We start from the raw sequence: 56,028 nt of genomic DNA on the forward strand, positions 1-56,028 counted from the left end.
AAACCAAGCAGCGCTAGGAAGCCCAGGGAATGGATCGGCCCGGAGGCGCTGACTCCAACCAGGACAGAAATCCTGTCAGCGCGTCCGGGCCCATCGCGATCTCGACCTCGCCCGAGGCGGAACGGCACCGCAGCACCGTCGCGCCCACCGGCATCGCGTACGCCTCCGGGCCTGTCGGCTCACGGCGTGCGTCGATCTCGAGCCCGTCTCTGGAGATCAGCTGGTTGGGGCCCGACCCGAGCGAGAGCACCCGGAACCAGGCGAACTTGTCGCCCCGGTAGTGCCCCACGCCCAGGTGCCAGCCACGACCGCGGTCGTCGAACTGGCTGCGCAGCGCGACGTGCACGCCGCCTTCCCGCAGCAGCCGGATGCGGCGCCAGGCGAAGCCCGCTATGACGACCGCCACGGCGAGCAGGATCAGTCCGGCAATCTCGGTGATCCCCACGGCTGGGCCCTCGCGCCCGGTCTCAGGCCGACTGTTCCACGGCCCGCACGCGCGCTGCCGCACGTGCGCGCTCTGCGTCGTCCGCGTCCTGCAGCGCCGATCGCGCCGCGGTCACGTCGATCTCACCCGCGAGCTCGGCGTCCTCGGCGAGAATCGATACGCCGGTGCCGGTCACGGAGAGGAAGCCGCCGTGCACGGCGGCGGTGACCAGGCCACCGTCCGTCGTGCGGATGCGCACCACGCCACCCTCGACCAGCTGGCCGAGAACAGGCTCGTGACCGGGCAGGATGCCGATCTCGCCCTCGGTCGTCTGAGCCGAAACAGAGGTGGCCGTGCCGGACCACAGGCGGCGTTCAACGGCGACCAGTTCAACGGTCATCTCGGCCACGCGTATCTCCCTCGTCGTCTGGAGTCGAACTGAGTCTAAACGGTCGCCTGGCAACCTTGCCGCCCCGCCCGGTGTCAGTACCTTCGACAGCCGCCGAAGGGGACACATGCAGGACTTCGAGGACTTCGTGGCGTTGCGTTCACAGGCTCTGTTGCGCACCGCCTACCTGCTGTGCGGCGGTGACAAAGGTGCCGCTGAGGACATTCTGCAGGACGTGCTCATGAGCATGTACGGCAAGTGGCGCCGCATCAGGACCTCTCCGGAGGCCTACGCGCGCACCGCGCTGGCCAACGCCGCGGCGAACCGCTGGCGTCGTCGTTCCCGCAAACCGGAGGCACCGCTGGAACTGGGGGCGGTACCTACGGCGCGGGGACACGAGCAGCAGATCGTCGACGCGGACAGCGTGGTGCGTGCGCTGGCACAGCTGCCGAAGAAGATGCGCGCCGTTCTGGTGCTGAGGTTCTTCGACGACCTCAGCGAGGCCGAGACGGCCCGCACACTCGGGTGCGGCATCGGCACGGTGAAGAGCCAGACCTCACGCGGCCTCGCCCGCCTGCGGGAACTGATGGGTGAGCAGGTGCTGACGTGGAACTGAAGCAGGCGATGGAGGCCGCGACGGCGGACCTGGACGTGCGGCCGGGATTCGTGGGGGACGTGATGACCGGGGCTCGGCGACGACACACGCGCAGACTGGTGGCGGTGACCGCGGCGATGGCGCTGCTCGCGGGCGTGACGGCGGGCGTGGTGCTGACCTCGTCGTCCACCGAGTCCGTCGTGGCCGTCGACGCACGGCTCACCGCGCCGACGAGCGGCGACCTGGCCAACGACACGCGGTTCATCGAACAGGCGCGAACTGTGTGGGCGAACAACGAGAACTCCGGGTGGGGGCCGGACGACAACGTGACGGAGTTCACGGCGCAGTCGAACGTCTTCTGGGCCGGGAACACCCCGAGCGGTCCCGCTGCCCTGGTCGCGCAGACGGTGAAGGTCGGCCACAAGCCCGATCCCCAGGTGGCGATCGGCCTGGTCACCGGGAACGCAGTGGTGGAGCGGGAACTCGTCTCCGACCTGCAGCGGGGCCTGTACCAGTTCGGCGCGGACTCCTCGACGTACGTCGTGTTGAGCCTCGGCAAGAGGGTCTACCTGTCCCAGGACCCCGTACGGGGTCAGGACAACAAGCTGACGCGGAAGTGGCGGGAGCTCGACAGGGAACCGCCCGGTGTCTCCGTGGTGAGCGCGCCGCCGCAGAGCAGGCCGGTGTTCGTGCGCGCCGATTCCCCGCCGGCTCCTGACGTCTTCATCACAGAACCCGTGCGGTCGAAGTCCGATCTGGGGCTGGGCAAGGCGTTCACGCCGTACGGCGGCCTCGGCTGGACGGGCGACCAGTGCAAGAAGATGACCTTTCCGCAAGGCCTGCACTCGCCCGCCCAGGCGCAGACGGACCTCCAACGGCGTGGACTCCTCGACTTCCTGGTCAGCCGCGAATCTCTCGGCAGCTGGGAGGTCTGCACGTGGACGCCGGACGGCCGCTTCGCGCTCGCGTTCGAGGCGTTCGGCCAGCTCTACGGCGTGCTCTACACGGCGGACGGCCTGTTCAGCGCCGCGGTGGTCGGCGGACCCGCGGTCAAGGGCACCGTGGCGCCCGTGCGGCTGGTGCTGCCCGACGGCCAGGGCACGATGATCGCCGACTTCGGCGCCCTCGTCGGGCCGGAGCAGCGCCCGGACTTCTGGCTCGCTCCGGCCGGGACGAAGGAGGTGACGATCGTGCGGGGTGACTCGCCCGCGGTCGTACCGCTCTAGCCCCCGTGCCAGGAACGCCAGAGCGTCGCGTAGGTGCCGTCCCTGGCCACCAGGTCGTCGTGGGACCCCAACTCCACGACGCGGCCCGCGTCGACGACGGCGATCCGGTCGGCGTCACGCGCGGTCTGCAGCCGGTGCGCGATCGCGATCACCGTGCGTCTCTCCCGCACGGCCGCGATCGCGCGCTCGGCGTGCCTGGCCGTGGCCGGGTCAAGAGACGACGTGGCCTCGTCGAGCACCAACGTGTGTGGATCGGCTACTTCCACCCGTGCGAGCGCTAGTTGTTGTGCTTGCGCGGGATCCAGTTCGACCCCACCGGCACCAAGAACCGTGTCGAGCCCTTCTTCCAGCTCGTCGAACCAATGCCCATCAACGGTGCGTAGGGCTTCAACGAGCCGTTCGTCCGGAGCGTCCGGTGCGGCCATCGCCAGGTTTTCGCGCAACGTGCCGATGAACACGTGATGCTCTTGTGTAACGAGCACGATCCGTTGCTCTCCCGCTGCTGCGAGATCCGCCACCGGCACTCCGCCGACGTGCACGGACCCCTCCGAGGGCCGGTCGACACCGGCGATCAGCCTGCCGAGCGTCGACTTGCCGGCACCGGACACGCCGACGATCGCGAGCCGTTCCCCCGGCTGCACCACGAGATCGACGCCGTGCAGCACCTCGTGTCCGTCCACATAGGAGAAGCGAACCCCGCGCACCTCGATGCGGTCGTCCTCCGGTTCCGCAACAGCGGGCGCCGGCTCGACGTTGGCGCCGATCCCCTCGACCCGTGCGAACGACGCACCACCACGCTGCAGGAACTCGACCCAGAACAGGATGCGGTCCAACGGTTCGATGAGCCGCCACACGTAGAGACTGCCCGTGACGACGACCTCGATCTGAACGCTGTCCGTCGCGTAGAACAGTCCACCTACGAGGAGCACCAACGCCGTCGGCAGGGTGTTCACGAAGCCCGCCACCGGGAACAGCACGTTCCTCAGCCGCAACGTCCGCAGCCGCGTCCGGTACGAACGCGCGATGGTGTCGTCCGCGGCCGCCACCATCCGGTCCCGCAGCCCGTACGTCTCGATGGTCCGGCTGCCCTCACCGACCGCCGCCGAAATCTCCGCCACGTCACCGTTGGCCTCGCTCTCCGCGAGGTACGCGGCGCGCGCACGAACGAGGTACCAGTGCAGAACCCACGCGAGGAACGGCATCCCGGCCAGCGCGACCAGTCCCAGCACCGGATCCAGCACGAACAGCGCCACGAACACGACCACGAGGTGCACGACGCCCGTGAACACCTCGGGCACGCTGTCCCGGAGCGCCTGCCCGATCGTCCCGACGTCGCTCGTGACGCGGGCGAGCAGATCACCGGTGCTCAGCCGGTCCACCACCCGCGCCGGCAACGCCATCGAGCGCGTCACCGCCTCCTCGCGCAACGACGCCAACAGCCGTTCGCCGAGTCTCGTCGTCTGCAACGCGCTGTACCGCACCAACAACAGGTGCACTACAGCGGCGATCAGCACCCCGAGCGCGAACCAGTCCACAGTGGACAAGGTGAGCTCGCCGCGTTCAGCGCCACCCACGATCTTCCCGAGCAGATACGGCCCCACGAGACCGGACAACGCGGTCAGCACGGTGAGGAGGAGAACGACGCTGAACGCGCCTCGTTCACCTCGCATCAACCGCACGGCCACCTGCCGCACCTGACGCCGGTCCGCGATCGGCAACCGGTTCACCGGCTCTCCTCCAGGTACACGGTCTGGTCCGCCTGCCCAGCCCACAGCGGCGACGACGAGACGACCACCGTCGTCCGCCCGAGCCGCGCCTGCTTCACCCGCTGGGCCACCGCGGCCTCGGTCACCGCGTCGAGCGCCGACGTCGGCTCCACGAGCACCAGCACCTCCGGCTCGCTCAGCAACGCCCTGACGAGCCTCAGCCGTTGCCGCTGGCCACCAGAAACGTTGCGCCCCTTGGGTTCCAGGCGCGAGTCGAGCCCGTCCGGCAACGCCTCCACGACGTCCACCGCGGCAGCCGCCCACACGGCCCGTTCCAGCTCTGCGTCGTCGTGCTCAGCAACCGACACCGCCTCACGCACCGTGCCGGCGAACAGGTAGTCGTCGTTGTCCGCCACCACAACCTGCCCCGGCAACCGTTCCACGGCTTCACGCGCCGCCGTCGCGTTGGCCGACACGACCACCGTCAACACGCCACTCTTCACGTCCAACGCAGAGGCGTCGCCGTCGCCGTCATCCGGCCGCAACCGCAAGAGGTCGATAACGCGCCGTGCGGACACCAACGCGCGCGGAATCGCGTCCGCACCTTCCATGAAGAAACTCACCGGCACGATCAACGTCGTGACGTACAGGTACACGGCAACCATCTCTTCGATCGAGATGGCACCCGTCACCACCATGCGCGCCGCGATCCACGTGACGACAGCGAGGAACAACGTCGGCAGCCCCCACGTCAACGCCTGCACCCAGCTGAGCCACCTCGACACCCGGTAACCGTCGCGCAGCACCTCACGGGACTTCACCCGGAACCGCTCCTCGAACGCGGGCTTCCCACCGATCCCGGACAACACCCGCAGCCCGGCCACGATGTCCCCGGCCCGCGCGCTCAACTCCCCTTGGCTGTGCCGATAACCGGTCTCCACCGCGTGCAGGCGACTCAACACGGGCCCGGTGACCACCGCCAACACCGGCACACCCAACAACACCACCACCGCGACGAGGGGAGAGATCCGCACAAGCAGCACAGCCGTGACCCCATACGCGATCACCGCCCCCACCCCGGGCCCAGTGCTGGTGAGCGCGTGAGCGATCCGCGCCGTGTCCCCGTTCTGGAGGTACGTCAACTCCCCTGTGGACAGCTTGCGCCGCACCACCCCACCAAGCTGCGTAACGTGCCTGACCACCACCTGAGCAGTCCGCAACGACGCATCGGTCCGCACCAACGTCATCGTGCGGTGTCGAGCAACGCCAAGAAGCGCCAACAACGCCGCGACAACAACCAACGCCGAGCACCACCACACGAGCGCCGCACGGTCACCCCCGCGCAACCCGTCCTTGATGGCCCGCTCGATCAAATACGGAGGCACGATCAGCCCGCACATCCACAGCGACCCCCACCACGCCCCCGCAAGCACCCGCCAGCGCTGCATCTTCACCAGCCACCACAGGTACCGCCAGGGCGATCGAACATCGGGCGCACCGGGATCGGCGTACGGCGCATGTCGGGACATAACTCGACTGTGCCATCACCTCACGCGCGGCACGACCAATTTCGCCCGACCCGCACACCCCTGACCCGCACAAAGCAAAAAGACCGTCCCTCCAAAGTGGAGAGACGGCCCTTTCACAAACCAGCAGAAACCAGCTCAGTTACCAGCCAGCTTCTTGGCGTTGGCCTCAACGTCGTCCAACCCACCGCAGGAGAAGAACGCCTGCTCCGGGAAGTGGTCGAACTCGCCCTTGCAGACCCGGTCGAACGCCTCGACCGTGTCCTTGATCGGCACGAACGACCCGGGCTGCCCGGTGAACTTCTCCGCAACGAAGAAGTTCTGACCCAGGAAGCGCTCCAGACGACGCGCCCGACCGACGAGGACCTTGTCCTCCTCGGAGAGCTCGTCCATACCGAGGATCGCGATGATGTCCTGCAGCTCCTTGTACTTCTGCAGGATCCGCTTGACCTCCTGGGCCACCCGGTAGTGCTCCTCGCCGACGATCGACGGCTCGAGGATTCGAGACGACGACGACAGCGGGTCGACGGCCGGGTAGATGCCCTTCTGGGAGATCGGACGGGAGAGCTCCGTCGTCGCGTCCAGGTGGGCGAAGGTCGTGGCGGGCGCGGGGTCGGTGTAGTCGTCCGCGGGCACGTAGATGGCCTGCAGCGAGGTGATCGACTTACCGCGCGTCGAGGTGATGCGCTCCTGGAGCTCACCCATCTCGTCCGCCAGCGTCGGCTGGTAACCCACGGCGGAAGGCATGCGGCCCAGCAGGGTCGACACCTCGGAGCCCGCCTGGGTGAAGCGGAAGATGTTGTCGATGAAGAGCAGCACGTCCTGGTTCTGCACGTCGCGGAAGTACTCCGCCATCGTCAGAGCGGACAGGGCGACGCGCATACGCGTGCCCGGCGGCTCGTCCATCTGACCGAAGACGAGCGCGGTGTCCTGAATAACACCCATCTCCTCCATCTCCAGGAGGAGGTCGGTGCCCTCACGGGTGCGCTCACCGACGCCGGCGAAGACCGAGGTGCCGGAGAACTCACGCGCGATACGCGTGATCATCTCCTGGATCAGAACGGTCTTGCCGACACCCGCGCCGCCGAACAGGCCGATCTTGCCGCCCTTGACGTACGGGGTGAGGAGGTCGATGACCTTGATGCCGGTCTCGAGGATCTCGGTCTTGCCCTCGAGCTGGTCGAACGACGGAGCCTTGCGGTGGATGCCCCACTGCTCGCCGTCACGGCCGAGGCCCGGCTGGTCGAGGCAGTCGCCGAGGGCGTTGAACACGTGGCCCTTGACGATGTCGCCGACGGGAACCGAGATGGCGCGACCGGTGTCGGTCACGGTGGCACCGCGGACCAGACCGTCGGTCGGCTGCATCGAGATGGTGCGGACGAGGTTGTCGCCGAGGTGCTGCGCGACCTCGAGGGTCAGCGTCTTGGCGACGGCCTCGAACGTGATCTCCACGTTCAGGGCGTTGAACAGCTCCGGCACGGCGTCGCGCGGGAACTCCACGTCGACGACCGCACCGATCACCCGGACCACACGGCCGGTGCGGGTGGTGGTGGCAGTAGCACTCATGTCACTCATCACTTCCTGCGCCACCGGTAAGCGCGGCAGCGCCACCGACGATCTCGCTGATCTCCTGGGTGATCTGGGCCTGACGGGCCGAGTTCGCCGCCCGGCTGAGGTTCCGGACCAGCTCCGTCGCGTTGTCCGTCGCGGCCTTCATGGCCGTACGACGGGCCGCCGACTCCGAAGCCGCGGCCTCCAGCATGGCGGAGAACAGCCGGGTCTTCACGTACTTGGGCAGCATCGCACCGAGCAGCGCCTCGGCGCTGGGCTCGAAGTCGTACACCGCGCGCGGACCCTTGGGGGCCTCGCCGGTGTACTCGACCTCCATCGGCGCGACCCGGCGGGCGGTCGGCGTCTGGCTCAGCATGGACTTGAACTCGGTGTACACGATGTGGATCTCGTCCACGCCCTGCGCACCGTCCTCCGTGCCCTCCAGGAACGCCTCCACCAGCGCGTCACCCGCCTCGACGGCGTTGACGTAGTGCGGGGTCTGCGAGAACCCGCTCCACGACCCGGTGACCTCGCGGCGGCGGAACTGGTAGTAGCCCTGGCCCTTGCGGCCGGTCACGTACAGCACCGGCTCCTTGCCCTCGGACCGGATCAGCTGCAGCAGCTGCTCAGCGGCCTTGAGGACGTTGGCGTTGTAACCGCCGCACATGCCCTTGTCGCTCGTGATCACCAGCACCGCGGCGCGCTTCGGGTTCGGGCGCTCCGTCAGCAGCGGGTGGTCGAGGTTCGCCGAGGCCTCGGCCAACGCGGAGAGCACGTTAGTGATCTCGTCCGCGTACGGCCGGGAAGCCGCGACCCTGGTCTGCGCCTTCGCGAGGCGAGACGTCGCGATGAGCTCGTAGGCCTTCGTGATCTTCTTGGTCGAGTTGACCGTTCGGATCCGCTGGCGGAGCTCCCGAATCTGTGCACCCATGGCTCAGATCACTTCTTGGTGGGCTCGGGCTTGTGAAGCTTCACCGACTCCTGCGCGACCTTGTCGGCGTCCATCGCCTTCTCCGGGGCCTCGTTGACGATCGTCGTGCCGTCCGAAGCGGTGAACTGCTTCTTGAACTCGGCGATGGCGTCAACGACACGCTTCTGCGCGTCCTCGGGGAACTTCTTGGTCTCGACGATACCGCCGAGCACGTCCGCGTGGTTGCGGCGCAGCGAGTCCTTGAACTCGGCGACGAACCGGCGGATGTCGCCGACGGGGACGTCGTCCAGGTGGCCCTTGGTCGCGGCGAAGATCTCGACGACCTGCTCCTCGACGGCGACCGGCGAGTACTGGCCCTGCTTGAGCAGCTCGACCAGACGGGCACCGCGGTCCAGCTGGGCGCGCGAGGCGGCGTCGAGGTCGGACGCGAACGCGGAGAAGGCCTCCAGCTCGCGGAACTGCGACAGGTCGAGACGCAGCGAGCCCGCGACGTCCTTCATCGCCTTGATCTGCGCGGCACCACCGACGCGGGAGACGGAGATACCCACGTTGACGGCCGGGCGAACACCGGCGTTGAACAGGTCGGACTCGAGGAAGCACTGACCGTCGGTGATCGAGATGACGTTGGTCGGGATGTACGCCGACACGTCGTTCGCCTTGGTCTCGATGATCGGCAGACCCGTCATCGAGCCACCGCCGAGGTCGTCCGACAGCTTCGCGCAACGCTCGAGGAGACGCGAGTGCAAGTAGAAGACGTCGCCGGGGTACGCCTCGCGGCCCGGCGGGCGGCGCAGCAGCAGCGAGATCGCGCGGTACGCCTCGGCCTGCTTGGTCAGGTCGTCGAAGATGATCAGGACGTGCTTGCCCTGGTACATCCAGTGCTGGCCGATGGCGGAGCCGGTGTACGGCGCCAGCCACTTGAAGCCGGCGGAGTCGGAAGCCGGGGCGGCGACGATCGTCGTGTACTCGAGCGCGCCCGCCTCCTCCAGCGCGGCCTTGACGCCCGCGATGGTGGAGCCCTTCTGGCCGATGGCGACGTAGACGCAGCGGACCTGCTGCTTGGGGTCGCCCGACTCCCAGGCCTTCTTCTGGTTGATGATCGTGTCGATGCAGACCGCGGTCTTGCCGGTCTTGCGGTCACCGATGATCAGCTGGCGCTGGCCGCGACCGATCGGGGTCATCGCGTCGATGGCCTTGATGCCGGTCTGCATCGGCTCGGACACCGGCTGACGCTGCAGCACGGTGGCGGCCTGCAGCTCCAGGGCGCGGTTGTCGTCGGCGACGATGTCGCCGAGGCCGTCGATCGGCTGACCCAGCGGGTTGACGACGCGGCCGAGGAAGCCGTCGCCGACCGGCACGGAGAGGACCTTGCCCGTCCGGCGGACCTCCTGGCCTTCTTCGATCTTGTCGAAGTCACCGAGGATGACCGCACCGATCTCGCGGACCTCGAGGTTCAGGGCGACGCCGAGGACGCCACCGGGGAACTCGAGCAGCTCGTTGGTCATCGTGCCCGGAAGGCCCTCGACGATGGCGATGCCGTCGTAGGTCTCGGAGACGGTACCGACCTCTTCCCGGCTGACCTCCGGGGAGTAGCTCGAGACGTACTTCTCGATCGCACTGCGGATCTCGTCCGACGAGATCGTCAGCTCCGCCATGTCGTTCCTGCTCTCACTTCTTCGTTCTTGGGAAAGGGCTCGGGGGCTAGCTGGCGAGATTGCGGCGCAGTGCCGCCAACCGGCCGGCGATGCTTCCGTCGATGATCTCGTCGCCGATCTTGATCTGGAGACCACCCGCGAGCGAGGCGTCCACCTCGACGTGCAGGGCGATCGGGCGCGAGTAGATCGTGGTCAGCGTCGCGGTCAAGCGGTCGATCTGCTCCGCGGTCAGCTCCACCGCGGACCGGACGTGCGCGACGGAACGCTGACGGCGCTTGGCCGCCAGGTCGGCGAGCTCGGCCAGTCCGTCCGCCACGCGCATCCCGCGCGGGTGACGAACCAGCTGGTCCACCAGCGTCTTGGTGACCGGGCTGACCTTTCCCTCGATCAGGGAGTCGACCAGCGCGACCTTGCCGGGAACCGAGCCGGCGGGGTCCGCCAGCAGCAGCTCGAGCTCGTTCGAACCGGCGACGATGCGGCCGAGCCGGAACAGCTCGTCCTCCGTCGAGTCGAGCTGGCCGTCGCGCTCGGCACGCACCAGCAGCGCGGTGCGGGCGAGCGACTCGACACCGTCGACGAGTTCGCGCGGGCTGGACCAGCGGGCGGTCACGACGGCGACCAGGACCTGCAGCGTCGCGTCGCTCACCTTGCCCGCGAACAGACCGCGAACGAGCTGCTCACGACCGGCGGGCTGCGACGAGGCGTCGGCGGCCGCACGGCGCAGCGAGGGCTGCTCGATCAGCAGGCCCAACACGGCGAAGAGCTCCTCGCCCAGCTTGGCGAGGTCGTCCGTGGACGTGGTGGCGTCGGCCAGCTCCAGCAGCCGCAGTTCCGCGGCTGCCAGAGCTTCACGACTAGCGGCATGCAACGTCATCGGCAGCCTCTACTTGCTCGCCGGCGCCGCGACGGCGTCCAGCTCGTTGAGGAAGCGGTCGACGGTGCCGCGGCGGCGGGCCTCGTCCTCGAGGGACTCGCCCACGACCTTGCTCGCCAGCTCGACGGCGGTGCGACCGAGGTCGGCACGCAGCTCGGCGACGATCTGGGCGCGCTGAGCGTCCAGCTGGTGCTGGCCCTGCGCGACGATGCGCGCGGACTCGGCCTGCGCCTGCTCGCGCAGTTCCTCGATGATCTGCAGGCCCTCGGCCCGCGCGTCGTCGCGGATGCGCGCGGCCTCGGCGCGAGCCTCGGCCAGCTGCTCCTTGTACTGCTCGAGCGTGCGCTGAGCTTCGGCCTGGGCCTGCTCCGCCTTCTCGATGCCGCCCTCGATCTTGGCCGTCCGCTCCGCGTACAGCGCCTCGAACCTCGGCGACACGAACTTCTTGATGACGAAGAAGAGGAGCAGGAACGCGACGAGACCGAGAATGACCTCAGCGAGCTGCGGAACGACGGGGTTGTGCCCACCTTCCGCGGCCAGGATCAGGGTGCGGTTCACGACGTCTCCTAACGCGATGAAGGGTTAGGTCAGCCGGCGGTCGCGATGAAGTACACGACGAAGCCGATCAGCGCGAGGACCTCGACGATGGCGAAGGTGGTCCACGCGAGGCTGAGCAGGACGCCGCGGGCCTCGGGCTGGCGGGCGGTGCCGCTGATGACCGAGGAGAAGATCAGACCCACGCCGATGCCGGGGCCGATGGCCGCGAGGCCGTAACCGATGGCCGCGAGACCCGGGTTGATGTTGGCGGCGGCGTCCTGGGCGATCTGGAGAGCGCTCACTGTTGCTGTTCCCTTTCCAACTCGGTCCGCGAGTGTTCGCGGATCGGAGGCTTTGTGCTGTTACTCAGTGCTCTTCTGCCAGCGCCATGCCGATGTAGCTGGCAGACAGCAGCGCGAAGATGTAGGCCTGCAGGCACATGATCAGTGCCTCCAGGAAGGTCAGCGCGATGGCGAAGGCGAAGGACACCGGCGCCACGATGACGGTCAGCCCGCCGTTGAGCAGCAGGAACTCACCGGCCAGGGTGAACACCAGCAGCAGGAGGTGACCCGCGAACATGGCCGCGAAAACTCGGATCGCCAGCGTGAGCGGGTTCAGGATGAACTTCTGGAAGAACTCGATCGGAATCAGCAGCGGGAGCACGAACCACGGCGCGCCCGGCGGAATCGTCTGGTGCTTCAAGTAACCCACGAAGCCGTGCCGCTTGAACCCGACGAAGTGGTACACCGGGTAAACGACGAGCAACGAAACGGCGAGCGGGAAGCCGATGTGCGACATCGTGGGGAACTGGATGATCGGGATGAGCCCGAACAGGTTGTTCACCAGGATGAAGGTGAAGATCGTGAGGATCAGCGGGATGAACGGCTTGAAGTCCTTCGCGCCGATCTGTTCCCTGGCGATGCCGTTGCGGCTGAAGTCGTAAAGGGACTCCGCGGCGAACTGGAACTTGCCGGGAACCAACTTGAGGTTGCGGGTCGCCGCGATGAAGAAGGCGCCGATGATCAAGATCGACAGCACCAGCAGGACCATCGGCTTCGTGACCGAGCCGAAGATCGGCGGGAGGAAGAAGTCCGCAACTCCTGGGGCGACGAACTTGTCACCCGAGGCCAGCACCATCTCGGTCACTGTGTTCCTTCCGGTTCTCCCGGCCGGCGTTCACTCCGCCGGGGGAATCGTCACGATCTGGACTTAACGTACCTTACGGTTCGCAAGCGACTACCAGAGGCACCCCTGCTATCGGGTGTCCCTGGTCTGCGCGGACCATATCAGCAGGTCTCAGGTGCCTTCGGAGGCGGGGACCACCATCTGACTACGGCTGCGCTTGGAGGCTCTGGCCTCCAGCCACGACGTCACGAGCACCGTCGCCACCAGGGTGATTCCGAGCGCCTTGGGTTCAAGCCACTGCTGGTTGCGCAGCAAGATCACCGCCAGCAGCAGGACGATCAGCTTTCCCGTGAATCCACCGAGTGCGGCGACCATCACGAACATCGGATCGAGCGCCGCGGTCTTGCGCATCAACAACAGCGTCACGAGGCTCGAAGCGATGGCGATCGCACCACCGATCAATGATCCGTTGAGACCAGCGGTCCCCCAGATCACGGTTGACACGACGACGCCGAGGACAAACGTGCCGAGTGCGGCCCAGGCGGCCGCGCGGAACATTTCCCCGGCGAGCCGCTGGACGACCAGCTCGTGCGTGACGGCCTTGTCCGCGTCGCTCATGTCTCGAAGTGTAGGAACTCGCATTCCGGGCCCCGCAAGCAGCCCCTGGTTAACGCCGGTTAAGCGGGTCCAAACAAGATGAACGCCGTTTACGGCTTGCGGGCGTCCCTGAGCCGCGGGATCACCGACACCACGAACGTCACGATCAGCCCGATGACGAAGCAGGTGGCCACGATGATCGGGTCGAACAACGTCAGCGCCACCGCGCCGAACGCCAGCACGCCCGCCCACAAGTAGATGAGCAGCACCGCTCGACGCTGTGAATGCCCGATCTCCAGCAACCGGTGGTGCAGGTGCATCTTGTCCGGCGAGAACGGGCTTTCACCCCGTCGAGTGCGGCGGATGATCGCCATCAGCAGGTCGAGCAGCGGCACGAACAACACCGCGGCGACGACGATCAGCGGCGAGAGCAGACCGAGCAGGTCCGCGGCGCTGCCGGTGGCCTGGTTGATCTTTCCGGACGCGCTGGTGGTGGCGGCCGCGAGCATGAGGCCGATGAGCATCGAGCCCGAGTCGCCCATGAAGATGCGCGCGGGGTTGAAGTTGTGCGGCAGGAAGCCCAGGCACGCGCCGGCCAGCGCCGCGGCGATCAGGGCTGGCGGGTAGGCCTCCACCGCGCCCTGCCGTTCGACGAGCAGTCCGATCGAGAACGCGCAGGTGGCCGCGGCGGCGATGAGGCCGATGCCGGCGGCCAGCCCGTCGAGGCCGTCGACGAAGTTCATCGCGTTGATCATGGTGACCGCGAGCAGGACGGTCAGCAGCGCGCCCTGGTTCTGGTCGAGGGAGATGGTGGCGCCGCCGTCCCACGGCACCCACGCGATCATCCACTGGAGACCGAACAGCACCAGGATGCCCGCCGCGGTGACCTGCCCGGCGAGCTTGGTGAGCGAGTCGAGCTCGAACCTGTCGTCGATCGCACCCACGAGCACGATGACGCCGCCCGCGACGATGACGCCCCACGGGTCGTTGGAGAAGTCGAACGCCGCCCGCAGCACCGGCAGTTGGTGCGCCACGAACATGCCGCACAGCACGCCGCCGTAGATGGCGACACCACCCATGCGCGGCATCGGCTGCACGTGCACGTCACGTTGCCGCGGGTAGGCCACCGCGCCGAGACGGAACGCCAGCGCGCGCACGAGACCCACGAGCAGGAACGTCACCACGGCAGCGATCAACGCGACGAGGAGGTACTCGCGCACGGGAAGGACGAACGAGGATGCGGGCCCCACGGGCCTACCAATCAATCGGGGGAAATCGGCGGGGTGCTCGCCACGGTACCCCGCGGCGACATGATCAATTCTGGCAGCAGCGCCCTACCGCGCCACTTCGACCTCGATGCCGAGCACCTCGTTGACCTCTTCCCTGCTGACCGCGCCCTCGCGCAGGATCAGCGCGTCCGGCCCGGTGAGATCGACGATGGTCGAGGCGATGTTCTCGCCGCTCAACCCGCCGTCGAGGTACACGGGCACGGAGTCGCCGAGCTGGTCGCGGGCCTCCTGCGCGCTGGCGGCCGGTGCGTACCCGGTCTTGTTCGCGCTGGACACGGCCATCGGACCGACGTCGCGCAGCAGTTCGAGGGCGACCGGGTGCAACGGCATGCGCAACATGACGGTGCCGCGCGTCTGCCCGAGGTCCCACGCCAGGCTGGGCGCGTGCGGCAGGACGATGCTCAGCCCGCCGGGCCAGAAGGCCTCGATGAGCGCCCGCGCCTGCCGGGGCACGCTGAGGACCAGACCGTCGATGGTGGTCCAGGAACCGACGAGCACCGGCACGGGCATGTCGGGCCCGCGCCCCTTGGCCTCGAGAAGACTCCGGACGGCTTCGGCGTCGAACGCGTCGCAGCCGATCCCGTAGACGGTGTCGGTGGGCAGGACGACGAGTCGCCCGCTCCGCACCGCGCCGGCGGCAGCGGCAAGTCCCGCCGCGCGATTGCTGGGTTCGCTGCAGTCGTAGACCGTGCTCACCTCGGTAAGCCTAGCCAGCCGTCCCGATCGGGTGACGCAAGGCCCGTCCGACGACTCTGGGCAACGGCGCTGGGAGGAGCTACCTTTCGGCAACTCGCGCGGATCTGGGGGGATCGTGGACGAACAGCACCTGTGGGCACCTAGACCTCGAACGGCCCCGCGTCCGTCGCGCTGGGGCCAGTTCGTCGGCTTGGCGGCCGGCCTGCTGGCGACGGCGCTGCTCGCCGCCAGCTGCTGGTTCGGCTTCCACGCCGGGCACCAGCGTCCCGACCGCCCGTCGGCAGGTGTGGGAATCCTGAGACAGATGGGCCACGGCCACTCCCTGCCGACGTTCGGCAGCACCGAACTGCACGACGCCTGCGCGGTGATCAAGATCCAGGACCTGAACGGCCTCGGCGTGCCGCTCTCCGAGAACGAGCCCGTCGTCCAGCAACGTGTGGACGGCAGCGTGCTGCCAGAGGCCGCGATCACCCAGAGCCCCGCTGACGCCGCCCACTGCTCCTACCCGCTGGCCAACGGCAACACGCTGACGGTGACCGTTCACCAGACCCCGTTCACCGCCGCGGCCGACCTGGACTTCCTGAAGCAGGCGGGATACCGCGCGGGTGCGACGTTGAAGACTGAGAGCGACCTCTCTCTCGCGCAGTGGCACGACAAGCAGTCGGACGCACAGAGGCTCAACGCCTGGAAACAGGACATCCTGATCGACGTCTCCATCGGCACGAGCAAGCCGTGGCCTGCCAACGGAATGGACGCCCCGACTCTCGCCACGAAACTCGAACCCCTGGTGACGACGGCGATCATCACTGGCCCGATCGGCCACACGGAGCACTTCTACGAAGACCCGTTCAGCAGGCTGCGCGATCCGTGCGAGTCGGCGAACTACGCGGCGTTCGACAGGGCCTTCCCGTCCCACGCGGGCGTGTCGTCGATCGTGCGCGGCACGTACCACCCGACCCGCTCCCAGTCCGACGTCCTGATGTCCTGCCGGCGCAGCAACATCGTGCGAGGCGGAAGCCTGAACGAGGTCGAGCACCGCGAGCTGCTCGTCGAGTTCTCCGTCGCGGACAGCCCGCAGGCCGCTCGAGCCGAGAACGCCAGGTTCTGCTCAGGCTCCGAAGTCGTCGACGCGACACCGTCCGCGGGCCACGCTCGCAGCTGCCTGGTGAAGTCGGGCACCGACTGGGCGCTCTGGTTCCAGCTCGACCAGGTCAACATCCGCGTCAGCACTCCCGGCCTCGGCGGGACCGCGGAGGAGGTCGGTGACCGGGTCGTGCCGGCGGCGCTGGCGATAGTGGAGTTCGGCGTGAACCACTGATTTCCGCCGTTCGGATGTGTGCTCTCGTTCTCACTTAGCGCGTTCATCCTGCACCTGACCAGGGGAAGTTTTGGTCCGAACAGGTTTGAGTAGTTCAACTCATCCCCCAAATGGGCGCACAACTGTAAGGTCATGAGCCGACCACAGAGCGCAATCGGGGAGGGTCGAGCTCCTGTGTCCGAAGACCAACAGGCGTTCTTCAAACGAGGAAGGTCTTTCACGCAGCCGACGTCCTGGCAAGGGGTGCTCGGTGCCGGTGCGGCCGACGTGTCCGCCGCCAGCAAGATCGTGGCGACGGCTGTCGACTCCAAGTCGCTGAAGGTGGACCCGCAGCTGGTCGACAGCATGATCAAGAAGCTGCTGCAGATGGAGGACCTGCTGGCGGACGTCCGGTCCGGCTCGCACCACCTGAGCATCGACACCAAGCTCGGCAGCGGATATGCCGCGGAAATCAGCAAGAACAACACGAAGTTCGGTGAGGCCGCGACCAAGCAGCTGGCGGACATCGAGCGCGAGATCGCGTCGCTCAGGACGCAGCTCGAGAAGAGCCGCGCCAGCTACCAGAACGTGGATCAGGCGCACGCCGACTCGCTCAAGAAACTCGACGGGAAGTCATGAAGCGCATTCTCATCACCGCTGTCGTCGGCCTCGCTGCACTGAGCGCCGGCTGCACCGGCACCTCCGGTGAAGCGAAGCCCGGTCCCACCGACAGCACACCCACCAGTTCCTCCGGCAGCAGCTCCGGCCTGGCCACGGTCAAGTCCTGCGACCTGCTCACCGAGGCTGACGTGACCGGGCTCGGTCTGACGTATCCCGGTGATCAGTCGGACCTGGGCACTGCGGACACCTGTTACTGGAAGATCTCCGGCAACGGTGGCCTGCGGGCAGGCGTTTTCGCCAATTCGGGTGTCAAGGAACTCGATGCGAAGGGCGAACGGCTGTCCGAGATCAAGGTCGGCAAGTTCACCGCAACCAAGGTCGAGGCGCAGAACGGTGACAAGACGGCCTGCGCTGTCCTCATCTCCGTCACCGAAAGCTCGGCGGTCTCGGTCATCTCGACCCTTAGCGCGACCTCCACCGACACTGCCGCGTCCTGCGAGCGCGCCACCAAGGCCGCCGACTTGATCGCAGCGAAGCTGCCGTAACCACGACGCCCGAGGGGGGAAACTCATGGCGCCCGTCAAACCCGCCGTCCAACCGTCGAACGAGAACTACCCAGGCCAGCAGCACGAACACATGCAGCAGCTGGTCACCCAGAACTACGACCCGAACGCCGCCACCACCGTGGCTCTTGCCTGGCAGAAGATCGGCAAGACGTTCAGCCAGCTGGCGGGTGAGTTCAACCAGCTGGTCAACAGTTCTCAGGGCGGCTGGCAGGGTGCCGCCGCCGACGGGGTCCGGCAGGCGCTGACCAAGGTGGGGAAGTTCGCCGACGACACGGGTACCGCGTTCCAGACGACGGCCGTCGCCATCGCCGACCAGCGGGACGCGGCCATCCAGGCGAACAGGACGATGCCGACCCCGGTCGAGTTCAGTCCGTCCAAGATCATGGGCAAGTGGGGCGTTGCCAGCATGATCAGTCCCGTCGCCATGATCGGCGGGCCGATCGAGATGATGTCGAAGCACAACGAGCAGCAGGAGGCCAAGGCCGAAGCTGTTCAGGTCATGCAGACACGTGACAGCACGATGCTGGCCGCGGCGATGTCCATGCCCACCATGGAGACCACGCCGCAGGTCACCCACGACCAGGGCACCACGCAGCCCAGCAGCACCACGCACTCGCAGAGCCTCAGCAGCGTCAACTCGAACCAGCGGTTCAGCAACACCGGCATGCCGTCGACGCCTTCGAACACGGGCAACGGCACGACGAACCCGTCCTGGGTCGCTCCCCAGGTCAAGGACCCCAACCTGCCGGGCAACCCGAACAACCAGAACAACCCGCCCGGCGGCAACCGTCCGCCTTACGGACCTCCCGGCGCGCTGCCCCCAGGCATGCGCCCTCCCGGCGGTGGCACGGGCCAGGGCAGGCCACCCGGTGGCGGCCAAGGCATGCGTCCCGGTGGACCGGGCGGACCCGGAGGCGGTGCGGGCGGTCGCGGCCCAGGCGGTATGGGTGGCATGGCTTCCGGACGCGGCATGGGCAGCTTCGGCCCCGCCACCCCCGGTGGCAGCGCGGGCATCGCGGGTCCCGGCAGCGGGCCAGGCGGTGCAGGTGCGGGCGCTGGTGCGGCGGGTCGTGGAGGTGCCGCGGGCGCGGCCGGTGCGGGTGGCGCCGGTGCCGGCCAGGGCGGTCAGGGTGAAGAGGACAAGGAACACAAGTCGAACTACCTCATCCCGACCGACGAGTTCTTCGACGACGATCGCATGGTCGCGCCGCCGGTGATCGGCGGATGAGGCAGATCGCGCAGCTCTCCCTGCCCGCGTTCGAGGTCCTCTGGGAGGATCTGCGGGCGGGGAGCGTTCCCTACCCCTTCGACGTCAGCCAGCACGGCGAGACGCTGGACGAGCGCGCCCGCGTCAGGTCCGCCGTGCACGCCGACCTCGAACGCAGGGGCCTCGCCCGCCGCGGCAGGCCCGAGCCGGACCTCGAGGACGCGCTGAACCTGTTGGCGCGTCCCGAACTCCGCGTCATCGCCCTGTGCATGCCCGACATGAGGCAGGAGACGCTCGTGCGAGCCAGCGTGGTGGCGCGGGGCCGTTATGCCGTGCTGGTCACGCAGGACGACACCAGCATCACGCTGAACCTGGTGCAGCCCAACGAGATCGCCACCAGGCTCGCCAACGCGATGCCGCCGGGCAGACCGGGACCGGGTAAACCCGTGACCGTGCCCGCCCAGGCGTTCGAAAGCCCTCAACCGCAACAAGAGGGCTTTCGGCAGGCGGTCCGCAGCGCAGAGAACGACGACGTGCGTCTCGCCAAGCAGATGCTGACCGGCCCCGCCACCGGCAACGGCCACTTCCTCGTCCAGCTGGCGCAGGGCCGCACCAGGCGTGACTTCCCACCCGTGACCTGGGTCGACACCAACCAGGGCCGCTACTGCAACGTCGAGACCCGCAAGGGCTGGTTCACCATCAGCCCGGCCGACAACGTGGGCCTGGCACGACACCTCGGGCAGGTGCTGGCGATGACGAGCGAACGATGAACTCGGAACAGATGATCGCGGACCTCGAGTCCAGGGCGCAGCAACTCCAGCAACGCTCCCAGCAGATGCAGGAGCAGATCCAGAACGCCAGCAGCACCTCACCTCCCCCAACGAGGCGGTGACCGTGCGCGTGGCACCGAACGGCGCGTTGCAGCACATCGAGTTCTCGCCGGCCGCCATGCGCCTGACCCACGTCCAGCTGAGCCAGCTCGTCATGCAGACGGTGCAAAAAGCCCAGATCCAGTCCGCCGAACAAGTTGCGTCCATTGTGGAGCCCGAGTTCGGCGGCACCGAGGCGATGGACTTCCTGCGCAGCTTCATCCCGCAACAGGAGGAAGAGGAACCTCCGCCGCCGCAGGACGAAGGCCAGGTCATGCGCGAGGTCTCGTGGAACGGACCGGCGCAGAAGCCCGCGCCACGGCCGCAGCGGCCGGCGGAGGACGATGACGACGGCTTCGGGAGCGTGCTGAGGTGACCGGCTTCAGCGTCAATCCGAGTGAGCTCCACTCGTTCGCAAAGGACCAGTTCCGCCGCCAGCAGGTGTTGGAGATGGCCGCAGACAAGGCTGCCGGAGTGAACCTCGGCGGCGACACGTTCGGCGTGCTGCTGCAGTTCTTCGCCTTCGACGCCGAGGATTCGGCGCACAAGACCGTCGAGGCGATCCGCGAGCTCTCCAAGGCGGTCGGCGAGGCCGCGGAGGACACCAAGACCACTGCCTCGTTCTATGAACTGAACGAGGACGCCAACCGCCAACGGTTCGAGGGCTCCTGATGACCTTCACCTCGTTGAAGGGCGGCAAGGACTGGGCCGACCCCGACAACTTCGCCGGTGCCGGACTCTTCGAATCCCTGCCTCAGACCGTCGACTCGATGGGACGGCTCGGCGAAGGTGACGCGGCTGAGCTGGGGCTCAATGCCGCCGCGCTCGGCCTCGACGCACTCGGTGTGTTCATGGACCCCGTCGGAGCGCTGGCAACGGCAGGGATCGGCTGGCTCATCGAGCACCTCAGCTTCCTGCGTGAACCGCTCGACTGGCTCGCGGGCAACGGCGACAAGATCAAGGCCGCAGTCGCCACGTGGAACCAGGTGTCGCTCGCGATCGCGCAGATCGCGGACGAACAGAACAAGGCCGTGCAGAGCCAGGTCGGGTCGTGGCAGGAGGCGGCGGCTGAACGCTTCCGATCCAGCCAGAACCAGCTCGCTGCCGAGATGACGGCGGTCAGCAAGTCGTGTGCCGCGGTCGGCGAGCAGGTGGCCACGGCAGGCACGATCACTGCCGCGGTACGGGGCATGCTCCGGGACCTCGTCGCCATGTTCATCTACGAGGTCATCCGCAACGCGATCATCGCCCTCGCCTCGTCCTATGTGTCGTTGGGCAGCTCCATCGCGGCGTTCTCCGCCTGGGCGGTCGGGCGTGGCGCGGCAGTGCTCGGCAAGATCACTCAGCAGATCGCCAAGCTGGTGAAGGTCATCACGAGGATCGCCGGCAGGCTCAAGACCCTCTTCGCGAAGCTGGGCGATGTGCTCTCGCGGCTTGCACGTTTCGGCAGGGGTGGACGAGAAGTCGACGTCCCGAGTGCTCCGCACGCACCAGCCACCCCGAAGGCAGACGCGCTCGGTGACGCGGGAAGACGGCTGGAGGACTGGGGAAACTCAAGGCCGACCGCAGGCGAGGGGTTCGACAAGCTCAAGCAGGGCGGACGCGAGTTCAAGGACGGTTACGCGGACGCGGGCAACACCTGGAAGGACAAGTACGAAGAACCGTACAGCCGGAGGGTTCCGTCCAAGCCCTGGCAGCAGGACGCCGTCGACGCGTACACGCCGTTCAAGCCGGTCACCAAGGCCGACGGGTCAGTGACACCGCACTCGGTACCCAATGTGATGGACGGTGGCTACCAGATCAAATTGGGCGCGGATGTCATCCGCGAAACCACCAAGCAGGACGAGTTGCAGGAGCAAGGCATCCCGGACGAGCAGAAGAAGGCGTTCAAGCGGCAACAGGGGCACCTCGACCTGTGACTTCATCGGATGATCAGCCACGTCGCGCCCGCAGGATCCTTTGGGCGGCGGTCTTGACGGCGGCAGTCGGCTGTGCGATCGCAGCGCCGCTCCTGACGATGAAGGGTGATCTGAGGTCGCTTCTCGCCATTGCCGTCGCCCTGGCCGCTGGAGCCACCGCGTGGTTCGCGACGTCACGCCTGCGTCCCTGGAGCAAGACCTCCGCGTGGGCACTGCTCGCTGTCGTTGCGATCGCGTTCGTGTCCTCACTGGGCATGAAGTCACTGTGGCTCTCGGGTTATGGAGAGCCTGCAGATGGCTGCGTGGTTGTCGGACGCTCCGAGCACACTTCTCGCCGCGCGCCGAGCTACTACAGCAACGAACTGAACTGCGGCTCACTGCAGCTCAGCTACCGCCCGAGCCCTGGTTACACGAGCAAGCCTGTCGGTGAGCGGATCGACCTCGTCATCGACCGCACGGGATTCGCCGGCTATGCCGAACCCGGCACGATCAAGCCACTGACCAGCGCATTCGTCGGCGTCGCAGGCCTGGCAGGACTGGGATTCGCAGCCCTGGTGCTCTGGTGGCCCGCGAAGAAGCCGAAGAAACGGCCGGACAGGCCCGACCTGCGGCGTGACTTCCTCCAGTGACCGACGAAGATCAAGAAGGTCGGAGCGACGACTTCCCTCGATGGCACGGATCTTTGGACGAATGACCGGAACCAGACCGCCCTTCCAACCGAAGAAGCTGCTTTGGTCGAGCCTCTTCGCTGTCGCGATCGTGGCGGCAGGCTTTCTCATCATGGCGGTCGGCAAGGCGTTCATCGCTGTGGCGTTCGCGACCACGATCGTCTGGGTCTTCTACGTCATCGCCCTGGGCAACTATCGACCGAAGCCGTCGAAGTGGGCCGGGATCACAGCGATGGTGGTCGGCTTCGCCACCTTCTTCGCGGCGCACGTCGGCAGCCACTCCGTGTGGCTCTCGGTGTTCGGCGAGACGGTGCACTGCAAGGTCATCAGCGTCGACACAGTTCCCAGCCGAACCAGTCCCTCCAAGTACCACAGCAAGTTGCAATGTGGCGACCAGCAGCGCGTGCACATCGCGGACTCGTACAAGTCAGCCCCACAGCCGGGCACCGAGATGGACGTCGTCGTCGACAGGACCGGTGTCGTCCCCGACCTCGAACCGCGCGAGGTCGGCCTGGGGCACAACCTGCTGCTCCTGCTGGCGCTGCTGATGAACGGCGTGTTCATCTTCCTCGTCGCCTGGCTCCCGGTCCGCGAGCCCGAATAGGCGCACACGCGGTCACGCGCGAGGCGGCGGTTCCTCCAGCGCGTGACCGCGTGCCCTCCCCGACCAGAGAACATACGACTGTTTGGCCCGAATGGGTCCAAACGTCTTCTTATTGGCCAGGAATTGTCAACTCCTCCCACGACTCCACGAGCCGCAGCCCGCTCCGCAGCGCGGTGAGCCCCTCCCTGAACGGCACCATCGCCCGCCTCATCGACACGTCGGCCGCCTCCATCCGGCGAGTGCTCACCAGCAGCGCCTCGACGCCCTCCACGAAGCCGTCGTCCAGCTCCACGAACGGGCCCGGCGCGTTGCCCGCCGCCCGGATCAGCCGATCCACCTCGAAGGCCCGCCGCTCGAACCGCCGCCCGGCGTCCCGCAGCCGCGCCGCACCCGGCAGGTATCGGCGGGCGTCAGCGCCCACTTCGACGAGTGCCGTGAACTCGGTCGTCACCGACGCCGTCGCATCGGACACGTCGGCGATGTCTTGGCAGAACCTCGCCCGCTCAGCGGACACGTCCACGTCGGCGGCCGGCGGTGCGGAGACCAGCGAGCGCTCGGCCTCCTCCACCCGATCGACCAGTTCGCCCGCCAACGCCAGCACGGTGCGCCGCCACGCGGGTGACGAAGCGCCCTCGAGCCACGCCTCCCTCAGCACCCGGTGCTGGCGTTCCACGATGATCTGCACTGCCAGGTCCGGGTTGTCCTCGGTCAGGTGGTTGTCACCGAGCAGCACGACGGGCAGCAGCAGTGAGCGCGCGTCGTCGACGACAGCCTGGTTGTAGAAGATGAAGAGTTCCTCGCGGCAGTACGGGCGATCGAAGTAGCGGCGGGTCACCACCGGGATGAAGACGGTGGCGCTGCGGACTGCCGACCTGATGACCGGCTGCGCGAGGTCGCCCCAGCCGATCGAGGTGCGGTCCAGGAAGATCTCCAGCTCGCGACCTCGGTCGGCGTAGGCGTACTGACGCAAGGACTGGATGAACGGGTCGACGAAGTCCATCACGACGTCGTCCTTGCGCGCGTAACTCAGGAAACAACGGATCGGCGGCGCGTCCGAGGAGGTCATTTACCCACCCTCGACAGCAGTGGGGTGACCTCGTCGGACAACCACTCCCAACGCTGTTTGCGTTGACGGACAACGAATGCGTAGAGCAAGGCCGCGCCCAGCACCCCACCGGCAGCCAGCACGAGCACGGACGAGTTGGCGCCGCCAAGCACGACGAGCAGTCCACTGAGGCCGATCAGCAGGACGAGCGCGGGCATCCCGCGGTAGCCCCACGTCCACTCGCGGCTCGCCTCGACCTCGCGACGCAGGTCCGCGGCGAACGTCGCGAGCTCGCCCGTCACTCCCAGTTCGAGCATGCGGGTGGCGATGCGGTCACACCCGTCCACCTGAGCCCGTTCGACCATCACCAACTCGCCCTCGTGGGTCACGGCGCGCAACGAGACCGACCGGAGGGCGAGCGCCACGGCCAGGTGAGCCGCAGCGCCCGGCAGGCCGGCCAGTTCCTCGATGTGCTCGTCGGAGACGCCGGTCACCGAAATGACAGCCAGCAGTTCGTGAGGGCGACCACGCGGGTCGTCGGACCTGAGCACGCGCTCAATCTCTCCAGCAAGCAGTTCTTGACACTCATTCGGCGCATTGACATTCACCAGATCACCCGAACTTCGCCAGGAATCGGCCATCGAAAGCTATTGTGCCAGAACGCGGAGGATGCCCCATGGAAAAGCTCAGCTCACGTTCGCTCGCACTTGCTCTCGCGTCGGCATACTTGGTTGTTTCGACACTGACAGGTATCGCGCTGATGACGGAACGGAAACCCGAGCCGCACGCACTGGACGCGACGACCTACGACTACACCGCCACGACCACCAGGACGACGACCACGACCACAAGGCCTGCACGGAGAACCACGACGACCACCGCCGATACGAGCTACGACCTGGTGAGCGGCGCATATGAGCTGGTCACAGCCGTGCCCAAGGGATGGGCGGTCCGGCAGGGCGACGTGTCGACAGTGTCGGTCGCACGCAGCGACACCATGCCCGGTTACGAGGTGCGCCTCGGCGGCGCACCGCCGGAAGACCCCGCGAAAACCCTGTTCGAACGCATCTCCACGGCTCACCAGGCGAAGCTGGGCAAGAACTCCTACTCGATGGAAACGTTGCGCGACACGCGGTTCCACGGTTATCCCGCCGCAGAGTGGAGCTACACCACGACATCGAACGGAGTGGCTCAGTTCTGCACCGGAGCCTGGTGGGAGGCAGGCGGTATCGAATATGTCCTGTTCGTTGTCTCACCGCTGTCCGGACGAGCAACGGCAGAAAAGTTGCTCAATTTGATGACAACCCACGCGAAACCATGACAGAAAGTGGACACAACAATGTCATCTCCGGCGACGACAGCGAACACCGGTTCACCGAAGTTGCGCGACGACACGACCCGCTTCCTCTGTGGGGCCGCGCACCGCGACGAGCACTTCGCGGACGCGGCCATTCGCGAGTACCTGGTGGAGAAGACACGGTTGATTCCGCGCTCACCCGGCGTCAACACGGGCGCGGTGCTGCGCGAGGCCGTGGCCGGGCGCATGCGGCGCAAGATGCGCGACAGCGCACTGCTGGTGCTGACGCTCGTGCTGCTGCTCACCGCGACCGCGACCGCACTCATGCCCTGGCTGATCGTCGCCGTGCCGCTGGCGTTCGCCTCCGCCGGCTTCACCATCCGGCCACTGGTGCGGCAGCTGTCGACGCCCACCGGGCGGGGGCCCCTCATCGTCGGCGCCATCGGCGGTTCGATCGCGCTGGGCATCGTGTTGCTCAAGGCGGGATCGTCCTTCGAACGCGACTACTACAACGGGTACGGAACGCGGTACAGCAGCTCCAGCGACGCCGAGACCGTCATCGCGATCATCACCCTCGCTCTCATCTTCGGCGTGTTGCTGGCCGACCGCGTGGTCGTGTGGCTCCTGCTCACCAAGAGCTTCCGCCGCAACAGGTTCCGCACCAGGCCGGGTCAGGAGCTGTGGCAGAACGAGTGGAAGGTGCGGCAGCTCGGGCACGGAATCTACGCCAACGCGCTGCAGCGCTACCCGGACGAGGAGGACGAGCACACTCCTGATGACCCCGGTCAGGCACAGGTCGTCGTCTACCGCGGCTACGAGCCGTTCGTGGGCTCGGGCACGATGTTCGAACCCTGGTCGATGGCGCTGCCGCTGAAGCCCGCCGAGAACGAGGAAGCCAAGCCCAGACTGGGGTTCACGCTGACAGAGCTCTACGACCACGTCACGAACGACCTGGTGACGACGGGCAGGTCGCCATCGCTGTCGCCAGGCCACCGGTTGCGCGACCTCACCTTCGGCGACCGCGTCGTCGCGTCCGCGGTCGAGCTGATCGACCACCTCGGCGACCCGGAGACGCAGATCATCCTGCCGGACAAGGACAAGGCTCCGGTGCGGGTGGTCGACGGGTCCGTTGTGGATGATCTCGTCAACAAGCCCAAGGAGTGGATGCGCTACTTCCGTTCCTTCCAGGTCGAGACGTGGGACCGCGACGTGGTGGTGTCGGCGTACCTCACGCTCGGCCTCGACGACGAGATGCTCTACGTCGAGTGGACGCCGTGCGTGCTGACCCCGATCGAGGCGAAGTACCGCGAGATCGACAAGTGGTCGCCGTACTCGCTCCGACCGCTCGGCGAGGCGCTCGTGGATATGCTCAGGTTTCCGGCGACCCTGCCGAAGCGGTTCTCGAACGCGGTCATGTGGATGTCGCCGATCGACCAGCCGCCCGGCACGTTCGTGTCGGACAAGTACGGCGCGCGCGTCAGCATCCGCGAGCTCGCCTCCGAACAGTCGGTCGACAACTACTTCCAGCTCACGGACGTCGAGCGCTACATCAAGGTGCTGGAGGCACGGTTGTTGCGCACGATCGGCGAGTTCCTGCAGAGCAAGGGAATCTCGGTCACCGAGTTCATGGAACAGGCCATGCAGATCACGAACAACAACGTGCACATCACCGGCCCCGTGATCGCGAGCAACATCGCCACGACGGGCCGGGCGCGCACGGGCAATGTCAGCACGGGCAAAGGCCGGAAGCGATGAATGAACGAAACTTCGAGATCCACGGGCCGGTGGTCGGCAGCAACATCGGCACCAGCGGACGAGCCAGGGCCGGAGACGTCCACATCGGACACATCAAGGACGTCAGCGCCGTGCTGAGGCTGCTCGACGAGCTCCGCGAGGACCTCAACGACGCCAAGGCGCCCACGTCCACCATCGAGGCGGTCGACGACCTGCGGGTCGAGGCGCGCAAACCCAAGCCCAGCAAGGACGTCACGGCGCACCTGATGGACAAGCTGGCCGACCGCGGTCTTGGCGAACAGATGAAGGACCTGGCGAAGGCCTTCGACGCGCTCTTCTAGGAGACCTTGCGGGCGGTCGCGAACCGCGGCCGCCCCGCCAGATCGGTGTGGCCGGCGACGTCCGTGAGCACCCGGCGCGCGGCCAGCAACGCCGGCACGGACTCGCCCTGGGTGTCGTCGTGCTCTATCCCGACGGCCCCACCCGGCTTGAGCCACCGCGCGGCCGCCGACACGACGTGCCGGATCACGTCCAGGCCGTCCGCGCCGGAGAACACCGCGTGGTGCGGGTCGTGCACGCCCACCTCGGGCTGCACGGGAGTTCCCTCTGGCACGTAGGGCGGGTTGCACACCACGAGGTCGACCAGACCGTCCAGATCGGACAGCAGCGACGGGTCCGTGGCGTCGCCGGAGTGCAACCGGATCGGCGTGTCCCCCGTCGCCGCACGCGCGTCCGCGTTGCGACGCGTCCACGCAAGCGCTTGCGGGTCGATCTCCACCGCGTGCACCACGGCGTCCGGGCGGGCGTGAGCGATCGACAACGCCAGCGCGCCCGTCCCCGTGCACAGATCCACGACGACAGGCGAGGAAACGCCGACCAGCGCCTTCAGGCCCCACTCCATCAGCAGCTCGGTCTCCGGCCGCGGCACGAACACACCCGGCCCGACCTCGACCGAGATGGCGCCCATCGGCGCCCAGCCGAGGATGTGCTGCAACGGAATCCGCGAGGCCCGCGCACGAACGAGCTTGTGCAGCTGGTCGATCACCGGCGGATCGACCAGCGGGATGAGCGGCAGCCGCCCACGTTCCACGCCGAGCACGTGCGCGGCCAGGTACTCCGCGTCGACGCGCGGGCTGTCCACGCCGGCCTCGGCGAGGATCTTGGCCGCCTCGGAGATCGCGAGGCGGAGCGGCTGCCGGTTCATCATCGAAGAGAAAGCTATCTCAGAAGTTGATCATGTGCCCGGCCAGGCCGTGCACCGCTTCCTTGACGGCCTCGGACAGCGTCGGGTGCGCGTGCACGTTGCGCGCGACCTCGTGCACCGTGAGGTCCCACTGCTGGGCCAGCGTGAGCTCGGGCAGCAGCTCGGTCGCCTCGGGGCCGATGATGTGGCCGCCGAGCAGCTCGCCGTGCTTGCCGTCGCTGATCAGCTTCACGAAGCCGCCGGCGTCGGCGAGGCCGTGCGCCTTGCCGTTCGCGGTGAACGGGAACTTCGCGACCTGGACGTCGAAGCCCTTCTCGCGGGCCTGCTCCTCGGTGTAGCCGAAGGAGGCGATCTGCGGCTGGCAGAACGTGGCCCGCGGGATCATGACGTAGTCGAGCTCCATGGTCTCGGCGCCCGCGATGGTCTCCGCGGCGATGATGCCCATGGACTCGGCGGTGTGCGCGAGCATCAGCTTCGCGGTGACGTCACCGATGGCGAAGATGTGCGGCACGGAGGTGCGGCCGCGGCCGTCGATGTCGATCGCGCCGCGGTCGGTCAGCTTCACGCCGGTGTTCTCGAGGCCGTAGCCCTCGACGCGGGGCACGAAACCGATGGCCTGCATGACCTTGTCGGCTTCCAGGACCTCCTGGGCACCGTTCTTCGACACCGTGACGCGGACCTTCTGGCCCGACTCGTCGATCGACTCGACACGGGTGCCGACGCGCACGTCGACGCCCATCTTCTTGTAGCGCTTGAGGAGCTCGGCGGACACCTCGGCGTCCTCGAGCGGCACCATCCGGTCGAGGAACTCGACGATGGTGACCTTCACGCCGTAGTTGTGCATCACGTAGGCGAACTCGACGCCGATCGCGCCCGCGCCGGCGATGATGATCGACTCGGGCAGGTCCTCGGTCATGATCTGCTCTTCGTAGGTCACGACGCGGTCGGACTTCTGCGTGTTCGGCAGCATCCGGGTCGTGGCGCCCACGGCGAGGATCGCGTGGCCGAAGGTGATCGTCTCGTCCCCGACGGTCAGCGTGTGGTCGTCGGTGAAGTTGGCCCACCCGTTGTACTCGGTGATGCCGTTCTTCTTCATCAGGAAGTGCACGCCCTTGACGCGGCCGTCCGCGACCTTGCGGCTGCGCTGCCACGCGGCGCTGTAGTCGAAGCTGACGGTGCCGTCGACCTTGATGCCGAACGTCTTCTGCTCGTGCGTGAAGATGTGCGCGAGCTCGGCGTTGCGCAGGAGAGCCTTCGACGGGATGCAGCCCACGTTCAGGCAGACACCGCCCCAGTACTTCTCCTCCACGATGGCGGTCTTCAGCCCCAGCTGAGCCGCCCGGATCGCGGCGACGTACCCGCCGGGACCCGCACCCACGACGACGACATCAAAGTGTGCGCTCATAAGCACACACCCTAGGTCCCGAGCTGCTCCTGCAAGAACTCAACCGTCCGTTTCCAAGCGTCCACACGCGCGTGCGCTGTGGTCTGCGGAACACCACCACCCGAGAAGGTGACACCGGGCCCCGGATAGGTCACGTCGGTCGCCGGACGGTGCGGCGGGCCCGCTATCAGGTGTCCTGCCTCGGGATACACGACGTGCTCGTACGGGAACGGGTGGTCGTGGTCCTTCAGCCGCCGCATCGCGACCTCGCTCAGCTCGACGCAGGGCCACCCGTCGTCGTGTCCGGACGAGATGAGCAACACACCGCCGACGATGTTCTCGACGCGGATCTCGGTGTCCTCGGGGATGCCGTCGCTCGTGTCGAACGCGAGCCGCAACGGCACCGGTTCGTCGTTCACGATCTTCGCCCGCAGCTCGTCGCTCACGTAGTAGGGCAGGTACGGCAGCGGCTCGCCCTTCCACGTCCAGGACGCCGCCTCGTACGAGAGCTTCTGCAGCAGGTTCGCACCCGGCCCGATGCCCTGGGTCACCACGCCGCTGCCCACCACACTGACCACAGCCCTGACCTGAGGGAACGTCGCTCCGGCGAGCAACGCCAGCTCACCACCGCGCGAACCGCCGACCACGCCGATCTCGCCGCAACGCTCGGACAGGTACTCGATCGCGGTGCCGAAGTACTCGAGCGGGACGTCCACGAGGTGCTCCGGCAGGCCCTTCATTCCGAAGTAGCCGAGCGCGAGCGTGACGAACCCGTGCGCGGCCAGCAGAGCCGCGTCAGTCTCGTGGATGCCGCCTTCCGACCCGCCGAGCACGATCACGCCCGGCAGGACGCCTCCGTCGTCCTCAGGGGCGAACAGCGTGCCGACCAGCCCGTTCTCCCGGACCTCCAGCCGCTCGACGCCCTCAGGCACGGTGAGCCGTTCGAGGACGCGGTCACCGACGCCCTCCACCGACAGGCACATCGGCGCCTGCTTGCCACCCGTGCGTTCCAGCGACCAGAACAGCCCCATCGGATCAACACCGTGGTAGCTGCCCTCGACGGGAGCGTGCCTGGTCAGATCGACGACACCGCGATCGTCAGCGGTGAAGACGGCGTGGGAGGCCCGGTCGCCCGTGGAGAGCTGGACCGAGATCGCCTGACCGGGTTTGAGGCCGACGACGACAACGTCGACCGCTTGGTCGAGAGGCGCGGACTGCGGATTCACCAGGATCTCGGCCACAACGCGCCCCTCTCACGTCGGATTACCCGCCTGCGAGCCGTTCTGCCCGGTCGGCGGCGGCCAGCGCGTCCACCACCGCGTCCAGGTCACCGTCGAGCACCTGGTCCAGGTTATGCGCTTTGTACCCAACCCGGTGATCAGAAATTCGCGATTCGGGGAAGTTGTAGGTCCGCACCCGCTCACTGCGGTCGACGGTGCGGATCTGGGTGCGCCGGGCGTCCGACGCCTCCTGCGCCTTCTGCTCCTCGGCGAGCGCGGCAAGGCGGCTCTGCAGCACCTGCATGGCGCGGGCCTTGTTCTGCAGCTGGCTGCGCTCGTTCTGACACGACACGACGATGCCGGTCGGCAGGTGCGTGATGCGCACCGCGGAGTCGGTGGTGTTGACCGACTGACCGCCCTTGCCCGACGACCGGTAGACGTCGATGCGCAGGTCCTTCTCGTCGATCTCGACCTCCGCGACCTCCTCGGTCTCGGGAAAGACGAGCACGCCGGCGGCAGACGTGTGGATGCGCCCCTGCGACTCCGTGACGGGCACGCGCTGCACCCGGTGCACGCCGCCCTCCCACTTCAGCCGGCTCCACACCCCGTCAGGCGTTGCGCTCTTGGCCTTGATGGCGACCGTGACGTCCTTGAACCCGCCGAGGTCGGAGTCGGTCCCGTCGAGCATCTCGACCTTCCAGCCCTGACGCTCGGCGTACCGCGTGTACATGCGCAGCAGGTCTCCGGCGAACAGCGCGGACTCCTCGCCCCCTTCACCGGACTTGATCTCCAGCAGCACGTCGTCCCCGTCGTGCGGGTCACGCGGCAGCAGGAGCTCGGTGAGCTTCTCCTCCAACTTGGGAAGCTGTTCCTCCAGCTGCTTCGCCTCGTCGGCGAACGCCGAGTCCTCGCCGGCCAGCTCCTTGGCGGCCTCGAGGTCGCTGCGGGTCTGCTCGATCTCCCGGGCGGTCTTCACGATCGGCCCGAGCTGGGCGTACCGCTTGCCCAACTTCCGCGCGCCTGCCTGGTCAGCGTGCACGCTGGGATCGGCGAGCTTCTTCTCGAGCTCGTCGTACTCGGCGAGCAGGCTGTCCAGCGACTGCGACACGTTCGTTGACTCCCTGGTTGAAGGTCGTGCAGACGGCAACGGCGCCTGACCCCAGCAGTTCTGCCGAGGTCAGGCGCCGTGAACGCAGCTACTTGTTGCGCTTGCCGTAACGCGCCTCGAAGCGCGCGACGCGGCCACCGGTGTCCAGGATCTTCTGCTTGCCCGTGTAGAACGGGTGGCAGTTCGAGCAGACCTCGACGTGCACGGAGCCGGAGGTCTTGGTGCTCCGGGTGGTGAAGGTGTTGCCGCAACCGCAGGTGACCTCGGTGGTCACGTACTCCGGGTGGATTCCAGTCTTCAAGATCTTGTCCCTTTCAGAGGATGGCCGCCGGGTCCCTGTTTGTGAGCGGGTGAACCGGAGCCGGACTCGACCGTTTAGTTTGCCAGACCCTTCAACACGTGCAAAAACGCGGTTGTTCCCAGGCCACCCACACGGCCTTGAGGGTGGCTGATATCACAACCGCTTAACCTCCCCGATACGCCGTTCGGCGCAAGGTGAGCCCGTTCGGCCACATACGGCTCCATGTTGTTGATGGCCGTCCATCAGACTGTGCACCGTGTTCTGCGCCGCCGAACGGCCAATGCACCAGCGCCTCTGGCTAGCCGTGCCGTTCCTGTTCTCCGCCGCAGTGTTCGGCCTGATGGGTTCAGCAGGTCTGATCACGGCATCCTGGACCACCGTGCCTCTGTCACCGGTGGTGTCAGGCGCGGGCGTAGCAGTGGCCGCAGCCGTCTCAGGCGGCGTCCGGTGGAGGCGCCCGTGGCAACGAACCTGGCTGCGCTGGCCGTACCTGGCCGCAGTGCTGGCGTTCGGAGTGCTGGTGGGAGCAGTGGAGGTCCCAGCCCTGGCCACGGCGGTGGTGGGCCTGCCGGTGCTGCTGGGTCTGGTGTTCCAGTGCCTGATGCAGAGCGAAGAGGGCAGATCGGCCTCAGGCTGCCGCTGACCCCGCTCCCCACCCAGCCCTCTCCGCTCCCCCGGACGGCACGCGGGGACCCCGCGTGTGCTCACAGCGAACGAAAGCTCCCCGCGTGCACTCGAACAGCCTCGGCATTCGGGTGACGAGATGCGGAAAGACCCCCGGTGACCTGCACCGGGGGTCTTTTCACGTGAAACTCACGCGGGCGATCAGTCCTGCTCGGCGCCCGGCGTCGTCTTCGCCACCTGCATCAAGAACTCGATGTTGGTACGAGACTTCCGCAGCCGATCCAACAGCAGATCGATCGCCTGCTGCCCGTCCAACGCGTGCAGCACCCGACGCAGCTTGTGCGTGACCGCCATCTCATCCGGCGACAGCAGCAGCTCTTCCTTGCGCGTACCGGAAGAGTCCACGTCCACAGCCGGGAACGTCCGCTTGTCCGCGATCTTCCGGTCGAGCTTCAGCTCGGCGTTGCCCGTGCCCTTGAACTCCTCGAAGATCACCGAGTCACCGGCAGAACCGGTCTCCACCAGCGCGGTGGCGATGACGGTCAACGACCCGCCACCCTCGATGTTCCGAGCAGCGCCGAGGAACCGCTTCGGCGGGTACAGCGCGGTGGAGTCGACACCACCGGACAGGATGCGGCCGGAAGCCGGCGCCGCCAGGTTGTACGCACGGCCCAGACGCGTGATCGAGTCCAGCAGCACGACCACGTCGTGGCCCATCTCGACCAGGCGCTTCGCCCGCTCGATCGCGAGCTCGGAGATGGTCGTGTGGTCCGACGGCGGGCGGTCGAAGGTCGAGGCGATGACCTCGCCCTTCACCGAGCGCTGCATGTCGGTGACCTCTTCAGGACGCTCGTCCACGAGCACGACCATCAGGTGGCACTCGGGGTTGTTCTTCGTGATCGCGTTGGCGATCGACTGCAGAACCGAGGTCTTGCCGGCCTTCGGCGGCGACACGATCAGGGCGCGCTGGCCCTTGCCGATCGGCATCACCAGGTCGATGACGCGGGTGGTGAGGATGTGCGGCTCGGTCTCCAGGCGCAGGCGCTCGTTCGGGTAGAGCGGCGTCAGCTTGGTGAAGTCCGGGCGGTTGCGCGCCTCTTCCGGGTCCAGGCCGTTGATCTTGTCGACGCGGACCAGCGGGTTGAACTTCTGGCGCTGCTGCTCGCCCTCGCGCGGCTGGCGGACGGCGCCGGTGATGGCGTCACCGCGGCGCAGGCCGTACTTGCGGACCAGCGACAGCGAGACGTAGACGTCGTTCGAGCCGGCCAGGTAGCCCGACGTGCGGACGAACGCGTAGTTCTCCAGCACGTCCAGGATGCCCGCGACGGGGAGCAGGACGTCGTCGTCGCGCACCTCGGTCTCGCGGTCGCCACGCTCGCCGCCCTCGCCGCGACCACCGCGGCGGCGACGGTCGCGGAAGCGGCCACGACGGCCATCGCCGTCGTCGTCGCCCTGCGGGCCTCCACCCTGGCGGTCGTTGCGGTCGCCGCGGTCACCACGGTCGCGGTTGCGGTCACGGCCGCCCCGCTCACCACGGTCGCCGCGCTCACCACGGTCGCCACGCTCGTTGCGGTCGCCACGCTCGGAACGGTCGGAACGCTCTCCGCGGTCCTGACGCTCGGCGCGGTCGCCACGGTCCTGACGCTCGGCACGCTCGCCGCGGTCGGGACGCTCGGCGCGCTGCTCCTGCTGCTGGCCGTCGCCCGCCTCGGCGTTGCCACCGCCACGGCCGGAACGGCGGCGGCGGTTGCCCCGGCGCCCACCGTCCTCCGCAGAGGAGCCGGACTCGGCGACGGCAGGCTTCTCCGTCACCTCGAGCTGCTGCTGAACAGGCTTTTCGGCGGCCTTTTCGACGATCTTCTCGACCACCTTGGCGGCCGGCTTCTCGGCGGGAGCCTCGGCCTTCGCAGCAGCCTTCGCGGGCTTCTCGGCTTTCGCCGGGGCGCCTGCGCCCTGCTTCTCCTTGATGGCCGCGATCAGGTCGCCCTTGCGCAGACCTGCGGTTCCGGTGATGCCCATTTGGCCGGCGAGCTCACGCAACTCCGCGAGCACCATGCCGGACAGACCCGCGCGGCGGCGCGGCGTCGTGCCGTTCGAAGGGGTGGACAGAGCGGTCTCCTCGGCTCCAGAACCAGAAGCAGCTGCGACTTCACTGCTCAGCAAATCGGTGTTGCTCACACATGTCCTTCCTGACCAGGCCCCGCCTCCTACGCGGCCCAGCGGACCCGTCTTCCCGCTTCAACTGGGGAACGACGGTCAGTCCGATGCAGACGGAAGCACACACCGCTTCCGGCAAGCACGGGACTTTTCTCAGGTCACACGGCGATCGGGTGCCTCTTTTGCGTCCGCCCCGCCCGCACGGCACAGAGCCGGAACACAAAAGGATTGCGACCCGGAACGAGTGTCCGGGCGCGACACCGGCGCCCGTGCGCGCGGTGACTGATCGCCCCCGAGGGTAGACGCCGGTTCCCCCGCATGCAACAACCGGGGTCGGGCGTGTCAGTCCAATGGACGAACGCGCACGCCGGCGGTGTCGACGTCGAGTCTCCGCACGTCGAAGCCGTGGACGTCGACCTCGGAAGGCAGGTCGCCGAACGCGATCACGGTGGGTCCCGCTCCGGACACGCAGGCGGGAACACCGAGCTTGCGAAGATCGTTGATCACACGGACGGTGTCGGGCCACGCGGGTTCGCGGTAGTTCTGGTGGAGGCGATCCTCAGTCGCGGCAAGGAGAACCGTCGGATCCGACGTCAACGCGTGCACCGCCAGGGCGGCCCGTCCCGCGGCGTGCGCTGCGTCCGCGTGCGGCACTTCGGCCGGAAGCAGGCCGCGCGTCGTCTTGGTGGACGACTCCTGGGACGGGATCAGCACGATCGGCCGCACCCGTGCGTCGGGCTCCATCCGGACAGCGCGGTAGCACTCTCCTTCTGACCACGCAACGACAACACCGCCGTACAGAGAGGCAGCGGCGTTGTCCGCGTGCCCCTCGAACTCAGCAGCGATTTGCAACGCGTCCGTGTCCAACTCGCGACCCGTCAGGGTGAATCCCGCTGCGACACCCGCCACGATCGCGGCGGCCGACGAGCCCAGTCCACGTGCGTGCGGAATCACGTTGCGGCACTTCAGGGCGAGCCCACCCGTGTAGCCGGCGGCGCGGACGGCCCGCACGACGAGATGCGACTCGTCGAGCGGGACGTCACCTGATCCGGCGCCTTCCACCGTGATCGACAGGCCGTCGGCGACGGCGACCTCGATCTCGTCGTGCAGACCGAGCGCCATGCCCAGCGCGTCGAACCCCGAACCGAGGTTCGCGGTCGACGCGGGCACGGTTACGAGGAACCTCACGCGAGCTCCAGAGCGTGCGCGACGGCGCCGGGGTCGACCGGAACCGGCTCGACCTCGGTGACGCCGAGCAACGCGGTGTCCGGGTCCTTCAGACCGTGACCGGTGACCGTGCACACGACCGTCGAGCCCTTGGGCAGCCGGCCGTCCTCGGCGGTCATCAGCAGACCGGCGATGGACGCGGCCGACGCGGGCTCGACGAAGATGCCCTCCGACGACGCCAGCAGCCGGTACGCGGCCAGGATCTGGTCGTCGGTGACGGCGTCGATGAGGCCACCGGACTCGTCACGGGCGTTGATCGCACCCGTCCACGACGCCGGCGAACCGATGCGGATCGCGGTCGCGATGGTCTCCGGGTTCGCCACCGGCTCACCGGACACCAGCGGCGCCGCGCCCGCGGCCTGGAAGCCGAACATCCGCGGCAGGCCCTTGTCGTACGACGTGTAGCCCTTCCAGTACGCGGTGATGTTGCCCGCGTTGCCGACCGGCAGGCAGTGCACGTCCGGCGCCTGCCCGAGCACGTCGGCGACCTCCCACGCGGCGGTCTGCTGACCGATGAGCCGCACGGGGTTGACCGAGTTCACCAGCGTCACGGGGTACTCGGCCGCCGTCTTGGACGCGAGCTCCAGGCAGTCGTCGAAGTTGCCGTCGATCTGCAGGATCTTCGCGCCGTGCATGACGGCCTGGGCGAGCTTGCCCATCGCGATCTTGCCGCTGGGCACCAGCACGGCCGCCGTCAGACCGGCCTTGGCCGCGTACGCCGCGGCCGAGGCGGACGTGTTGCCCGTGGAGGCGCAGATGACCGCCTTCAGACCGGACGCGAGCGCGTACGTCATCGCCACGGTCATGCCGCGGTCCTTGAACGAACCCGTCGGGTTCGCGCCCTCGACCTTGACCCACACGTCGGAACCCGTGACCGCGGACAGCCTCCGCGCGTGCACGAGCGGCGTGCCGCCCTCGTGCAGCGTCACGACCTCCGCGCCCTCGGGGATCTCGATGCGGTCCCGGTAAGCGTTGATGAGACCGGGCCAGCCAGCTCTCGCAGCGCCGCTCATTCCTCGCCCTCCACCCTCATCACGCTCACGACCTCCCGCACCACCGGGAGACCGCCGATCTTGTCCACAGTGGACCGCAGCGCGGCGTCGGTCGCCGCGTGCGTGACGATCACCAGGCTGGCGTCCTCGACGCGGCCTTCCTGGCGGACCGCGGCGATGCTCACGTCGTGCTCGGCGAACACCGCGGCGACCTGCGAGAGGACACCGGGCTTGTCCGCCACGTCGAGGCTGATGTGGTAGCGCGTGGGCGTGTTCCCCATGGGCTGCACGGGAAGCGCGGCGTAGGCCGACTCGCGCGGACCACGCCCGCTCGCGACCTTGTTGCGCGCCACGGCGACCAGGTCGCCGAGCACCGCGCTCGCCGTCGGGGCGCCACCGGCACCCTGCCCGTAGAACATCATCTCCCCCGCCGCGTCGGCCTCGACGAACACCGCGTTGAACGCGCCGTTGACCGAAGCCAGCGGGTGCGTCCTGGGGATCATGGCCGGGTGCACTCGAACGGCGACTGACTCCTGGCCGGACGGCGAGACCACGCGTTCGCAGATCGCGAGCAGCTTCACCGTGCGGCCGAGGCCCTTGGCCGCCGCGATGTCCGCCGCGGACACCGAACGGATGCCCTCGCGGTACACGTCGGCAGCCGTCACACGGGTGTGGAACGCCAGCGACGCGAGGATCGCGGCCTTGGACGCGGCGTCGAACCCGTCGACGTCCGCGGTCGGGTCGGCCTCGGCGTAACCGAGGCGCGAGGCCTCCTCGAGCGTCTCCGCGTAGCCCGCACCCGTGGCGTCCATCGCGGACAGGATGAAGTTCGTGGTGCCGTTGACGATGCCCATGACACGCGTGATCCGGTCTCCCGCAAGGGATTCCCGCAACGGGCGCAGCAACGGGATCGCGCCGGCGACGGCGGCCTCGAAGTAGAGGTCCGCACCGGACGCGTCGGCCGCCTCGAACAGGTCGGAACCGTGCTCGGCGAGCAGCGCCTTGTTCGCGGTCACGACGGACTTGCCCGCCTTCAACGCGTCCAGCAGCAGCCCGCGCGTCGGGTCGATGCCGCCGATGACCTCGACGACCACGTCCACGTCGTCCGACGAGACGAGCCCGGCGGCGTCCGTGGTGAGCAGGTGCTCCGGTACTTCGCGGTGTTTGTTCGGCCTGCGCACGGCGATGCCCGCGAGCTCAACCGGCGCGCCGATGCGCTGGGTGAGGTCCTCGGCCTGGTCCGTCAGCAGCCGAACCACCTCCGTGCCCACCGTGCCGCAACCCAGCAAGGCGACCCGAATCGGTTTCACGGCTTTCATACCTCCAGACGGAACAGATCGTCCTCGGTCTCACGACGCAGCAGCAGCCGCGCCTCTCCACCGGTCACCGCGGCGAGCGCGGGCCGTGGAAGTCGGTTGTACCCGCTCGCCATCGAGTAGCAGTAGGCCCCCGTCGCAGCGATCGCCACCAGGTCCCCCGGCGCGAGGTCGTCGGGCAGCCAGCAGTCGCGCACGACGATGTCACCGGACTCGCAGTGCTTGCCGACGACGCGGCACAGCACCGCGCGCGACTCCGGCTCCGCGGCACGTGAGACCAGTTTGCAGTCGTAGACCGCGTCGTACAGCGCGGTGCGGATGTTGTCGCTCATCCCGCCGTCGACGCTGACGTACCGGCGCCGGGCGCCACCGTCGAGCTCGACGTCCTTGATGGTGCCGACCTCGTACACGGTGACCGTGCCGGGGCCGACGATCGCGCGGCCGGGCTCGACCGCGATGCGAGGCATCTCCAGGCCGTTGTGCTCGCACTCCTTCTGCACGATGTTGTGCAGCTGCCGCGCCAGCTCGGCGGGCGGGGGCGGGTCGTCGTCCGGCGTGTACGCGATGCCGAGGCCACCGCCGAGGTCGACGACGGTCAGCGACTCGATGTCGCCGTGCTCTTCGCGGATGTCCGCGAGCAGGCCGATCACGCGACGGGCGGCGACCTCGAAGCCGGACGCGTCGAAGATCTGCGAGCCGATGTGGCTGTGCAGGCCGACGAGCTTGAGCCCGCTCGCCTTGAGCACGCGCCGCACGGCCTCGGCCGCGTCGCCGGAGGACAGCGAGAAGCCGAACTTCTGGTCCTCGTGCGCGGTCGCGATGAACTCGTGCGTGTGCGCCTCGACGCCGACCGTCACGCGGATCAGCACCGGCTGCACCACACCGCGTTCACGCGCGATCTGGTCGAGGCGCGCGATCTCGTGGTACGAGTCGAGCACGATCCCGCCGACGCCCGCCTCTACGGCCGCGACCAGTTCGGGAACGCTCTTGTTGTTGCCGTGCAACGCGATGCGCTCGGCGGGGAAGTCCGCCTTGAGGGCGATGGCGAGCTCGCCGCCGCTGCACACGTCGATCGAGAGGCCCTCTTCGGCCACCCACTTCGCGACCTGGACGCTCAGGAACGCCTTGGAGGCGTAGTGCACGAGCGTCGGGTCGCCGAACGCCTCGGCGTGCTCGCGGCAACGCGCGCGGAAGTCCTGCTCGTCCATGACGAACAGCGGGGTGCCGTACTGCTCGGCGAGCTCGCGCACGTCGACGCCCGCCAGCTCCACGACACCGGTGTCGGTGCGCCTGGCGTTGCGGGGCCACACGTGCGGCGGCAGGTGGTCGAGCTGGTCGGCGGTGCTGGGGCGGTCGCCGGCGGTGTTGCCGGGAACCACGACGTCGGCGTGCCGGGGTCCGGCCGGGTGCGCGCGCATCACATGCGCTCCGGGGCGGTCACGCCGAGCAGGCCGAGACCTGCGGCGAAGACACGCCTGGTGGCGCTGACGAGCTGAAGCCTGACCTGGTGCAACGGAGTCGTCTCCTCGTCGCCGCGCGGAAGAACGCGGCAGTCCTGCTGGAAGCGGTGGTACGTCCCCGCGAGCTCTTCGAGGTAGCGAGCCACGCGGTGCGGTTCCCGGAGTTCGGCGGCGGTGGCCACCACGCGCGGGAACTCGCCGATGGTGCGGATGAGGTCGCCCTCGCGCTCGTGGGTGAGCAGCGCGAAGTCCCCACCTGGGGTGATGCCGAGGTCGGCGGCGTTGCGCAGGATCGACGACGTGCGCGCGTGGGCGTACTGCACGTAGTAGACCGGGTTCTCGTTGCTGTGCTTGCGCAGCAGGTCGAGGTCGATGTCGATGCTGGAGTCGACCGACGACCGGACCAGCGCGTACCGGGCGGCGTCCACCCCGACCGCGTCGACCAGGTCGTCCATCGTGATCACGGTGCCGGCGCGCTTGCTCATCCGCACCGGCTGGCCACCGCTGACGAGGTTCACCAGCTGGCCGATCAGCACCTCGACGTCGTCCGCTTCGTGCCCCAGCGCCACCGCCGCGGCCTTGAGCCGGGCGGTGTAGCCGTGGTGGTCCGCCCCGAGCATGTAGATGCACAGGTCGAAGCCGCGGCCGAACTTGTTCACGAGGTAGCCGATGTCGCCCGCGATGTAGGCGGGGTTGCCGTCGCTCTTGATGACGACCCGGTCCTTGTCGTCACCGAAGTCCGTGGAGCGCAGCCACCACGCGTTGTCCTTCTCGTACAGCGAGCCGTTCGCCTTGAGCTTCGCGACGGTCTCGCCGACCACGCCGCTCTCGTACAGCGAGGTCTCGGAGAAGAACACGTCGAAGTGCGTGCCGAAGTCGCTCAGGTTGCGTTTGATCTCGTCGATCATCAGCTCGAGCCCGACGCGGCGCACCGTGTCGTGGTCGGTCAGCGCGCCCGGCTCGCGACGCAGCACCTCGGCCGCGATGTCGCCCACGTACGTGCCCGCGTAGCCGTCCTCCGGCGCGGGCTCGCCCTTGGCCGCGGCGATGAGGGACCGGGCGAACCGGTCGATCTGCGCCCCGGCGTCGTTGATGTAGTACTCGCGGGTGACGTCCGCGCCACGCGCCTGCAGCACGCGGCCGATCGCGTCGCCGACGGCCGCCCAGCGCGCGCCACCGAGGTGGATGGGGCCGGTCGGGTTCGCGGAGACGAACTCCAGGTTGATCTTCTGGCCGGCCAGCTCTGTGCCGGTGCCGTAGCCGTCCTTCAGCGCGTCCTCGACGATGGCGCCCTGGGCCTCGGTGGCGAGCGTGAGGTTGATGAAGCCCGGCCCGGCCACGTCGGCCCCGGCGATCGCGGGCTGGTCCTTCAGGGCATCGACGAGCCACGTCGCGAGGTCGCGCGGCGCGACACCGACCTTCTTGGCGAGCTGGAGCGCGACGTTCGTGGCGTAGTCCCCGTGCTCGGGGTTTCTCGGTCGCTCGACCGTCACCTGCCGGGGGGCGGTGGTGACGTCCAGGCCTCGGTCCGCCAGCAACTGGGCAACCGCGGTCCGGACGAGATCGGCGAGCGCTTCAGGGGTCACGCCCCGAGAGTTTAGAGAACTGTTGTCGCAGGTCTCGACTGGGTTACCGGGTCTCGGAGGGTGAGACGGCAAGTGTTAATGCCCACGTGGTATCGCCACGCGCTGACAGTGATCAGACACGAAGTCCCTACACTGGCGCCGGTTGACCAGGACGACATCTGAGGCGGACATGACCAGCGGCAAGAAGACGAAGGCCACACGCAACAGCGTGGCCGCAGCCCGTTCCTCGGTGGTGGCGAGCAAGCCCAAGCCGTGGGGCACGATCATCGCGGTGATCGCCGTGCTGGGCCTCGCGGGCGGCGTGTTCGGATATGCGTATTCGCAGATCCACGCGAACAACGTCAAAGAGGCCGCCCTGGCCAAGTGGAAGCCCTCGGACACGAACAAGGACCCGTCGACGCAGCTCGCGGGCATCGTGACCAAGGAGTACAAGGGCTCCCGCCACGTCCAGCCGACCCAGCGCGTCGCGTACGACCAGACCCCGGCCTTCGGCGGTCCGCACGACGGCCAGTGGGCCGACTGCACCGGCGTCGTCTACGACAAGGCCGTCCGCACGGAGAACATGGTCCACGGCCTGGAGCACGGCGCCGTCTGGATCGCGTACAACCCGGACCAGGTCAAGGACGACCAGCTGGCCAAGCTCAAGGTCAAGGTCGAGGGCGTCCCGTACATGATGATGTCGCCGTACCCCGGCCTCGACAAGCCGATCTCGCTGCAGTCGTGGGGCCACCAGCTGAAGCTGGAGAAGGCCGACGACGAGCGCGTCGACCAGTTCATCTCGTCGCTGCTGCGCAACGCGAACACCTACCCGGAGGTCGGCGCGTCCTGCGAGAACCCGCAGTTCCTGTCGAACCCGGCCCCGTTCGTGGCCGAGAAGCCGGGCGCCGACGCCGTGCCGATGGACGGCGGCGTCGACGAGTCGAAGACCGAGGGCCAGCCGAACATGAGCACGCCGCCGTCGAGCTCCGTCTCGACGCCCCCGTCGAGCTGATGAGTTCAGAGGAAACCACGTCCGAGCGCCCCTCAGGGGTCGCTCGGACCCTGGTGATCGGCGCCGCCGTTCTGGCCGTGCTGCTCCTGGGCGCGGCGGTGGGCCTGCTCGTGAAGCTGCCGGGCTCGTCGTCCTCCGCGGTCCCGGCCTCGGGCTCCGTGGACGTCGGCTTCTGCCAGGACATGGCCCAGCACCACCTGCAGGGCATCCAGATGGCCAACCTCGCCCGCGACCGCTCGAGCGACCCGGAGATCCGCCAGCTGGCGTTCGACATCGCCTCCACCCAGCTCGAACAGGTGGGGCGCATGAAGGGCTGGCTGATGATGTGGAACGAGCACGAGCAGAACGTCTCCGGCGTCTACATGGCGTGGATGAACGACTCGGGCGTCCACGGCCACGGCGCCACCACGCCTGAAGCGGGCAAGCCGCTGATGCCCGGCATGGCGGTGACCGACGAACTGACCAAGCTGCGCACGATGCCCGCAGGCCGAGACTTCGACGTGTACTTCCTCCAGCTGATGCTCCGCCACCACGTGGGCGGCGCACCGATGGCCGAGTACGCGGCCGAGCGGGCGAGCCAGCCGTTCGTCCGGACGCTGGCGGACAACATGCTGAAGTCGCAGTCCGCCGAAACCGAACTGATGAAGGACTACCTGGCCAAGCGCGGAGCCGCACCGCTGCCGTAACCCGGTACTTCCTCGATGAACGGCGCATTTGTCCACCTCAGGTGGACAAATGCGCCGTTCATGCTTTCACCCTCCAGACCTGTGGACATCCGACTACCGCTGAGTAACGTGGGTCACACCCCTACTCGGAGGTAACCATGACCGTCGACGAGCGCGCGGCCAGGCAGGTCGCCGAACAAGCACGGGAAACCCGCTGGCAGCGACCGAGCTTCGGCAAAGAGCTCTTCCTCGGTCACTTCCGCCTCGACCTGATCCACCCCCACCCGACCGGCACCGCAGAAGACCGCGAACGCGGCGAAGCGTTCCTCGAGAAGCTCCAGAAGTTCACCGAGTCGAACATCGACAACACCGTCATCGAGCGGGACGCCCAGATCCCCGACGAGGTCCTGAAAGGCCTGAAGGACCTGGGCGCGTTCGGCATGAAGATCAAGCCGGAGTACGGCGGCGTCGGACTCACCCAGGTCTACTACAACCGGGCCCTGATGCTGGTCGGCAGCGCCAGCCCGGCGATCGGCGCGATGCTGAGCGCGCACCAGTCCATCGGCGTCCCCCAGCCGATCGCGATGTTCGGCAGCCCCGAGCAGAAGCAGGAGTTCCTGCCGAGGTGCGCCAAGGGCGAGATCACGGCGTTCCTGCTCACCGAACCGGACGTCGGCTCCGACCCCGCCAGGCTCGGCACCACCGCCACCCCGGACGGCGACGACTACGTGCTCAACGGCGTGAAGCTGTGGACCACCAACGGTGTCGTGGCCGACCTCCTCGTCGTCATGGCCCAGGTCCCCGAGAAGGGCATCACCGCGTTCGTCGTGGAGGCGGACGCGGAAGGCATCACCGTCGAGAACCGCAACGCGTTCATGGGCTTGCGGGGCCTCGAGAACGGCGTGACCAGGTTCCACGAGGTCCGCGTCCCGAAGAAGAACGTCATCGGCAAGGAGGGTGCGGGCCTCAAGATCGCGCTGGCCACCCTCAACACCGGGCGCCTCAGCCTTCCCGCACTGTGCGCGGGCAGTGCGAAGTGGTGTCTGAAGATCGCCCGCGAGTGGTCCACCGAACGCATCCAGTGGGGTCTGCCGGTCGGCAAGCACGAGGCCATCGCGGGCAAGATCGCGTACATCGCGGCGACGGCCTACGCGCTGGAGGCCGTGCTGGACCTCAGCTCCGAACTCGCGGACGCCGGCAAGCACGACATCCGCATCGAGGCCGCGCTCGCGAAGCTCTACGCGTCCGAGAAGGCCTGGCTGGTGGCCGACGAGCTCGTGCAGGTCCGCGGCGGGCGCGGTTACGAGACGGCAGAGTCGCAGGCGGCGCGCGGGGAACGTGGCATCGCGGCCGAGCAGATCCTGCGGGACCTCCGGATCAACCGGATCTTCGAGGGCTCCACGGAGATCATGCACCTGCTGATCGCGCGCGAGGCCGTCGACGCCCACCTCAGCGTGGCCGGCGACATCATCGACCCCGACGCGGACCGCCAGGCCAAGATGAAGGCCGCGGCCAAGGCCGGCGGGTTCTACGCCAAGTGGTTCCCGACTCTGATCGTCGGCAAGGGGCAGAGCCCGGCCGGCTACACGGAGTTCGGGCCGCTCGCCAAGCACCTGCGGTTCGTCGAGCGGTCGGCGCGCAAGCTGGCGCGGCAGACGTTCTACGCGATGTCGCGGTGGCAGGGGAAGATGGAGCGCAAGCAGCGGTTCCTCAGCCGGATCGTGGACATCGGCGCCGAGCTGTTCGCCATCAGCGCCGCGTGCGTGCGGGCCGCGCAGGACAAGAACCCGAACGCCCAGCTGCTCGCGGACGCGTTCGCCAAGCAGGCGCGGATCAGGGTCGACGAGCTCTTCGAGAAGCTCTGGACGAACACCGACGACAGCGACGTGGCGCTGGCCAGGCAGGTCATGGACGGCAACTTCACGTGGCTGGAGGAGGGCGTGGTCGACGCGTCGATCCCCGGCCGGTGGATCGCGGACTCGACGCACCGGGAGTCGACGGCGGCGAACGTGCACCGGCCGACGCCACGCTGAGGCCCGTTACTGCACTGGGCAGGCTGATGGTGCGGGCGCGGCACCTGCCCAGTGCACGGCCGGTAGGGGGCTACGTCCCCCGCATCCCCCTACCGACTCCCCTTGCAACGGAAGGACACAACACCCTCCAGGTGGAGGTTCCGGTAACGCTAAGCCACAAAACACCGTTAACAGTTACGACGATTGAGTGAACTACCAGGTGAGGGTCGTTCGACTACTCTCAGAGAGTGACCCCGAGGGCGAGTTCGCGAGCCACTCCTCGGCCCATCGCGATGCCCCGAACGCCACCCCGGCGGACCCCGTGTCCGCAACCCTCTCAGCCGTCCACTGTGGACTCTTCCGGTCCGGCGCAGTGCGTTGACGAGTACGCGCACAACTGTTGAAAGGACAGGTTTGCAGACAATCTCCGTCCGGTCCCTTGACAACGATGTCACGTGCAGAAACGCTCCCTCGCACATGGGGCAGGCGGCGGAAGGGTTGCAATGAGGCAACTGGGGAAGAGACGAACCAGAACTCTGTTGAGCGTTGCGATCACTGCGACACTGGTGTGCGGCGTCACCACCGGCCACGCGGCCGCCGCACCAGAGGAGCAGGGCGTGGGCTTTTCTTCGTCCTTTGAGGACGGTCAACCGCAACCATCGTGGGCGAACACCGTCGAGACCGACGCGGCGGGCAACCCCAAGTCGGCGAACGTGATCGGTTCCGAGGGCACGGAGATCCCCGGCAACGTCTCCGGCAAGGTGCTGGAGGTCAAGGCCAACGGTGAGTACGCGGACGCGGGCGAGGTGAAGGAGAACCTCGTCGACGGCAGCGTCAACACCAAGTGGCTCGTCTTCGCCACCACCGGCTGGGCGTCGTTCCGCTTCGGCGAACCCCAGAAGGTCGTGAGGTACGCGCTCTCGTCGGCCAACGACGAGCCGGGCCGCGATCCGAAGAACTGGACCCTGCAGGGCTCCAACGACGGCTCGGACTGGACGGTGCTCGACACCCGCACCGGCGAGACGTTCGCCGAGCGGCTCCAGACCAAGGTCTACGAGCTCCCGGCGCCGGTGACGTACTCGCAGTACAAGCTCGACATCACGGCGAACAACGGGTCCACGAACATCGTGCAGCTCGCCGAGGTGCAGTTCTCCGACGGCACGTCCACCCCGGCGCCGCCCAACATGCGCAGCGTCGTCGGCAACGGCCCAACTGGCGGCTACACCTCGAAGTCCCGCGTCGGCTGGACGGGCGTGAAGTCGTTCCGCTTCCAGGGACGCCACACCAGCGAAGGCCGCGCCTACAGCTACAACAAGGTCTTCGACGTCGATCTCAAGGTCGGGCAGCAGACCGAGCTGTCGTACATGATCTTCCCCGACTTCGTGACCGACAACCTGAACTACCCGAGCACGTACTCGTCGGTGGACCTCGCGTTCTCCGACGGCACGTACCTGAGCGACCTCAAGGCCGTCGACCAGCACGGCGCGGTGCTGTCGCCGCAGGGCCAGGGCGCGGGCAAGTTCCTGTACGCCAACCAGTGGAACAAGGTGGCGTCCACGATCGGCGCGGTCGCGGCCGGCAAGACGATCAAGCGGATCCTGGTCGCCTACGACGGCCCCAAGGGCCCGACGGAGTTCGGCGCCTGGGTCGACGACATCAGGATCGGCGACGTCGTCAAGAAGCAGTACGCGAAGCCGTCGGACTACGTGCTGACCACGCGCGGCACGAACTCGAACGGCTCGTTCTCGCGGGGCAACAACTTCCCGGCGACCGCGGTGCCGCACGGCTTCAACTTCTGGACGCCGATGACCAACGCCGGCTCGATGTCCTGGCTGTACGAGTACCAGCAGCGCAACAACGCGCAGAACCTGCCGGTGCTGCAGGCGTTCACCGCGTCGCACGAGCCCAGCCCGTGGATGCGCGACCGGCAGACGTTCCAGGTGATGCCGTCCGACAAGGCGCCGACGCAGGACCGCGCCCTGCGCGGGTTGGCGTTCAAGCACGACAACGAGGTCGCGAAGGCGCACTACTACGGCGTGACCTTCGAGAACGGCATCAAGACCGAGATCGCTCCCACGGACCACGCGGCGGTGTTCCGGTTCACGTTCAACGACGAGGCGCAGAAGAACCTCGTCTTCGACAACGTCAACAACTCGGGCGGCCTGACGCTGGACGCCGCGACCGGGACCGTCACGGGCTTCTCGGACGTGGGCGTGGGCGAGTCGGCGGGCGCGTCGCGACTGTTCGTCTACGGCAAGGTCGACAAGGCCGTGACGGCGAGCGGCAAGCTGACGGGCGCGGGCCGCGACAACGTCGGCGGGTACTTCGCGTTCGCGGACAAGACGGTGCAGCTGCGGATCGCCACGTCGTTGATCTCGGTCGACCAGGCTCGCGCCAACCTCGACCAGGAGATCAGCGGCTCCGACACGTTCGACTCCGTGCGCGACCGCGCGCAGGCGGCGTGGGACAAGCAGCTCGGCATCATCTCGGTCGAGGGCGCGTCGGAGGAGCAGCTGATCACGCTGTACTCCAACATGTACCGGCTCTACCTGTACCCGAACTCGGGCTACGAGAAGGTCGGCGACAAGTTCCAGTACGCGTCCCCGGTGTCGCCGGCGGCCGGGCCGAGCACGCCGACGAAGACCGGCGCGAAGATCGTCGACGGCAAGATCTACGTCAACAACGGCTTCTGGGACACCTACCGCACCACCTGGCCCGCGTACAGCCTGTTCACCCCCTCCAAGGCGGGTGAGATGGCCGAGGGCTTCGTCCAGCAGTACAAGGACGGCGGCTGGATCTCGCGCTGGTCCTCCCCCGGTTACGCGGACCTGATGACCGGCACGAGCTCCGACGTGGCGTTCGCCGACGCGTACCTGAAGGGTGTCAGCAACTTCGACATCAAGGCCGCTTACGACGCCGCGGTGAAGAACGCGTCCGTGGTGCCGCCGAGCAGCGGGGTCGGCCGCAAGGGCATGGACCGCTCGGTCTTCCTCGGCTGGACCGGCCACGACCAGCTCGGTGAGGCGTGGTCGTGGGCGATCGAGGGCTACCTCAACGACTTCGGCATCGCGTCGATGGCGAAGGCGTTGCACGAGAAGACGGGTGAGAAGCGGTACTTGGAAGAACACGAGTACTTCCTCAACCGCGCCCAGAACTACGTGCTGACGTTCGACCAGCGGATCGGCTTCTTCCAGGGCCGCAACGTCGACGGCTCGTGGCGCGTCGAGGACCCTGCGAAGTACAACCCGCAGGACTGGCGCTACGACTACACCGAGACGAACGGCTGGAACATGGCGTTCACGGTGCCGCACGACGGGCAGGGCCTCGCGAACCTGTACGGCGGGCGGGACAAGCTGGCGCAGAAGCTCGACTCGTTCTTCACCTTGCCCGAGACGGCGAAGTTCCCCGGCGGCTACGGCGGCGTGATCCACGAGATGATCGAGGCGCGGGACGTGCGGATGGGCCAGTACGGACACTCCAACCAGCCGTCGCACCACATCGCCTACATGTACAACTACGCGGGCAAGCCGTCGAGCACGCAGGAGAAGGTGCGCGAGGTCCTGTCGCGGCTGTACGTGGGCTCCGAGCAGGGCCAGGGCTACGCCGGTGACGAGGACAACGGCGAGATGTCCGCGTGGCACCTGTTCTCGGCGCTGGGCTTCTACCCGTTGCAGATGGGCAAGCCGGCCTACGCGATCGGTTCGCCGCTGTTCACCAAGGCGACCGTGTCGCTCGAGAACGGCAAGAAGCTGGTGATCAACGCGCCGAAGAACAGCGCGGAGAACATCTACGTGCAGGGTGTGAAGGTCAACGGCAAGGCGTGGAACAAGACGTCGCTGCCGCACGACGTGCTCGCGGCCGGCGCCACGATCGACTTCGACATGGGCCCGGCGCCGTCGAAGTGGGGCACGGGAGTGAACGACGTGCCGGACTCGATCACCACGGGTGACGCGGTGCCCACACCGTTGCGCGACGTGTCGTCCGGCGTGTCGGTGGGTGCGCTGGTGGACAACAACTCCGGCACGTCCGCGGTGGTTCGTTCGTTCGACTTCAAGGCCGCTGACGTGAAGGAGAAGGCGGAGTTCTACACGTTGACCAACGCCAAGACGGGCACGTCCCCGTCGTCCTGGGAGCTGAAGGCCTCCTACGACGGCAAGACGTGGGCGACGGTCGACAAGCGTTCCGGTGAGAACTTCCAGTGGCAGCAGTACACCCGGTCGTTCAAGATCGCCTCGCCGGGCCGCTACAACTTCTACCGCCTGGAGTTCCCGGCCGACGTGACGCTCGCCGAGTTCGAGCTGATGTCGAAGCCGCTGCCCGCGGCCACCACCACGGTGACCGGCACCGTCAGCGGTCCGCTGCAGGTCAAGGGCGTGACCTATGTGGACGGTGCCACGATCAACGGCCCGGTGACCGTCGAGAAGGGCGCCACGCTGTACGTCTTCGGCGGCGAGATCAAGGGCCCGCTGTCGGCGTCGGAAGGTGCCTCCGTGGTGCTCGTCGGCACGCGCGTGGGCGGCCCGGTGTCGGTCAACGGCTCCACGACCGAGGTGGCCGTCGAGAACACCTCGGTCGGCGGCCCGGTGTCACTGACGTCGAACAGGACCAGGACGGTCGTGGCCTTCTCCACGGTCGGCGGCCCGTTGTCCTGCACGGGCAACAACCCGGAGCCGTCGAACAACGGGTTCGCCAACGACGTCAAGGGACCGAAGGCAGGACAGTGCACTGGTCTGTAGTGCCTAACTGAGTTCGTTCGAATGAGAAGGCCGCGTTCCGTCACGGAGCGCGGCCTTTCTCATTCACCTGAAAGGATCTATCTCCTTCGGACATACTCCGATGAGATCTTGGCAATTCGTGTGGTGGTGACCGGGGAGGCTGTTGTGGTGCCGTTCGAACGAGGCCGTGTCCGGGTCTTCGTGCCACAACCGCGCATGGTTGTTCCGTCACGGACCGGCGCCCCGTCCACTAAGGACGAGCTGCGCGACCTGCCGGCCTCACCACGAAAGCTCCCGGCACCGCTGCGCTGACGAGCCACCCTCGACCTGCAACGTGGCGTGCTCGATGCCGTACTCAGTCGCCAGCAACGACTGCGCGACCTTGAGCACATCCTCGTGATCGGCGTCCTCAGCAGTAGTGAGGTGCGCCGAAGCCACCTCCATGCCACTGGTGAGCGTCCACACGTGCAGGTCGTGCGCCTCCGTGACACCAGGCAGCGCGGTGAGCGCCTTCTGCATCTCCGTGACGTCGAGCCGCTCCGGCGCGTGCTGGAAGAGGATGTGCAAGGCGTTCTTGGCGAGCCCGTACGTCCGCGGCAACACCCAGACCCCGATCAGCACACCCATGATCGGGTCCGCGTACCGCCACCCGGTGGTGAGGATGATCAACGCCGAGACCAGCACACCAACAGACCCGATCAGGTCCGCCAGCACCTCCAGATAGGCGCCCTTGACGTTGATGCTGTCCTTCGCGCCCTCCCGCAGGACGCCGAAACTGACGAGGTTGGCCACCAACCCCAGCGACGCGGCGATGAGAACGGGCCACCCGGGCACCGCCGGCGGATCCTGGAACCGCCCTACGGCCTCGTAGATCACGTAACCGGCAACCCCGAACAACAACACGGCGTTGGCAAGCGCCGCCAGCACCTCGGCCCGGTAGAAGCCGAACGTGCGGTTCTTCCCGGCCTTGGCCCTGCGCGCCACCATGATCGCGGCCAGCGCCATCCCCACCCCGAGCACGTCGGTGAGCATGTGCGCGGCGTCGGAGATGAGGGCGAGCGAGGACGTCGCAAACCCGACGACGAACTCGACCACCATGAACGCCGCGCCGATCCCGAACGCGATCCAGAGCTTGCCGACGTGCTGCCCGCTCCCCGACGCGTGTCCATGACCGTGGCCGTGACCCATGACCAGGAACATATAGCGATATGCGCATGAGTGCAATCGGCAGCACCCCTGACCAGGCGCGGAGGTGACGGACGCCACGGTCGGACCGTTCTTGGGGGTAGGCGTGAAACGGGCTCGCTGGAGTGCGCTAGGATCTTCCGTGTTGGTAGCGCCCCCGTAGCTCAGGGGATAGAGCACCGCCCTCCGGAGGCGGGAGCGCAGGTTCGAATCCTGCCGGGGGCACCACTTTGATCAAGCGTTTCTGCAGTTCAGGATAGTTGTGCTCGGTAGCGATAGGTCGCTACCGAGCATATTTTTTGCTGGATGACGTGCGCAGGTTCGTGCCATCCAGGTCTGCCGATCAGCGGCGGCGCCGAGGAAGAGCAGCATCCAGTCACGATTCGAGGAACGTCAGAGCTTCGGTGACGAACTCGTCGTGGTCGCCTTCATCCGGGCACTGGGCCACGACCAGGCCGACGGCGAGCCGAGGTCACCACGAGGTCACCACCGAGCTCAGCGGGCAGTGCCCGCAGCGCGTCGGCGTGCGCGCAGTCGGCGGGCGACCCGCCAAGGACTCCGGTCAGCGGTGGTGGGCGCGAATGCCGGCCGTTCAACATCGCCGGCTCGCCAGACAGGTCGTGCGGTCCACCGCGTCGCCGCTCGACTCGGAATGAGACGCCGTGCCGCTCAGTCTCGAACTGGAAGCGTCCGGGTCACCTGATGTGGCCGCCTTCGGCTTCCCACCGTTCTTCGGCCGGCTCTGCCGGGCGGGACCTGGGAACGATCACGAGGCTGAGGTCGTGGGTTTCCAGCAGCACGCCGTTGGCGGCCAGGATGTCGGCGACGCTCGCGGTCGAGTCGCGGTCGGCGACCGACCTCAGCACCGCGCGTGCCACACCTGCTGGGATGGCGGGCGGCACGACGAGCAGGCTGACCCTCCGGCGGTCGGATCCGATCACCACGACGGTGTGCGGATCGATCGACCGGAAGCCCTCGAATCGAACCATCCGGCCGTCGACGGGTGCTTTCCTGGCGACTGGGCCCCAGGTGTCCAGGTGGTAGGAGACACGGTTGACCGGGCCCACCCAGGCGCCGAGTGCGGCGATCAGGGCGGGGAACTCGGCTGCTGGGTCGTCCGACCACGGCCACCAGCCACCGGCGACGGGTTTGAGTGCCGTCCCCGCCGGCTTCATCTGCAAGCGCAACGAGAGGTCGCGATGGTCAGTCGGTGGCGTGCGGGTGGGACTGAGCTGATCCGAGATCATCTCGGAGCTCCTGCCTCCGGTTCACCCGATGAGTGAGCGCCGGGATTGCTCCTGCGCCTGAGGCGGCACCTGCGACACCGCGGTGCTCGTTCGCCTCTGGTGCCCTCAGCCTACGCCGATGAACCCCTGGCAGCACTGGCCAGAAGGCGGCTGGACCGTGTCGTGCGCACGGCTTGGCGCCTTGCGTGTGCGGCCGGCGCAGGCCGAGGCGCGCGATGATCAAACGTTGTCCTGACAAGCGAGTAGTGTTCCTGGAAGTGCCCTGGACCCCGGCATGACGGCAGCCGACCGAGGGGCACTCTCATGGCGCAGGTCGATCAGCTTTCCGCTACCACGACGCTCATGGGGATTGCGGAGCCCCACCAGAGCACGGTCGCATCCATCCTGGGTGCTGCCGGCCTGGGCGTTTTCAGCGCGGCCGAAGCCGAACTGATGATCGACCGGATCCGCGCGCTCGCCACCGGTGATGCAGCGGACGCCCTTCCAGTCAGTCCTAATGGGACAGCCACATGACTCCCGGGTCGGCACACGTCCGGCCGCCGGCGAGCCCGCCGGCGCCAAGTCTTGGCAACTTCCATCACGCCGAACCCGCCTGACCGCATCCGCGTCACGACACGGGTGACCGGAAGGGCGGGTCGACCATGAAGATCGCGCGCTGGCAAGAAAACGTTTTCATCCTCAGTTCTCCACAACCGCCTTCGCCGCACGGTGAGGCCGGTATCGAGCTTCGAACGAAGTCCGACTCGACCCTCTCCCGAACCTGACGAAGAACTACCAGGAGATGTCCCCCATGACGCCCTCCCTCCAGCGCACGCCGACGAACCGTCCGAGGCGCGCAGCTGCTGTCCAACCAGATTTCCAGCCAGATGGGGAGATTCTGAGTGTCACCGTGTGCCCGGCCCCGCCCGGTGCGTTCGTGGTCGCCGTGCACGGCGAGGTGGACAGGTCCACCGGCCCGCTGCTGTGTGACCGCCTCCTCCATCACTTGCGGCCGGCTCACCCACGTCTGGTCATAGACCTCACCGATGTGAGTTTCTTCGGAGCAGCCGGGCTCACCGTCCTGGTCACTGTCAGGGAAGCGGCAGAGACGGCCGGCGTCAGGCTGTGTCTCGTCGCAGGCACTCGAGTGGTGCTTCGGCCGCTGGCGATCACCGGACTGGACGAGTTGTTCGATGTCTGTCCCGACGTCGCCCACGCCCGGCTGCGCCCAGGCGACGTTGCCGACGATGACTGCATCCTGCCAGGGCCGCGCGCTGGGCCCGGTACGCCGTCCTCGGTGTGACCTCCGGCAAGGAGTACCAGCAGTTGCCTTCAGAAAACAGCAGCATCATCAACAACGTCGTCTACTCGGACGGGCGGCATGCCGCGTCCCCAGCCACCCTGGCCGACACCTTCCAACTGATCGAGGCGCAGCCCGACAGCACGGCCTGGATCGGCCTCTACCGACCCGCCGAGGCACAGCTCATGGACGCGGCCACCCAGCTCGGGCTGCACGAACTGGCGGTGGAAGACGCCATCACGGCCCACCAGCGCCCGAAACTGGAACGCTACGGCGACACCCGGTTCGTGGTACTGCGCTCGGCCAGCTACCGCGATGACACCGAACGGGTCGAGTTCGGTGAGCTGCACCTGTTCGTGGGTCCCAATTTCGTGCTCACGGTTCGGCACACCGACCCACCGGACCTGGCCGGCGTGCGGCAGCGGCTGGAGAACCAGCCGCACCTGCTGCGGCTGGGCCCCGAGGCGGTGCTGTACGCCGTGCTGGACGCGGTGGTCGACGGCTACCCGCCCGTGGTGTCCGGACTGCACAACGACATCGAAGAGATCGAGACCCAGGTGTTCAGCCGTGACCCGAACGCCTCCCGGCGAATCTACGAGCTGTCCCGTGAGGTGATGGAGTTCCAGCGCGCCACCCACCCGCTCCTCACGATCCTCGACAACTTCTCAGCCGGGTTCGCCGAGCACGGCGTCGACGAGGAACTTCAGCGCCACCTGCGCGACGTGGCCGACCACGTCATCAGCGTGGTCGAGCAGGTCGACGGCTTTCGCGGCGTGCTCGCCGACATCCTCGCCGTCAACACCACCCTGGTCACCCAAGCGCAGAACGAGGAGATGCAACGCCTCGCCGAGGCCAGCAACGCGCAGAACGAGCAGATCAAGAGGATCTCCTCATGGGCGGCGATCCTGTTCGCTCCCACCCTGATCGGGACGATCTACGGGATGAACTTCCGCCACATGCCCGAGCTGAACTGGATGTGGGGATACCCGTTCGCGCTGCTGCTCATGGCGCTGGTCTGCACCGGCCTGTACTTCGTGTTCAGACGCCGCGGCTGGCTCTGACCCGACAGGTCCGGCGTCCGGCGCTGCGGCGCGGTGGTGCCAGACGTCGCGCAGGACGACCGGGATGGCGAGCAGGGCGCCGAGTATTCCGGCAAGTTCGGTCGCCAGCAGCAACGCGACGAGCACGGTCAACGGGTTGAGCCGGACCGTGCGGGAGAAGATCACCGGCTGGAGCAGGTGGTTCTCCAACTGCTGGTAGACGATGAAGAAGATGATCACGGTGATGGCCGCGGGCAGCGAGTGGATGAGCGCGGCGACGCCGGCGACCACCGCGCCGAGGGTGGCGCCCACCAGAGGGATCAGGTCGGCTATTGCGACGAAGACCGCGATCAGCTCGGCGAACGGCACTTCGAGGATCTTCAGCACGATGTAGGTGAGCATGCCGCAGATCACGCTGATGAGCAGGTTGCCGGTGATGTAGCCGGTGACGGTCTTCGCGCACTCGCGGCCGACGCGGTGGATGCGCTGCGCGCGTTGCGGCGGGAAGAGCGCGAGCATCCCGTCGATCACTTTGGGGCCTTGCAGCACCGCGAGGTAGGCCAGCACGAAGATGGAGATGGTCGCGACGATCCCGGTGACCGCACTGCGCAGCAAGTTCAGCGCCGGGGTGCCGAGGCCGGTGGCGAACTGCCGGATGCGTTCTTCGTTGTCGCGGGGGAACTCCAGCGCGTTGGTGCGCTCCGGCAGAGTCCCGACAGGGCCTCTGCCGCCGCGTGCGTCGGCGATCATGTCGGGCAACCGTGCCGCCAGCTGCGTGCCCTGCTCGGCCAGCGGTAGGGCGAAGAGCGTGAGCACGCCGCCGAACGCCAGGAAGACCACGAGGAACACGAGGAACACGACCAGTGTCGCCAGCGAGCGGCGGCATCAGCTGACACGGTTCTGCAGCCAGTTCACCGCCGGGTAGAGCGCGACGGTGAAGACGACCGCGATGGCATCCACACCAGAACTCGTTGGACGTGCATGACGAACACCACGGCCACGACCGTGGCCAGGGTCAGCCCGATGGTCGCGAGGATGGTCCGCGCGGGAACCCTGTAGGCGCGCTCGCTCGGCATCGTGCGACTCCCGTCCCGGTCGTCTCATGACCGTTCTCGGGCAGCGCCGAGGACGGCGCCAGTCCGGCTCCCGACGCGCGAAGTGCTCTCTGCTCGGTCGAATTCACGCCGGTGGACTGCGCCGCCTCTCTAACGGTGTGACCCGAGATTGTCGATCCCCGTCAGTTCGGCGATCTCGGGCGATCGCGAGACCACCTGCTTCGCGACGTCCGACAGCAGCTGGTTGTGGGTGCGTGCGTAGTTCCGCATCAGGGAGAACGCGTCCTCGACACCGATCTGCAGGCGTTCGGTC

General features: G+C 67.7%; 56 protein-coding genes, 1 tRNA gene and 1 pseudogene (1 of these 58 running past the window's edge). 26 read left to right on the top strand and 32 right to left on the bottom strand.

Features of this window, described 5'->3' with window-relative positions; genetic code table 11:
- Positions 1-13: 13 nt before the first annotated feature.
- Complete coding sequence (locus ACFOWZ_RS07595; RefSeq protein WP_030473711.1) at positions 14-445, bottom strand: DUF2550 domain-containing protein; 432 nt, start codon at positions 443-445, stop codon at positions 14-16.
- Between the two features lie 22 nt (positions 446-467).
- On the bottom strand, positions 468-833 hold the full coding sequence (locus tag ACFOWZ_RS07600) for a F0F1 ATP synthase subunit epsilon (RefSeq protein WP_030473712.1): 366 nt from the start codon (positions 831-833) through the stop codon (positions 468-470).
- A 106-nt stretch (positions 834-939) separates the two neighbouring features.
- Between ACFOWZ_RS07600 and ACFOWZ_RS07605 the strand changes: the two genes are divergently transcribed.
- The gene (locus tag ACFOWZ_RS07605) at positions 940-1,428 is read left to right on the top strand and encodes a SigE family RNA polymerase sigma factor (RefSeq protein ID WP_382370563.1); all 489 of its coding nucleotides are present in this window, start codon (positions 940-942) and stop codon (positions 1,426-1,428) included.
- Positions 1,419-2,633, top strand: a complete 1,215-nt coding sequence (locus tag ACFOWZ_RS07610) for a hypothetical protein (protein WP_382370565.1) — start codon at positions 1,419-1,421, stop codon at positions 2,631-2,633. Before ACFOWZ_RS07605 ends, ACFOWZ_RS07610 begins: the two co-directional genes overlap by 10 nt.
- Here the strand turns inward: ACFOWZ_RS07610 and ACFOWZ_RS07615 are convergent.
- The 12 genes from ACFOWZ_RS07615 to ACFOWZ_RS07670 form a co-directional block, all read right to left on the bottom strand.
- Positions 2,630-4,360 (bottom strand): ABC transporter ATP-binding protein, encoded by a 1,731-nt coding sequence (locus tag ACFOWZ_RS07615; RefSeq protein ID WP_382370567.1) that lies wholly within the window; start codon positions 4,358-4,360, stop codon positions 2,630-2,632. The genes ACFOWZ_RS07610 and ACFOWZ_RS07615 overlap by 4 nt on opposite strands.
- Entirely contained in the window at positions 4,357-5,868 is a 1,512-nt protein-coding gene (locus ACFOWZ_RS07620) for an ABC transporter transmembrane domain-containing protein (protein ID WP_382370569.1), read from the bottom strand. The genes ACFOWZ_RS07615 and ACFOWZ_RS07620 overlap by 4 nt, the downstream gene beginning before the upstream one ends.
- Positions 5,869-6,003: 135 nt before the next feature.
- Complete coding sequence (gene atpD, locus ACFOWZ_RS07625; protein ID WP_382370571.1) at positions 6,004-7,440, bottom strand: F0F1 ATP synthase subunit beta; 1,437 nt, start codon at positions 7,438-7,440, stop codon at positions 6,004-6,006.
- Complete coding sequence (locus ACFOWZ_RS07630) at positions 7,433-8,347, bottom strand: F0F1 ATP synthase subunit gamma (protein ID WP_382370573.1); 915 nt, start codon at positions 8,345-8,347, stop codon at positions 7,433-7,435. Before ACFOWZ_RS07630 ends, atpD begins: the two co-directional genes overlap by 8 nt.
- An 8-nt stretch (positions 8,348-8,355) precedes the next feature.
- Entirely contained in the window at positions 8,356-10,002 is a 1,647-nt protein-coding gene (gene atpA / locus ACFOWZ_RS07635) for a F0F1 ATP synthase subunit alpha (RefSeq protein WP_382370575.1), read from the bottom strand.
- 46 nt (positions 10,003-10,048) lie between these two features.
- A complete protein-coding gene (locus ACFOWZ_RS07640) occupies positions 10,049-10,882 on the bottom strand; it encodes a F0F1 ATP synthase subunit delta (RefSeq protein WP_382372599.1) in 834 nt (277 codons plus the stop codon).
- Positions 10,883-10,885: 3 nt separating this feature from the next.
- Positions 10,886-11,434, bottom strand: a complete 549-nt coding sequence (locus ACFOWZ_RS07645) for a F0F1 ATP synthase subunit B (protein WP_169774299.1) — start codon at positions 11,432-11,434, stop codon at positions 10,886-10,888.
- Positions 11,435-11,463: 29 nt separating this feature from the next.
- A complete protein-coding gene (locus tag ACFOWZ_RS07650; RefSeq protein WP_382370578.1) occupies positions 11,464-11,715 on the bottom strand; it encodes an ATP F0F1 synthase subunit C in 252 nt (83 codons plus the stop codon).
- Between the two features lie 64 nt (positions 11,716-11,779).
- Positions 11,780-12,559 (bottom strand): F0F1 ATP synthase subunit A, encoded by a 780-nt coding sequence (atpB, locus tag ACFOWZ_RS07655; RefSeq protein ID WP_382370580.1) that lies wholly within the window; start codon positions 12,557-12,559, stop codon positions 11,780-11,782.
- Positions 12,560-12,709: 150 nt separating this feature from the next.
- Positions 12,710-13,156, bottom strand: a complete 447-nt coding sequence (locus tag ACFOWZ_RS07660; RefSeq protein ID WP_382370582.1) for a hypothetical protein — start codon at positions 13,154-13,156, stop codon at positions 12,710-12,712.
- Positions 13,157-13,245: 89 nt separating this feature from the next.
- The gene (locus tag ACFOWZ_RS07665) at positions 13,246-14,385 is read right to left on the bottom strand and encodes a glycosyltransferase family 4 protein (RefSeq protein WP_030472451.1); all 1,140 of its coding nucleotides are present in this window, start codon (positions 14,383-14,385) and stop codon (positions 13,246-13,248) included.
- 84 nt (positions 14,386-14,469) lie between these two features.
- Positions 14,470-15,120 carry an L-threonylcarbamoyladenylate synthase gene (locus ACFOWZ_RS07670; RefSeq protein ID WP_382370584.1) on the bottom strand — a complete coding sequence of 217 codons (651 nt, stop codon included), beginning with the start codon at positions 15,118-15,120 and terminating at the stop codon, positions 14,470-14,472.
- Between the two features lie 115 nt (positions 15,121-15,235).
- Here ACFOWZ_RS07670 and ACFOWZ_RS07675 point away from each other — a divergent pair, with 115 nt between their 5' ends.
- The 11 genes from ACFOWZ_RS07675 to ACFOWZ_RS07725 all read left to right on the top strand — a co-directional run bounded on the left by ACFOWZ_RS07675 (position 15,236) and on the right by ACFOWZ_RS07725 (position 22,871).
- Entirely contained in the window at positions 15,236-16,438 is a 1,203-nt protein-coding gene (locus ACFOWZ_RS07675) for a hypothetical protein (protein ID WP_382370586.1), read from the top strand.
- 174 nt (positions 16,439-16,612) lie between these two features.
- The gene (locus ACFOWZ_RS07680) at positions 16,613-17,056 is read left to right on the top strand and encodes a hypothetical protein (RefSeq protein ID WP_382370588.1); all 444 of its coding nucleotides are present in this window, start codon (positions 16,613-16,615) and stop codon (positions 17,054-17,056) included.
- Entirely contained in the window at positions 17,053-17,583 is a 531-nt protein-coding gene (locus tag ACFOWZ_RS07685; protein WP_382370590.1) for a DUF3558 family protein, read from the top strand. The genes ACFOWZ_RS07680 and ACFOWZ_RS07685 overlap by 4 nt, the downstream gene beginning before the upstream one ends.
- 25 nt (positions 17,584-17,608) lie before the next feature.
- A complete protein-coding gene (locus ACFOWZ_RS07690) occupies positions 17,609-18,832 on the top strand; it encodes a WXG100 family type VII secretion target (RefSeq protein WP_382370592.1) in 1,224 nt (407 codons plus the stop codon).
- On the top strand, positions 18,829-19,581 hold the full coding sequence (locus ACFOWZ_RS07695; protein WP_382370594.1) for an ESX secretion-associated protein EspG: 753 nt from the start codon (positions 18,829-18,831) through the stop codon (positions 19,579-19,581). The genes ACFOWZ_RS07690 and ACFOWZ_RS07695 overlap by 4 nt, the downstream gene beginning before the upstream one ends.
- Positions 19,578-19,703 (top strand): hypothetical protein, encoded by a 126-nt coding sequence (locus ACFOWZ_RS07700; protein WP_382370596.1) that lies wholly within the window; start codon positions 19,578-19,580, stop codon positions 19,701-19,703. The genes ACFOWZ_RS07695 and ACFOWZ_RS07700 overlap by 4 nt, the downstream gene beginning before the upstream one ends.
- 2 nt (positions 19,704-19,705) lie before the next feature.
- Positions 19,706-20,056 (top strand): hypothetical protein, encoded by a 351-nt coding sequence (locus tag ACFOWZ_RS07705; RefSeq protein ID WP_382370598.1) that lies wholly within the window; start codon positions 19,706-19,708, stop codon positions 20,054-20,056.
- A 74-nt stretch (positions 20,057-20,130) separates the two neighbouring features.
- Positions 20,131-20,352, top strand: a complete 222-nt coding sequence (locus ACFOWZ_RS07710; RefSeq protein ID WP_382370600.1) for a hypothetical protein — start codon at positions 20,131-20,133, stop codon at positions 20,350-20,352.
- Complete coding sequence (locus tag ACFOWZ_RS07715; protein ID WP_382370602.1) at positions 20,352-21,599, top strand: WXG100 family type VII secretion target; 1,248 nt, start codon at positions 20,352-20,354, stop codon at positions 21,597-21,599. The genes ACFOWZ_RS07710 and ACFOWZ_RS07715 overlap by 1 nt, the downstream gene beginning before the upstream one ends.
- Before the next feature lie 98 nt (positions 21,600-21,697).
- Positions 21,698-22,228, top strand: coding sequence for a hypothetical protein (locus ACFOWZ_RS07720; RefSeq protein ID WP_382370604.1), 531 nt, complete (start codon positions 21,698-21,700; stop codon positions 22,226-22,228).
- A 61-nt stretch (positions 22,229-22,289) separates the two neighbouring features.
- Positions 22,290-22,871, top strand: a complete 582-nt coding sequence (locus ACFOWZ_RS07725) for a hypothetical protein (protein ID WP_382370606.1) — start codon at positions 22,290-22,292, stop codon at positions 22,869-22,871.
- 109 nt (positions 22,872-22,980) lie between these two features.
- Here the strand turns inward: ACFOWZ_RS07725 and ACFOWZ_RS07730 are convergent, their stop codons facing one another.
- Positions 22,981-23,937 (bottom strand): TIR domain-containing protein, encoded by a 957-nt coding sequence (locus ACFOWZ_RS07730; protein WP_382370608.1) that lies wholly within the window; start codon positions 23,935-23,937, stop codon positions 22,981-22,983.
- The gene (locus tag ACFOWZ_RS07735; protein WP_382370610.1) at positions 23,934-24,557 is read right to left on the bottom strand and encodes a hypothetical protein; all 624 of its coding nucleotides are present in this window, start codon (positions 24,555-24,557) and stop codon (positions 23,934-23,936) included. Before ACFOWZ_RS07735 ends, ACFOWZ_RS07730 begins: the two co-directional genes overlap by 4 nt.
- Before the next feature lie 35 nt (positions 24,558-24,592).
- On the opposite strand from ACFOWZ_RS07735, the gene ACFOWZ_RS07740 reads away from it, so the two are divergent.
- The 3 genes from ACFOWZ_RS07740 to ACFOWZ_RS07750 are packed head-to-tail and all read left to right on the top strand — an operon-like array spanning position 24,593 to position 27,288.
- Entirely contained in the window at positions 24,593-25,237 is a 645-nt protein-coding gene (locus tag ACFOWZ_RS07740) for a hypothetical protein (RefSeq protein WP_382370612.1), read from the top strand.
- A gap of 18 nt (positions 25,238-25,255) precedes the next feature.
- Positions 25,256-26,968 carry a hypothetical protein gene (locus tag ACFOWZ_RS07745; protein WP_382370614.1) on the top strand — a complete coding sequence of 571 codons (1,713 nt, stop codon included), beginning with the start codon at positions 25,256-25,258 and terminating at the stop codon, positions 26,966-26,968.
- Positions 26,965-27,288 carry a hypothetical protein gene (locus ACFOWZ_RS07750; RefSeq protein ID WP_382370615.1) on the top strand — a complete coding sequence of 108 codons (324 nt, stop codon included), beginning with the start codon at positions 26,965-26,967 and terminating at the stop codon, positions 27,286-27,288. The genes ACFOWZ_RS07745 and ACFOWZ_RS07750 overlap by 4 nt, the downstream gene beginning before the upstream one ends.
- On the opposite strand, the gene prmC is transcribed toward ACFOWZ_RS07750, so the two are convergent.
- The 5 genes from prmC to rpmE form a co-directional block, all read right to left on the bottom strand.
- Positions 27,285-28,151 carry a peptide chain release factor N(5)-glutamine methyltransferase gene (gene prmC / locus ACFOWZ_RS07755; protein WP_382372601.1) on the bottom strand — a complete coding sequence of 289 codons (867 nt, stop codon included), beginning with the start codon at positions 28,149-28,151 and terminating at the stop codon, positions 27,285-27,287. The two genes, ACFOWZ_RS07750 and prmC, sit on opposite strands and share 4 nt — an antisense overlap.
- Positions 28,152-28,170: 19 nt before the next feature.
- Positions 28,171-29,556: a dihydrolipoyl dehydrogenase gene (lpdA, locus tag ACFOWZ_RS07760; RefSeq protein WP_382370617.1), complete on the bottom strand. Its 1,386-nt coding sequence runs from the start codon at positions 29,554-29,556 to the stop codon at positions 28,171-28,173.
- Positions 29,557-29,567: 11 nt separating this feature from the next.
- Positions 29,568-30,776, bottom strand: a complete 1,209-nt coding sequence (locus tag ACFOWZ_RS07765) for an acyl-CoA thioester hydrolase/BAAT C-terminal domain-containing protein (RefSeq protein ID WP_382370619.1) — start codon at positions 30,774-30,776, stop codon at positions 29,568-29,570.
- Positions 30,777-30,798: 22 nt separating this feature from the next.
- Positions 30,799-31,863 (bottom strand): peptide chain release factor 1, encoded by a 1,065-nt coding sequence (gene prfA / locus ACFOWZ_RS07770; protein ID WP_382370621.1) that lies wholly within the window; start codon positions 31,861-31,863, stop codon positions 30,799-30,801.
- A gap of 88 nt (positions 31,864-31,951) precedes the next feature.
- Complete coding sequence (gene rpmE, locus ACFOWZ_RS07775; RefSeq protein WP_030472471.1) at positions 31,952-32,164, bottom strand: 50S ribosomal protein L31; 213 nt, start codon at positions 32,162-32,164, stop codon at positions 31,952-31,954.
- 379 nt (positions 32,165-32,543) lie between these two features.
- On the opposite strand from rpmE, the gene ACFOWZ_RS07780 reads away from it, so the two are divergent.
- On the top strand, positions 32,544-32,807 hold the full coding sequence (locus ACFOWZ_RS07780; protein WP_382370624.1) for a hypothetical protein: 264 nt from the start codon (positions 32,544-32,546) through the stop codon (positions 32,805-32,807).
- Positions 32,808-32,989: 182 nt separating this feature from the next.
- Here the strand turns inward: ACFOWZ_RS07780 and rho are convergent, their stop codons facing one another.
- The 6 genes from rho to argS form a co-directional block, all read right to left on the bottom strand.
- Positions 32,990-34,966, bottom strand: a complete 1,977-nt coding sequence (gene rho, locus ACFOWZ_RS07785; RefSeq protein ID WP_382370626.1) for a transcription termination factor Rho — start codon at positions 34,964-34,966, stop codon at positions 32,990-32,992.
- A 321-nt stretch (positions 34,967-35,287) separates the two neighbouring features.
- Positions 35,288-36,133 (bottom strand): homoserine kinase, encoded by an 846-nt coding sequence (gene thrB / locus ACFOWZ_RS07790; protein ID WP_382370628.1) that lies wholly within the window; start codon positions 36,131-36,133, stop codon positions 35,288-35,290.
- Positions 36,130-37,185, bottom strand: coding sequence for a threonine synthase (gene thrC, locus ACFOWZ_RS07795; protein WP_382370630.1), 1,056 nt, complete (start codon positions 37,183-37,185; stop codon positions 36,130-36,132). The genes thrB and thrC overlap by 4 nt, the downstream gene beginning before the upstream one ends.
- Positions 37,182-38,483: a homoserine dehydrogenase gene (locus ACFOWZ_RS07800; RefSeq protein ID WP_382370632.1), complete on the bottom strand. Its 1,302-nt coding sequence runs from the start codon at positions 38,481-38,483 to the stop codon at positions 37,182-37,184. Before ACFOWZ_RS07800 ends, thrC begins: the two co-directional genes overlap by 4 nt.
- Entirely contained in the window at positions 38,480-39,898 is a 1,419-nt protein-coding gene (gene lysA / locus ACFOWZ_RS07805) for a diaminopimelate decarboxylase (RefSeq protein ID WP_382370634.1), read from the bottom strand. The genes ACFOWZ_RS07800 and lysA overlap by 4 nt, the downstream gene beginning before the upstream one ends.
- On the bottom strand, positions 39,898-41,526 hold the full coding sequence (gene argS, locus ACFOWZ_RS07810; RefSeq protein WP_382370636.1) for an arginine--tRNA ligase: 1,629 nt from the start codon (positions 41,524-41,526) through the stop codon (positions 39,898-39,900). The genes lysA and argS overlap by 1 nt, the downstream gene beginning before the upstream one ends.
- A gap of 169 nt (positions 41,527-41,695) precedes the next feature.
- Here argS and ACFOWZ_RS07815 point away from each other — a divergent pair, with 169 nt between their 5' ends.
- The 4 genes from ACFOWZ_RS07815 to ACFOWZ_RS07830 all read left to right on the top strand — a co-directional run bounded on the left by ACFOWZ_RS07815 (position 41,696) and on the right by ACFOWZ_RS07830 (position 49,930).
- The gene (locus ACFOWZ_RS07815; RefSeq protein ID WP_382372603.1) at positions 41,696-42,517 is read left to right on the top strand and encodes a DUF3105 domain-containing protein; all 822 of its coding nucleotides are present in this window, start codon (positions 41,696-41,698) and stop codon (positions 42,515-42,517) included.
- Positions 42,517-43,203 (top strand): DUF305 domain-containing protein, encoded by a 687-nt coding sequence (locus tag ACFOWZ_RS07820; RefSeq protein ID WP_382370638.1) that lies wholly within the window; start codon positions 42,517-42,519, stop codon positions 43,201-43,203. Before ACFOWZ_RS07815 ends, ACFOWZ_RS07820 begins: the two co-directional genes overlap by 1 nt.
- Before the next feature lie 137 nt (positions 43,204-43,340).
- A complete protein-coding gene (locus ACFOWZ_RS07825; RefSeq protein WP_382370640.1) occupies positions 43,341-45,215 on the top strand; it encodes an acyl-CoA dehydrogenase family protein in 1,875 nt (624 codons plus the stop codon).
- A gap of 482 nt (positions 45,216-45,697) precedes the next feature.
- Positions 45,698-49,930 (top strand): GH92 family glycosyl hydrolase, encoded by a 4,233-nt coding sequence (locus ACFOWZ_RS07830; RefSeq protein WP_382370644.1) that lies wholly within the window; start codon positions 45,698-45,700, stop codon positions 49,928-49,930.
- A 258-nt stretch (positions 49,931-50,188) separates the two neighbouring features.
- Here ACFOWZ_RS07830 and ACFOWZ_RS07835 read toward each other — a convergent pair whose 3' ends face one another.
- Complete coding sequence (locus ACFOWZ_RS07835; protein ID WP_382370646.1) at positions 50,189-51,097, bottom strand: cation diffusion facilitator family transporter; 909 nt, start codon at positions 51,095-51,097, stop codon at positions 50,189-50,191.
- Positions 51,098-51,247: 150 nt separating this feature from the next.
- Here ACFOWZ_RS07835 and ACFOWZ_RS07840 point away from each other — a divergent pair.
- A tRNA-Arg gene (locus ACFOWZ_RS07840) sits at positions 51,248-51,322 on the top strand.
- Positions 51,323-51,498: 176 nt separating this feature from the next.
- Positions 51,499-51,750 carry a hypothetical protein gene (locus ACFOWZ_RS07845; protein ID WP_382370648.1) on the top strand — a complete coding sequence of 84 codons (252 nt, stop codon included), beginning with the start codon at positions 51,499-51,501 and terminating at the stop codon, positions 51,748-51,750.
- 39 nt (positions 51,751-51,789) lie between these two features.
- On the opposite strand, the gene ACFOWZ_RS07850 is transcribed toward ACFOWZ_RS07845, so the two are convergent.
- Positions 51,790-52,341, bottom strand: coding sequence for a DUF5994 family protein (locus ACFOWZ_RS07850; RefSeq protein ID WP_382370650.1), 552 nt, complete (start codon positions 52,339-52,341; stop codon positions 51,790-51,792).
- Positions 52,342-52,644: 303 nt separating this feature from the next.
- Between ACFOWZ_RS07850 and ACFOWZ_RS07855 the strand changes: the two genes are divergently transcribed.
- The 3 genes from ACFOWZ_RS07855 (at position 52,645) to ACFOWZ_RS07865 (ending at position 54,681) form a co-directional block, all read left to right on the top strand.
- Positions 52,645-52,854: a hypothetical protein gene (locus ACFOWZ_RS07855; RefSeq protein ID WP_382370652.1), complete on the top strand. Its 210-nt coding sequence runs from the start codon at positions 52,645-52,647 to the stop codon at positions 52,852-52,854.
- A 277-nt stretch (positions 52,855-53,131) separates the two neighbouring features.
- Complete coding sequence (locus ACFOWZ_RS07860; RefSeq protein ID WP_382370654.1) at positions 53,132-53,623, top strand: STAS domain-containing protein; 492 nt, start codon at positions 53,132-53,134, stop codon at positions 53,621-53,623.
- Positions 53,620-54,681, top strand: coding sequence for a magnesium and cobalt transport protein CorA (locus ACFOWZ_RS07865; RefSeq protein ID WP_382370656.1), 1,062 nt, complete (start codon positions 53,620-53,622; stop codon positions 54,679-54,681). Before ACFOWZ_RS07860 ends, ACFOWZ_RS07865 begins: the two co-directional genes overlap by 4 nt.
- Positions 54,682-54,747: 66 nt before the next feature.
- Here ACFOWZ_RS07865 and ACFOWZ_RS07870 read toward each other — a convergent pair.
- The 3 genes and pseudogenes from ACFOWZ_RS07870 to ACFOWZ_RS07880 form a co-directional block, all read right to left on the bottom strand.
- Positions 54,748-55,518 (bottom strand): annotated as a pseudogene (locus ACFOWZ_RS07870) (AI-2E family transporter); the annotation flags it as partial.
- 53 nt (positions 55,519-55,571) lie between these two features.
- Positions 55,572-55,736, bottom strand: a complete 165-nt coding sequence (locus ACFOWZ_RS07875; protein WP_382370658.1) for a hypothetical protein — start codon at positions 55,734-55,736, stop codon at positions 55,572-55,574.
- A gap of 129 nt (positions 55,737-55,865) precedes the next feature.
- On the bottom strand, positions 55,866-56,028 hold the 3' end of the coding sequence (locus ACFOWZ_RS07880) for a GAF and ANTAR domain-containing protein (protein WP_382370660.1). Its footprint extends 587 nt past the window's final position; only the last 163 of its 750 coding nucleotides appear in the window; the start codon falls outside the window, past its right edge — the gene reads right to left on this strand; the stop codon is at positions 55,866-55,868.

It is taken from the genome of Lentzea rhizosphaerae, from assembly GCF_042649515.1.
GTDB classification, from domain to species: Bacteria; Actinomycetota; Actinomycetes; order Mycobacteriales; family Pseudonocardiaceae; genus Lentzea; species Lentzea aerocolonigenes.

What these genes read in the sequence shown, in the direction of transcription:
- ACFOWZ_RS07605 (WP_382370563.1), top strand. Translation starts at nt 940, where the DNA reads ATGCAGGACTTCGAGGACTTCGTGGCGTTGCGTTCACAGGCTCTGTTG.
- ACFOWZ_RS07620 (WP_382370569.1), bottom strand. Translation starts at nt 5,868, where the DNA reads ATGTCCCGACATGCGCCGTACGCCGATCCCGGTGCGCCCGATGTTCGA.
- atpD (WP_382370571.1), bottom strand. Translation starts at nt 7,440, where the DNA reads ATGAGTGACATGAGTGCTACTGCCACCACCACCCGCACCGGCCGTGTG.
- ACFOWZ_RS07630 (WP_382370573.1), bottom strand. Translation starts at nt 8,347, where the DNA reads ATGGGTGCACAGATTCGGGAGCTCCGCCAGCGGATCCGAACGGTCAAC.
- atpA (WP_382370575.1), bottom strand. Translation starts at nt 10,002, where the DNA reads ATGGCGGAGCTGACGATCTCGTCGGACGAGATCCGCAGTGCGATCGAG.
- ACFOWZ_RS07660 (WP_382370582.1), bottom strand. Translation starts at nt 13,156, where the DNA reads ATGAGCGACGCGGACAAGGCCGTCACGCACGAGCTGGTCGTCCAGCGG.
- ACFOWZ_RS07685 (WP_382370590.1), top strand. Translation starts at nt 17,053, where the DNA reads ATGAAGCGCATTCTCATCACCGCTGTCGTCGGCCTCGCTGCACTGAGC.
- ACFOWZ_RS07690 (WP_382370592.1), top strand. Translation starts at nt 17,609, where the DNA reads ATGGCGCCCGTCAAACCCGCCGTCCAACCGTCGAACGAGAACTACCCA.
- ACFOWZ_RS07695 (WP_382370594.1), top strand. Translation starts at nt 18,829, where the DNA reads ATGAGGCAGATCGCGCAGCTCTCCCTGCCCGCGTTCGAGGTCCTCTGG.
- ACFOWZ_RS07700 (WP_382370596.1), top strand. Translation starts at nt 19,578, where the DNA reads ATGAACTCGGAACAGATGATCGCGGACCTCGAGTCCAGGGCGCAGCAA.
- ACFOWZ_RS07710 (WP_382370600.1), top strand. Translation starts at nt 20,131, where the DNA reads ATGGCCGCAGACAAGGCTGCCGGAGTGAACCTCGGCGGCGACACGTTC.
- ACFOWZ_RS07715 (WP_382370602.1), top strand. Translation starts at nt 20,352, where the DNA reads ATGACCTTCACCTCGTTGAAGGGCGGCAAGGACTGGGCCGACCCCGAC.
- ACFOWZ_RS07720 (WP_382370604.1), top strand. Translation starts at nt 21,698, where the DNA reads ATGAAGGGTGATCTGAGGTCGCTTCTCGCCATTGCCGTCGCCCTGGCC.
- ACFOWZ_RS07725 (WP_382370606.1), top strand. Translation starts at nt 22,290, where the DNA reads ATGACCGGAACCAGACCGCCCTTCCAACCGAAGAAGCTGCTTTGGTCG.
- ACFOWZ_RS07730 (WP_382370608.1), bottom strand. Translation starts at nt 23,937, where the DNA reads ATGACCTCCTCGGACGCGCCGCCGATCCGTTGTTTCCTGAGTTACGCG.
- ACFOWZ_RS07735 (WP_382370610.1), bottom strand. Translation starts at nt 24,557, where the DNA reads ATGGCCGATTCCTGGCGAAGTTCGGGTGATCTGGTGAATGTCAATGCG.
- ACFOWZ_RS07740 (WP_382370612.1), top strand. Translation starts at nt 24,593, where the DNA reads ATGGAAAAGCTCAGCTCACGTTCGCTCGCACTTGCTCTCGCGTCGGCA.
- ACFOWZ_RS07745 (WP_382370614.1), top strand. Translation starts at nt 25,256, where the DNA reads ATGTCATCTCCGGCGACGACAGCGAACACCGGTTCACCGAAGTTGCGC.
- ACFOWZ_RS07750 (WP_382370615.1), top strand. Translation starts at nt 26,965, where the DNA reads ATGAATGAACGAAACTTCGAGATCCACGGGCCGGTGGTCGGCAGCAAC.
- prmC (WP_382372601.1), bottom strand. Translation starts at nt 28,151, where the DNA reads ATGAACCGGCAGCCGCTCCGCCTCGCGATCTCCGAGGCGGCCAAGATC.
- lpdA (WP_382370617.1), bottom strand. Translation starts at nt 29,556, where the DNA reads ATGAGCGCACACTTTGATGTCGTCGTCGTGGGTGCGGGTCCCGGCGGG.
- thrC (WP_382370630.1), bottom strand. Translation starts at nt 37,185, where the DNA reads ATGAGCGGCGCTGCGAGAGCTGGCTGGCCCGGTCTCATCAACGCTTAC.
- ACFOWZ_RS07800 (WP_382370632.1), bottom strand. Translation starts at nt 38,483, where the DNA reads ATGAAAGCCGTGAAACCGATTCGGGTCGCCTTGCTGGGTTGCGGCACG.
- lysA (WP_382370634.1), bottom strand. Translation starts at nt 39,898, where the DNA reads ATGCGCGCGCACCCGGCCGGACCCCGGCACGCCGACGTCGTGGTTCCC.
- ACFOWZ_RS07815 (WP_382372603.1), top strand. Translation starts at nt 41,696, where the DNA reads ATGACCAGCGGCAAGAAGACGAAGGCCACACGCAACAGCGTGGCCGCA.
- ACFOWZ_RS07820 (WP_382370638.1), top strand. Translation starts at nt 42,517, where the DNA reads ATGAGTTCAGAGGAAACCACGTCCGAGCGCCCCTCAGGGGTCGCTCGG.
- ACFOWZ_RS07825 (WP_382370640.1), top strand. Translation starts at nt 43,341, where the DNA reads ATGACCGTCGACGAGCGCGCGGCCAGGCAGGTCGCCGAACAAGCACGG.
- ACFOWZ_RS07830 (WP_382370644.1), top strand. Translation starts at nt 45,698, where the DNA reads ATGAGGCAACTGGGGAAGAGACGAACCAGAACTCTGTTGAGCGTTGCG.
- ACFOWZ_RS07835 (WP_382370646.1), bottom strand. Translation starts at nt 51,097, where the DNA reads ATGGGTCACGGCCACGGTCATGGACACGCGTCGGGGAGCGGGCAGCAC.
- ACFOWZ_RS07850 (WP_382370650.1), bottom strand. Translation starts at nt 52,341, where the DNA reads ATGATCTCGGATCAGCTCAGTCCCACCCGCACGCCACCGACTGACCAT.
- ACFOWZ_RS07855 (WP_382370652.1), top strand. Translation starts at nt 52,645, where the DNA reads ATGGCGCAGGTCGATCAGCTTTCCGCTACCACGACGCTCATGGGGATT.
- ACFOWZ_RS07860 (WP_382370654.1), top strand. Translation starts at nt 53,132, where the DNA reads ATGACGCCCTCCCTCCAGCGCACGCCGACGAACCGTCCGAGGCGCGCA.
- ACFOWZ_RS07875 (WP_382370658.1), bottom strand. Translation starts at nt 55,736, where the DNA reads ATGCCGAGCGAGCGCGCCTACAGGGTTCCCGCGCGGACCATCCTCGCG.